This is a genomic window from Leisingera sp. JC11 (genome assembly GCF_040704725.1).
Taxonomy (GTDB): domain Bacteria; phylum Pseudomonadota; class Alphaproteobacteria; order Rhodobacterales; family Rhodobacteraceae; genus Leisingera.
This window is the reverse complement of sequence record NZ_JBFCVS010000027.1, coordinates 1-40,643: the sequence shown is the minus strand read 5'-3', so window position 1 is coordinate 40,643 and position 40,643 is coordinate 1. Positions and strand designations below refer to the sequence as shown.

The 40,643-nt window shown below is 58.0% G+C and carries 40 protein-coding genes and 1 tRNA gene; 25 read left to right on the top strand and 16 right to left on the bottom strand.

The features are described 5' to 3' along the window. Positions 1–497 precede the first annotated feature (497 nt). Positions 498–1,802, top strand: a complete 1,305-nt coding sequence (locus AB1A62_RS20110; protein ID WP_366663246.1) for an adenylate/guanylate cyclase domain-containing protein — start codon at positions 498–500, stop codon at positions 1,800–1,802. Between the two features lie 361 nt (positions 1,803–2,163). Here the strand turns inward: AB1A62_RS20110 and AB1A62_RS20105 are convergent, their stop codons facing one another. From AB1A62_RS20105 to AB1A62_RS20095, 3 genes are read right to left on the bottom strand one after another with little or no spacing between them, the layout of a single operon-like run. Beyond that, positions 2,164–2,535, bottom strand: coding sequence for an ectoine synthase (locus AB1A62_RS20105; protein WP_366663245.1), 372 nt, complete (start codon positions 2,533–2,535; stop codon positions 2,164–2,166). A 9-nt stretch (positions 2,536–2,544) separates the two neighbouring features. Then, positions 2,545–2,745, bottom strand: a complete 201-nt coding sequence (locus tag AB1A62_RS20100) for a DUF1059 domain-containing protein (RefSeq protein ID WP_170743357.1) — start codon at positions 2,743–2,745, stop codon at positions 2,545–2,547. Positions 2,746–2,763: 18 nt separating this feature from the next. Further along, positions 2,764–3,171 (bottom strand): GFA family protein, encoded by a 408-nt coding sequence (locus AB1A62_RS20095; protein WP_366663244.1) that lies wholly within the window; start codon positions 3,169–3,171, stop codon positions 2,764–2,766. Between the two features lie 129 nt (positions 3,172–3,300). Here AB1A62_RS20095 and AB1A62_RS20090 point away from each other — a divergent pair, with 129 nt between their 5' ends. After that, a complete protein-coding gene (locus AB1A62_RS20090; RefSeq protein WP_366663243.1) occupies positions 3,301–4,176 on the top strand; it encodes a LysR substrate-binding domain-containing protein in 876 nt (291 codons plus the stop codon). A gap of 788 nt (positions 4,177–4,964) precedes the next feature. On the opposite strand, the gene AB1A62_RS20085 is transcribed toward AB1A62_RS20090, so the two are convergent. Then, on the bottom strand, positions 4,965–5,135 hold the full coding sequence (locus tag AB1A62_RS20085) for a hypothetical protein (protein ID WP_366663242.1): 171 nt from the start codon (positions 5,133–5,135) through the stop codon (positions 4,965–4,967). 90 nt (positions 5,136–5,225) lie between these two features. On the opposite strand from AB1A62_RS20085, the gene AB1A62_RS20080 reads away from it, so the two are divergent. From AB1A62_RS20080 to AB1A62_RS20025, 12 genes are all read left to right on the top strand, one after another. Further along, entirely contained in the window at positions 5,226–6,464 is a 1,239-nt protein-coding gene (locus AB1A62_RS20080; protein ID WP_366663241.1) for an HlyD family efflux transporter periplasmic adaptor subunit, read from the top strand. 103 nt (positions 6,465–6,567) lie between these two features. Beyond that, positions 6,568–8,667 (top strand): glycosyltransferase family 2 protein, encoded by a 2,100-nt coding sequence (locus AB1A62_RS20075; RefSeq protein ID WP_366663240.1) that lies wholly within the window; start codon positions 6,568–6,570, stop codon positions 8,665–8,667. 497 nt (positions 8,668–9,164) lie between these two features. Continuing rightward, on the top strand, positions 9,165–10,124 hold the full coding sequence (locus AB1A62_RS20070; RefSeq protein ID WP_366663239.1) for a cation transporter: 960 nt from the start codon (positions 9,165–9,167) through the stop codon (positions 10,122–10,124). Between the two features lie 391 nt (positions 10,125–10,515). Continuing rightward, entirely contained in the window at positions 10,516–11,892 is a 1,377-nt protein-coding gene (locus tag AB1A62_RS20065) for an amidohydrolase family protein (RefSeq protein WP_366663238.1), read from the top strand. A 267-nt stretch (positions 11,893–12,159) separates the two neighbouring features. Continuing rightward, positions 12,160–12,612 (top strand): hypothetical protein, encoded by a 453-nt coding sequence (locus AB1A62_RS20060; RefSeq protein WP_366663237.1) that lies wholly within the window; start codon positions 12,160–12,162, stop codon positions 12,610–12,612. Between the two features lie 16 nt (positions 12,613–12,628). Continuing rightward, positions 12,629–12,820 (top strand): hypothetical protein, encoded by a 192-nt coding sequence (locus tag AB1A62_RS20055; protein WP_366663236.1) that lies wholly within the window; start codon positions 12,629–12,631, stop codon positions 12,818–12,820. Between the two features lie 362 nt (positions 12,821–13,182). Then, positions 13,183–13,980 carry a DUF2092 domain-containing protein gene (locus AB1A62_RS20050; RefSeq protein ID WP_366663235.1) on the top strand — a complete coding sequence of 266 codons (798 nt, stop codon included), beginning with the start codon at positions 13,183–13,185 and terminating at the stop codon, positions 13,978–13,980. A 4-nt stretch (positions 13,981–13,984) separates the two neighbouring features. After that, entirely contained in the window at positions 13,985–14,314 is a 330-nt protein-coding gene (locus AB1A62_RS20045; protein ID WP_366663234.1) for a DUF6515 family protein, read from the top strand. 492 nt (positions 14,315–14,806) lie between these two features. Then, the gene (locus tag AB1A62_RS20040) at positions 14,807–15,526 is read left to right on the top strand and encodes a hypothetical protein (protein ID WP_366663233.1); all 720 of its coding nucleotides are present in this window, start codon (positions 14,807–14,809) and stop codon (positions 15,524–15,526) included. Between the two features lie 68 nt (positions 15,527–15,594). Next, the gene (locus AB1A62_RS20035) at positions 15,595–16,830 is read left to right on the top strand and encodes a carbohydrate porin (protein ID WP_366663232.1); all 1,236 of its coding nucleotides are present in this window, start codon (positions 15,595–15,597) and stop codon (positions 16,828–16,830) included. A gap of 77 nt (positions 16,831–16,907) precedes the next feature. Then, positions 16,908–17,426: a hypothetical protein gene (locus AB1A62_RS20030; RefSeq protein WP_366663231.1), complete on the top strand. Its 519-nt coding sequence runs from the start codon at positions 16,908–16,910 to the stop codon at positions 17,424–17,426. A gap of 165 nt (positions 17,427–17,591) precedes the next feature. Next, the gene (locus AB1A62_RS20025) at positions 17,592–18,443 is read left to right on the top strand and encodes a delta-class carbonic anhydrase (protein ID WP_366663230.1); all 852 of its coding nucleotides are present in this window, start codon (positions 17,592–17,594) and stop codon (positions 18,441–18,443) included. A gap of 1,090 nt (positions 18,444–19,533) precedes the next feature. Here AB1A62_RS20025 and AB1A62_RS20020 read toward each other — a convergent pair. The 5 genes from AB1A62_RS20020 to ectA all read right to left on the bottom strand — a co-directional run bounded on the left by AB1A62_RS20020 (position 19,534) and on the right by ectA (position 24,723). Further along, complete coding sequence (locus AB1A62_RS20020) at positions 19,534–20,913, bottom strand: PLP-dependent aminotransferase family protein (RefSeq protein WP_366663229.1); 1,380 nt, start codon at positions 20,911–20,913, stop codon at positions 19,534–19,536. A gap of 63 nt (positions 20,914–20,976) precedes the next feature. Further along, positions 20,977–22,413 (bottom strand): aspartate kinase, encoded by a 1,437-nt coding sequence (locus AB1A62_RS20015; RefSeq protein WP_366663228.1) that lies wholly within the window; start codon positions 22,411–22,413, stop codon positions 20,977–20,979. Positions 22,414–22,444: 31 nt separating this feature from the next. Beyond that, entirely contained in the window at positions 22,445–22,837 is a 393-nt protein-coding gene (locus tag AB1A62_RS20010; RefSeq protein ID WP_260033489.1) for an ectoine synthase, read from the bottom strand. Between the two features lie 3 nt (positions 22,838–22,840). Then, complete coding sequence (gene ectB / locus AB1A62_RS20005; RefSeq protein WP_366663227.1) at positions 22,841–24,130, bottom strand: diaminobutyrate--2-oxoglutarate transaminase; 1,290 nt, start codon at positions 24,128–24,130, stop codon at positions 22,841–22,843. A gap of 62 nt (positions 24,131–24,192) precedes the next feature. After that, positions 24,193–24,723 (bottom strand): diaminobutyrate acetyltransferase, encoded by a 531-nt coding sequence (gene ectA, locus AB1A62_RS20000; protein ID WP_366663226.1) that lies wholly within the window; start codon positions 24,721–24,723, stop codon positions 24,193–24,195. A gap of 213 nt (positions 24,724–24,936) precedes the next feature. Between ectA and AB1A62_RS19995 the strand changes: the two genes are divergently transcribed. Beyond that, entirely contained in the window at positions 24,937–25,413 is a 477-nt protein-coding gene (locus AB1A62_RS19995) for a MarR family transcriptional regulator (RefSeq protein ID WP_366663225.1), read from the top strand. Positions 25,414–25,893: 480 nt separating this feature from the next. On the opposite strand, the gene AB1A62_RS19990 is transcribed toward AB1A62_RS19995, so the two are convergent. Further along, on the bottom strand, positions 25,894–26,154 hold the full coding sequence (locus tag AB1A62_RS19990) for a hypothetical protein (RefSeq protein ID WP_366663224.1): 261 nt from the start codon (positions 26,152–26,154) through the stop codon (positions 25,894–25,896). 4 nt (positions 26,155–26,158) lie between these two features. Next, entirely contained in the window at positions 26,159–27,451 is a 1,293-nt protein-coding gene (locus tag AB1A62_RS19985) for a Xaa-Pro peptidase family protein (protein WP_366663223.1), read from the bottom strand. Between the two features lie 96 nt (positions 27,452–27,547). Here AB1A62_RS19985 and AB1A62_RS19980 point away from each other — a divergent pair, with 96 nt between their 5' ends. Further along, positions 27,548–28,453, top strand: a complete 906-nt coding sequence (locus tag AB1A62_RS19980; protein WP_366663222.1) for a LysR family transcriptional regulator — start codon at positions 27,548–27,550, stop codon at positions 28,451–28,453. Positions 28,454–28,575: 122 nt separating this feature from the next. Here the strand turns inward: AB1A62_RS19980 and AB1A62_RS19975 are convergent, their stop codons facing one another. Continuing rightward, positions 28,576–30,096 carry an aldehyde dehydrogenase family protein gene (locus tag AB1A62_RS19975; protein ID WP_366663221.1) on the bottom strand — a complete coding sequence of 507 codons (1,521 nt, stop codon included), beginning with the start codon at positions 30,094–30,096 and terminating at the stop codon, positions 28,576–28,578. A 121-nt stretch (positions 30,097–30,217) separates the two neighbouring features. After that, the gene (locus AB1A62_RS19970; RefSeq protein ID WP_366663220.1) at positions 30,218–31,183 is read right to left on the bottom strand and encodes a GAF domain-containing protein; all 966 of its coding nucleotides are present in this window, start codon (positions 31,181–31,183) and stop codon (positions 30,218–30,220) included. Here AB1A62_RS19970 and AB1A62_RS19965 point away from each other — a divergent pair. Then, on the top strand, positions 31,140–31,442 hold the full coding sequence (locus AB1A62_RS19965) for a tyrosine-type recombinase/integrase (RefSeq protein WP_366663219.1): 303 nt from the start codon (positions 31,140–31,142) through the stop codon (positions 31,440–31,442). The two genes, AB1A62_RS19970 and AB1A62_RS19965, sit on opposite strands and share 44 nt — an antisense overlap. Before the next feature lie 95 nt (positions 31,443–31,537). Here AB1A62_RS19965 and AB1A62_RS19960 read toward each other — a convergent pair. Then, positions 31,538–31,610, bottom strand: a tRNA-Arg gene (locus tag AB1A62_RS19960). 114 nt (positions 31,611–31,724) lie between these two features. Here AB1A62_RS19960 and AB1A62_RS19955 point away from each other — a divergent pair. Both AB1A62_RS19955 and AB1A62_RS19950 read left to right on the top strand, forming a co-directional pair. Further along, entirely contained in the window at positions 31,725–32,942 is a 1,218-nt protein-coding gene (locus tag AB1A62_RS19955; RefSeq protein ID WP_366663218.1) for a tyrosine-type recombinase/integrase, read from the top strand. Then, complete coding sequence (locus AB1A62_RS19950) at positions 32,908–33,513, top strand: hypothetical protein (RefSeq protein ID WP_366663217.1); 606 nt, start codon at positions 32,908–32,910, stop codon at positions 33,511–33,513. Before AB1A62_RS19955 ends, AB1A62_RS19950 begins: the two co-directional genes overlap by 35 nt. 266 nt (positions 33,514–33,779) lie before the next feature. On the opposite strand, the gene AB1A62_RS19945 is transcribed toward AB1A62_RS19950, so the two are convergent. Beyond that, positions 33,780–33,974, bottom strand: coding sequence for a helix-turn-helix transcriptional regulator (locus tag AB1A62_RS19945; RefSeq protein WP_366663216.1), 195 nt, complete (start codon positions 33,972–33,974; stop codon positions 33,780–33,782). A 1,147-nt stretch (positions 33,975–35,121) separates the two neighbouring features. On the opposite strand from AB1A62_RS19945, the gene AB1A62_RS19940 reads away from it, so the two are divergent. From AB1A62_RS19940 to AB1A62_RS19925, 4 genes are read left to right on the top strand one after another with little or no spacing between them, the layout of a single operon-like run. Further along, entirely contained in the window at positions 35,122–35,310 is a 189-nt protein-coding gene (locus AB1A62_RS19940) for an AlpA family phage regulatory protein (RefSeq protein ID WP_366663215.1), read from the top strand. Then, positions 35,303–36,229, top strand: a complete 927-nt coding sequence (locus AB1A62_RS19935) for a toprim domain-containing protein (protein WP_366663214.1) — start codon at positions 35,303–35,305, stop codon at positions 36,227–36,229. Before AB1A62_RS19940 ends, AB1A62_RS19935 begins: the two co-directional genes overlap by 8 nt. Then, complete coding sequence (locus tag AB1A62_RS19930) at positions 36,226–37,731, top strand: YfjI family protein (RefSeq protein WP_366663213.1); 1,506 nt, start codon at positions 36,226–36,228, stop codon at positions 37,729–37,731. The genes AB1A62_RS19935 and AB1A62_RS19930 overlap by 4 nt, the downstream gene beginning before the upstream one ends. Continuing rightward, positions 37,728–38,123, top strand: a complete 396-nt coding sequence (locus AB1A62_RS19925) for a hypothetical protein (protein ID WP_366663212.1) — start codon at positions 37,728–37,730, stop codon at positions 38,121–38,123. The genes AB1A62_RS19930 and AB1A62_RS19925 overlap by 4 nt, the downstream gene beginning before the upstream one ends. Positions 38,124–38,804: 681 nt before the next feature. On the opposite strand, the gene AB1A62_RS19920 is transcribed toward AB1A62_RS19925, so the two are convergent. Beyond that, positions 38,805–38,960, bottom strand: coding sequence for an SEC-C metal-binding domain-containing protein (locus AB1A62_RS19920; RefSeq protein ID WP_366663247.1), 156 nt, complete (start codon positions 38,958–38,960; stop codon positions 38,805–38,807). A 444-nt stretch (positions 38,961–39,404) separates the two neighbouring features. Between AB1A62_RS19920 and AB1A62_RS19915 the strand changes: the two genes are divergently transcribed. Both AB1A62_RS19915 and AB1A62_RS19910 read left to right on the top strand, forming a co-directional pair. Next, positions 39,405–39,950, top strand: a complete 546-nt coding sequence (locus AB1A62_RS19915) for a hypothetical protein (RefSeq protein ID WP_366663211.1) — start codon at positions 39,405–39,407, stop codon at positions 39,948–39,950. Further along, on the top strand, positions 39,922–40,518 hold the full coding sequence (locus AB1A62_RS19910; protein WP_366663210.1) for a hypothetical protein: 597 nt from the start codon (positions 39,922–39,924) through the stop codon (positions 40,516–40,518). The genes AB1A62_RS19915 and AB1A62_RS19910 overlap by 29 nt, the downstream gene beginning before the upstream one ends. Positions 40,519–40,643 lie beyond the last annotated feature (125 nt).

Below are 40,643 nucleotides of genomic sequence, written 5' to 3'. Positions count from 1 at the left end.
GGAGCATCAGGCCTGTGTCCCGCGGCAGCGCCAATTCCGAATATTTGAGGTTCGGAATTGGCCCTGCCGCTCATGGCTGGGGATTTTTCAAACGGCGGTTTTGGGGAGATTACGTCCGGCGATTACAATTGCCGCCGCAGAAAACCCTCGCTTCCGCTGCGCGAGATTTTCGGCAGCGCGGCGAACTACCCGCTTACGATCATTCGGGTCGGCGAAAATCGGGGAGCTCAAACCGCTCTTTCGCTACAGTCAGGTCGGATAAACGAGACGCGGGACAAAACAAAGGCCAGCGCCTCAAGACCGGACTGACAATCGGAGGCAGTAAGCGCTGTCTACCAAGGCGGGCAGATGGCAACACGACATGTGGTGCGCCTGATTCCCTGGCATTTGCATTTCCCTGAAGCAGATACCCCGGCCGTCTGTTGGCTTCCGTTAGCAATGGCGAAGCCTGCAGTGTACTCTTGAAAGACTTCAATTGGAGTCCGCATAGGAAGCACATGCCTGCAGATAACATCAAAGGCGTCCCAGGCAGCACGGAAGCCGTGCTTGTGAAAGCGCGCATACGGGAGGCGGCGACGCGGGAAATTTTGGAGGTCATCAGCCGGTCGCGCGACGACGAGGGTCCGGTTTTCAATGTCATTCTCGAAACGGCGGCGCGGCTATGCAAAGCCCCATTTGCCTGCCTGTTCCGCGTCAACCCGGAGCGGACGCATCTGACTATTCCAGCCCACTTTGGAACCCGCCCGCAGTTCGTCGATCTCATCAACAGCGATCCTTTGCCGATGGATCCATCGCAGTCGCAAACAGCTAAAGCCGTTTTCGAGAAGCGGTCTTTGCAGGTTCCAGATTTCAGCGACGATCCGATCTACCGCTCCGGCCAGCCGCAGCGCGTATACGCTGTTGAGGTCGAAGGCGCCCGGAACGTGCTGACAGTTCCTCTCATCATCGGCGACGAGGCCATCGGTGTGATCTTCCTGTACCGCCGTGAAGTCGGCTTCTTCGCGGAAGACGATGTACGGCTTGTAGAGACCTTTGCCGCCCAGGCTGCCATTGCCATCGAAAATGTCCGCCAGTTCAAAGCGCTGGAGGCGCGGACACGGGAGGTTCAGGCCCTGAACGCTGGTCTGGAGGCGCGGGTGCAGGAACAGGTGCGGGAGATCGAACGCATGAGCAGGCTCAAGCGTTTTCTGCCGGCGGCTGTCGCCGATACGGTGATCTTGTCCGGTTCGGAACAGCTGCTGTCCAGCCACCGGGCCCTTCTGGGTGTGGTATTCTGCGACATCCGCGGATTTACAGCCTTCTGCGAAACGGCCGAACCGGAAGAAACAATCGAGGTTCTGCAGAATTATCACAAGGAAATGGGCAAGCTGATCAATACACATAGGGCTGGTGTTGATCACCGGATGGGGGACGGCATCATGGTGCTGTTCAACGATCCACTTCCTTGTGAGGCACCGGCGGCCGAGGCTGTACGGCTGGCCATCGCCATGCGCGAACGCATGAAGGCACTTTGCAAAGAGTGGAAGCGTTTGGGGTATAGGCTAGGGTTTGGGGTCGGTGTCTCGCTTGGCTATGCCACAGTCGGCATGGTCGGATTCGAAGGCCGCTTCGAATACACGGCGTCGGGTACTGCAATAAACCTTGCCGCCCGTCTCTGCGATGAGGCCAAAGACGGCGAAATCCTGATCAGCCCACGGGCCGGGATTGCTGTGGAAGGCGACTTTCAGGTCGAAACCAGAGGTGAATTGAAACTGAAAGGTATGCGCGAGCCAATAGAAGTTTTCAGACTGGCATGTGCTTAGAGCCAAGTCCCTAGCAGAACGTCGGCAGTGTTAAATCTCATGGTGCGGCCTTTTCTAACAGACCAGTACTGCCCCCTTTCCCATGAGCTCGCTTCCGCTCCCCTTTATCCCACTGACTAGCAGATTGAGGCCAACATTGCGGCTGTGATGATTGTCAATCGCGACTCGGAGGCAGTGACGGCTTGCAATTGATATGTCGGAGGGGATGGGAATGGCATCGGTGAATCTCTGGTTTGTCCTCGGCGGTGACGGACTGTGCCATCGCCATTGCCTCCTTTGCCATTTGCAAGAATGTCTGGGCCATGGGTCTTCCTTTCAATTGATCGTGGTCAGAAAGTGGGGGGCGCCGTTTCTGGATGGGTCACAAAGAGCCATCTTCATCATGCACTTCGTCTCCCGTTAACGGCGGGGAAAAGGTGCAAATGATGCGCGCTCGATCCGTAATCCGGATGCGGTGCCGGTCGTGGTTGTTCATGGCGTACACCGTTCCAGGCCGGATTTGGTGCATGATGCCGGTGTCCAGCTCTTCCACCGTGCCGCCGCCCTCCAGGCAATAGCAGGCCTCCAGGTGGTTCTTCTGCCAAAGGGTCATTTCGAACCCGGCTTCAAGGATGCTGTCGGTCAGGGTCACGCCCATGCCATCCTCGGCGTGTAAGAGGCGCATGGAATGCCATTTGTCGCCGTGGGCCTCGCCCTTGGTGCCAAGCACATCCTCAAGGGTTTTAACGATCATTGCCCTGTCTCACACGTCGACTTCGCGGATCAGCGTATCGAGGTAATCGCGGGTCGCCTGATCCCAGTCGCCGGGGTTTTCGCCATGAGCAATCCGGGCGTGATGCCCCATCAATTGCCAGACTTCGTCCTTGGTTTCCGCGGTGACGCTGGCGGGGCAGGCTTCCATGCCCTCGCAGTCACGACAGGCGTAAGAAAAGGCTTTTGTCATTGTATGTCCTCCTTGGGGTTATTCGGGAAAGCCGTCGTAGTTGCGCATGTCCTCGTTGAACTTCACCCAGTGAAGACGTTCTTTCAGAAAGACATTTGACTCGGGCGTAATTGCATTCGGATCGTCAAGCGACGCGATGGTAATCGCCACATCGTTCCAGCCTTCACCGCGGAATGTGAGGGGAGAGCCGCAAGTCCGGCAAAACCCTCGCCAAATGCCTGGGGAGGACTCATATTCGCTGATCTTTCCCTTGGTCACTGAGAAGTTGCTCGGATCGGACCCGAACCAGGGGACATAGGCGCCGCCAGTTGCGCGGCGGCAGTCGCTGCAATGACATATCCCGGAGTATGTGTGCTGCCCTGCCATCTTGTAACGGACCGCACCGCACCGGCATCCGCCTTCGTGAATAATTTCGGTCCCCGCCATTGCGCGTCTCCCATTCAGAAATTCTTGCACGAGCCCGCAGGCCCATGACCAATCTTTCTTTTAATACATTGACGAAAACAGAGGAAAATGCGACTCAGGAATTTATCAATAATGTTAGGTAAGCTAACAATGAATTGGCGATCCTTGCCCTCGCTCAACGCGCTCAGAGCATTTTCGGCGCTGGCCGAAACCGGCTCCTACACCAGGGCCGGCGAAACGCTGAGCGTCACCCACGCTGCCGTTATGCAGCAGACAAGGGCGCTCGAAGCCTATTTTGGTGTTCGGCTTGCAACCCGGTCAGGCCGCGGCGTTGCGCTTACTGATGAGGGGCGGAAGCTGGCCCGCGATCTTGCGGCAGGGTTTCATCAGATCGGAGACGGAGTGGAGGCGCTGATCAATCTTCAACAGGCACGCCCGCTGCATGTCACGATGTCCCCGGTCTTTGCGGTCAAGTGGCTGATGCCCCGGTTGGGTGAATTCCAAGCCAGCCACCCTGACGTCACTTTGCTGCTGAATCCCAGCGGAAAAATTGTTGATCTTGAAAGGGAAGGCATGGATGTGGCTATCCGCTACAGCCGCTGCGAGGACCTGCCGCAGGATGCCGACATCCTATTGGTTCTCGACCTCGTGGTTGTCGGCACCCCGGACCTTGTTGGCAGCGCGGAAATAACCAATCCCGCCGACCTTGTGCATCTGCCCTGGCTTATGGAACTTGGCACGCGCGAGGTTCCTGACTGGTTCGACCGGCACGGCGTCAAACTGGACCGTCCCCTGATGATTTCACAAATGCCCGGCAATCTGATTATGGATGCGGTCAAGAGAAGTGACGGGATTACCTATACCGCCCGGCAATGGGTTCAGAATGAAATCCGGTCAGGCGAACTAGTCGAGTTGTTTCCCGAAGAACAAGCCGGCGCTTTCCATATCCACACCCGTCCCCGAGATGAACGCCGCGCGGTCCGGCAGTTTTCGAACTGGCTGCGAAGTCAATCAAGTCCAATCTGAATTGCGGCCCCTAAGCCAGCCACCGAACGCGGTCAGTCGAGGGTCCCGGAATGATCCTTCCGGCACTGCGAGGTGTATTCCGCGATCCAGGGTGACCTGTGTCTCCGAAAGGCAGACGAGCGAGCCATTGACAAGCTCGTTGCGGATCGAGTCGAGTCCACATTGGCCTTTGCTACCGAGATAGATGGTACATCTCGACCATTCGCTCCCTGGTGGGCTCAATCGTTCGCCGGTCAAAGATCAGTCCGATTGACTTGCACCTGCTGATCCAGTTTTCAGGAACCGAGCAGGTTACGCCAAGTAACACTATTCGCAGGATCCTATTCAACGAATGTCTGCTCACGTGTCCCGACATCTTTCGTTTTGCAGCCGCAGCAAACGTCCGCTGCTCGCACGACCTTCTGATGTTTTCGCCAATGCAGCAAGGATCGCGCGCCTGCGGCGAAAGGCAGGTAAGTCCGGCTTAGCGGTCGCTCCTGCGGGCGGTTTTTGGACTCTTGGCTGCGAAAGTCAGCGAAGGGCTGCAACGAGCCCATTTTACCGAGCGAGCAGTTGCTGCATTCCGCAGCCGCAGCGAATTCCTGCGAGAAAGCCCGGCCCATACCAGACACTCGATATGGGTCCCTGATGCTGCAGTGCAGCCCGTCGAACCAGCCGTTCGCTTCAAGCGCAAATTTCCCGGTAGCTCGAACTCACACAAAGCCGGACGAAACAGACTTTCGCTGCGTTAGCTTTCAAAGACTGCTTAGGAGTTTCATGCGGCCGACGTCCGCAGGAATGGAACTCTATCAAATATTGGGGTGGTGAGACTTGTAAGAATTGAAATCTCGCCTCTGCGCGCCGCAACCAAAACTTTCAGGCCCGGCTGGATTAGGTTTGATTGATGGCTTTTTAACTAAACTCAGGTTGGCGGCCACCATCTGGCAATCAACAGTTAACGCGGCAATGCGATAATCCATTGTATTTATTTTCAGGCGCCGGGTCCCACCATGAAACTGAAGCGAGCGGCGCGGATTGCGGCAGGCCTTGCCTGCCTTGGTGCCGCGTTTATGATTTTTGCACCACACGCAACGAATTACATTTCACGGGCTGCAGTGGTCAACGCCCCCATCATTTCCGTCAAAAGCCCCTTTGACGGCGCTCTGATGTCCGACGCGCTCACGCCCGCAACGCCGGTGCTGCCAGCCACAGCAATTGTTGAACTTCAGGCGTCGCGCTCCAGTCGGACCGAGCTTGCGCGGCTGGAAGCCAGGATTGGCATCCTGGCCCGGGAGGAAGTTTCGATCAGCACTGAAATTACCGCCCTTACCCAGCTGGACCAGCAACTTCTGGTAAGGATGGAACAAGTGCAAACGCTTGCCCGGCAAATGCTGGAGGCGCAGCTGAGCGGTTTGCGCGGGGAGCTTGCGGCAGCCCGCGAACGCCAGGACCGGCTGACCCGTGATGCTCAAAGATTTGAGCGGCTGTCTGCCAATGGGTCTGTGCCACAGACGCAGGCTGAGACAGCGGCGTCGCTTGCGGCGGAGGCAAACGGCGAGGTGATCCGGCTGGCCGCGGCGGTGGAGGAAACGGTGCGGAGCATGGCCGGGATCAAGGACGGCATCCTGCCGGGGCTGGGCACCGAGGACGGCAGTTATGCCCGGCAGCGCCGGGACGAGGTCGCGATCCGGCTCGCAGACCTCAAGGGCCGCAAAGCCCGGGCCACCGCACAGCGCGCCGGTCTTCTGCAGGAGGCGGAGGCGCTGCGCAAGGAAGTGGAACGGTTTGACCGGTTTGCCCCGCAATTGCCCACCGGCGCCGTGGTCTGGTCCGCAACCCCTGCCAAGGGCGCGGTGATCGCGGCGGGGGACGAAGTTCTGCAGCTGCTCGATTGCTCGCGCAGGTTCGTCGAGGTGTTCGTGCATGAAACCGCGTTTGAGGCCATCCGCCCCGGCGATACAGCGCGGGTGCGGCTGCGCGGCTCTGACCAGTCTTTCCACGCCACCGTCGAGGCGCTGCGGGGCGCCGGCAGCCAGCGGGCCACCGGGCTGCTCGCCGCCGAACCCGAGAACCTCACCGAAGGCAGCCTGTCGGTGATGCTGCGCCTTGCCCCGGCGGATGTGGCGAAGGCGGGCGTGGCGCAAAATTTCTGCGATGTCGGGCGCACAGCCGAAGTGCGCTTTGACCGCGGATTGGGCAATATGCTGACGGTCGCGGGCCTCTGGTTCGAGGAGCTGCTGCGCGGCACCGCGCCGCCACTCGCCGGTGCGTTTTCACCCGAGGGGGGTGGCCCTCCGGATGCAGGCTGAGTCCCTTGTCCCCCTGCTGCTGATCACCGCGGCGATCCTGCTGTTCGGCAACCGGTGGCAGAACAACTGCTGGGCCGACCGGCTGGTGGTGGCAGGGCTGGCCGTGGTGATCCTGCGCTATCTGGAGTGGCGGTTGTTCGAAACGGTGCTGCCGGCCGGTGTTTTCAGCGTCACCGGCCTGTTTGTCTGGTCGGTCTTCATCATCGAGATGCTGGCTTGGCTCGATACTGCCGTGCTGTATGCCTATATGCTGCGCCGGACCAACCGCACGCCGGAAGCGGACATCCACGAGGCGCGGCTGCGCGCCATGCCTGCGGCGGATCTGCCCGAGGTCGACGTTTTCATTGCCACCTACAACGAGCCCGCTGAGGTGCTGGAAAAGACAATTGTCGGCGCGGTGGAGCTGGACTGGCCGCAGGCAAAGCTCAATGTCTGGGTGCTGGATGACGGACGGCGCGGCTGGCTGCAGCGCATGAGCGAACGGCTGGGGGCCGGCTATCTGACCCGGGCCGACAATGCCCACGCCAAAGCCGGCAATATCAATGCTGCGGTTGCGTGCACCTCCGCCCCTTTCTTCCTTGTTCTTGATGCGGATTTCATTCCGCAGCGGAAGTTCCTCTACCGGACCATGGGTTTTTTCGAGGACCCGAAAATCGGGGTCGTGCAGATCCCTCATAACTTCTTCAACCCCGATCCGATGCAGGCTTCGCTGAACATGAGCAAGGTCATGCCCGACGACCAGCGGTTCTTTTTCGAGGCGATCATGCCCGGACGCGACGGGTATGACTGCGCCTTTTGCTGCGGATCTAACGGCATCGTGCGGCGCAGCGCGCTGGAGGAGATCGGCAACAAGCTGCCCTCCGGCTCGATCACCGAAGACATGCTCCTGACGCTTGCCCTCAAACGGAAAGGCTACGTGACCCGTTATCTGGATGAGCGTCTGGCGTTCGGCCTGGCCCCGGAGAACATCAACGCTTTCTTCATTCAGCGGGCACGGTGGGCGCGAGGTGCCATCCAGATCATGTTCCTTCGCGAAGGCCCGTTTGGCGGACCTGGCCTGAAATGGCATGAACGCCTTTTTTTCCTGCCGTTTCACTGGATTACCCAGTCATTCGGCCAGACCATTGCAATGGTGACCCCGGCCATATTCCTGCTCACGGGAGTGCCGCCGCTGGTCAATGCGTCTGCGGACACGGTGATGTCTTACCAGCTGCCTGCAATTGTTGCGGCCATTGCCGCTGTCCGGCATTTCGCGCCGGGAAAATACCACCCGCTGGCAACGATGGCGCACGGCGTTCTGCAAGCTTTCCGGTTGCTGCCCGTGGTGGTCGCCACGCTGCTGAAACCGCACGGTCATGCGTTCAAGGTCACCCCCAAAGGCGGCGAAGGGACAGAAATACAAGACACCGCAACAGTTGCCATCTGCCTTCTGCTTTGCGGCCTGATGACTGCCGGCCTGGCCATAAACTCCAGCTACAACCTTCAGATCATCGCTTCGAGCCACCTGATGCCAGTCGTTGCCTTCTGGTCGGCGGTCAACATGGTCGTGCTGCTGCTGGTGGCAAAAATCGCCATCACGCCGCAGCTTCTGCGAAGTGAAGTTCGGTTCGACATGAATGAACCTGTGGTCTTGCGAACGGAAGGCGGCGGGCAGGCTTCTGGCAAATGCCATGACATGTCGCTGAACGGTATACAGGTAGAGGTGCATGCAGGCCGCTCTTGCCTGCCTGAGGCTGGCGGCTGGATCGGTGTGGATGTCGCAAAGGTCGGCGTAGTGCCGGCACAGCTTCGCCGTGTCTTCAAAGGGGAAGATGGCAGCCTTCGCGCCGGGCTGGCCTTTGCCTTGCCCGCTGCGGAGGAACTGGCAGAGCACTGGGAAGAAACGAGCCCGGACCGCACTGCGGAGGCGGAGGACGCCGCGCAGCTGCGGTGGCGCTTGATCCGCAAGCTGTTTACCAGGGACCGGGTGCGCAAGTTCGATGGTCAGGACGACTGGAGGATAGGGGTCAGCATGCTGAAAAGCATTGTGGCCTCAGAACAGGCCGACTCTTCGGATAAAAATACCTGTCAGGATGCCGCCCGACCAGTCGTGCCCGTTTGGCTGTATGAACTTCAGTCGCAGACTGAAACAGCACTGGATGACGAGTGGTGTGCGGTGCTGCGAGCGCGCGCAGAGGCCACGAATGACAGTTCCGCTGCTTAAATGAGTTCTCTTACAGGCCTGTTTGCATGACTTTGGTTGAACGCTGTGAAAGGTGAGCAAAGAACAAAAATTCGCTACAGTGCAGCAATACCGTAAGAGTGGGCTCGGAGCCGCCTTCCGCGCCGCAGCCAACCCAACACTTTTTTGGTCAAACGGCAGCGACATAGACGGCCCTTTCCTGCCGTTCGGCTCCATTTCTTGCTGCCGCGGTGCGGTCCGCCGAATCTGCCATTAGCTGCATGCTCAAAACCAGGGGTCAGTCGAGCTTATGCTGTGCGGGAAAGAGACGCCCTTCGCTCTTGCAACTATTTCTGCCACAGAAAGCTCCCGCGCCCGCAGTGCGAGATTGTTGGTAGCGCGGTAAATTTAGCTTCAAGTGTCATGCCGGGCTCCTGGCTTGTCCATGACTGCATGCGATATGTGCTGTGGGTGTTGGCAGCAATTCAACGGCAGGATATTGAAACAGCTGAATTAATGTCACACTAGGAATGTGCGATATGGCACCACAGAACGCCGACAACAAAAAGTACCTTGAAAGCCGTTCTCTTGGTGTCGCCATGTGGGGCAATCTGTTCATGGCCGCAGCAGGGATGCTGGCCGGTGTTTTGTCGAACTCCAACGCGATCATGATGGACGGTCTGTTTTCCTTGATCGGATTTGGCTCGGCGCTACTCGGGCGGAGGATCAGTCGCCGGATTGATGCAGGCCCCGACAAGGCGCGACCCTTCGGTTACGCTGCGGACGAGGCGATCTTTTCGACTTTCCGTTCGCTTTCTCTTCTTGGGTTGGTCCTTTTCGCCATCACCAATGCTATCAAGAGCATCTACAACTATCTCAGTGGCATGACACCCGAGCCGCTGAACTTTGCGCCAATGATCGTCTATTTTTCCGGGATCGGGCTTACCTGCGCAATTCTGTGGGGCTTCCATCATTTTACTTGGCACCGAACAGGGAAGAGTAGTTCAATCTTACGGCTTGAGGCAAAGGCCGCGATGTTTGATGGGCTGATCACGGCTGCTGCAGGTGCAGGTCTGGGCGCCATCTACTTGTTTCGGGATGGTCCGCTGGCATCGGTCGCACCGGTAGGTGATTCAGTGATCGTCCTGCTGCTTTGCCTGCTGGCGATCGGTTCCTATGTTCGGGATTTTCGCGGTGGACTGGGCGAACTGGCCGGCGCCAGCGCTAGCCCTGAGAGTGTCGCTGCAGCCCGGCGAAGCCTGCGCTCTGCAATCGCCGAGGATGGCGGCGCGCTGCAGGACATGTCGGTCACCAAACTTGGGCGTACTTTCTTGGTGACGGTCTATTACAATCCCGGCCGCCCGGTCTCGGCGGCAGAAATCGACGGTCTGAATTTGCGAATGATCCACGATGCGCGCAAGGCGCTGACCGGGGCGGATGTGTTGCTGGTGATTACCGAACATCCCAGGCGCTGGCCCGAAGCGCTGAACCCATTTTGAATGGTGCGGTTCCGGTATATTGGCCTCACAGCTAACCTCGTTGCAACGCAACATCTGCGCAATGGCGGTAAAATCCACCGGAAAAACGGCCCATTCCTGACCTTGGTAACAGCATCCTGATGCTGCGGTGTAGCCCGCCGTTTCTGCCGTTCGCCGCGACCGCGAGGTCCTGGAGCCGGTGTACTCGCACAGTGCGGGACTTTCCGGACTTTTGCTGCAGGCGCAGCCAAGACGATCCTGCCCGTTTGCTTTGAACAGAAATGCGGACATCGCAACGAGTGGCCGCAGAACTAAAAGCGGCCGTTAGGCGGACTGACCTGAGTGGTGGTTTTAACGCATTTGACAAGCTGCAATCAAACCAACTGAGTTGATTGGCTGCGTACCCTCTGCGATGCTGAAGGTGTTCAACAATTCTTTGGGACTTTTTGAAATGTCACTTCAAATACGCGCGTCTGTATGCGCGTTAACTCTGGCTTTGGCGTCTTCGCCCGCCCTGTCGCAGGACGGCGCACCCACCCTTTTCACCAATGTGAACGTCTTTGACGGCGTCAATGAAACGCTGATCGAAAACGCCAATGTGGTGGTGACGGGTAACCTGATTACCGAGATTTCCACTGAACCGCTTGCTGTGGCCGGCGGGCATGTCATCGATGGCGGCGGGCGCACCATGATCCCTGGCCTTATCGACGCGCACTGGCATACCTCCTATTGCTGCGCCGCGCAAAGCACAGTGGTCACTGGCGATATTCTGGAAGTGGCCATCCGCGGCGCACTCGGGTCCGAGGCAACCCTGATGCGCGGCTTCACAACCGTGCGCGACGTAGGCGGCAACCCATTTGCCACGAAAAAGATGATCGACGCGGGCGAAATTCCCGGTCCTCGAATTTTACCATCCGGGCCGCCGATTGGCCAAACCGGCGGGCATTTCGACTACCGCCCCTACCAAGCAGTGCCAACGAACCCGGCAGATTCCCAATGGTACTGGTACAGTGTCGGCCTGATGGCGATGGCCGATGGCGTGGATGAGGTCGTCAAGCGCACCCGGGAAGTCATGCGGATGGGCGCCTCGCAGATCAAGATCTCGGGCGGGGGCGGTGTTTCCTCGGTCTATGACCCGCTGGATGTGCGCCAGTACACAATGGAAGAGCTGGAAGCCTTCGTTGAAGTGGCGGACACATACAACACTTATGTCGCTTCGCACATCTTCACTGACGAGGCTGCTCAGCTGGCCATCAAGGCCGGTGTGAAATCCATCGAACACGGTTTCCTGATGAGCGAAGAAACCCTTCAGATGATGAAGGAGCACGATGTTTGGCTCAGCATTCAGCCGCTGCTGGACGACGAAGACGGATTTTCCTTTGACGATCCGGGCAGCCAGCAGAAATGGATCACCGTGACCGATGGCACGGACACGATTTACACCAAAGCCAAGGAAGCCGGCGTGAAGATCGCTTTCGGCACCGACATCCTGTTTGATCCTGCTCTGGCAGAGCGGCAGGGGGCCTTCCTGGCGAAATTGCAACGCTGGTTTACGCCCTATGAAGTGATGAAAATGGCCACCTCGGTCAACGCAGAGCTGCTGGAGCTTTCCGGCCCCCGGCACCCCTATCATGCCGGCGCGCTTGGGGTGATTGAAAAGGGTGCTTATGCGGACCTGATCCTGGTCGACGGCAACCCGCTGGAAGACATCAACCTGGTTGCTGATCCACACGAAAACTTTGACCTGATCATGAAGGACGGCAAGATTTTCAAGAATAGCATGGAGTAACAGGCCGTTCTATCTCTCCACGGACCAATTAACATCTGACGCTAATGCGGCCCTTCCTTGCCAACTACGTGAAGGGCCGCATTAGCGTCAGGAACGTGTAGCACAGATGTCCGCAGGAGGCTCCCAAGCAGCATGCTGCTTTAGCGAAGAGCTCCAAAATAAGTAACGGCAAGGCGCCGCCACTCCACCAGCCCCAGCGAACAGGACAGAGCGCGGATCAAACGCCGTGTTGATCTTCTTCTTGAGCGCCGGAAGGCAGCTTCCGGCATGGGGCATCTCAGCCGGGAGCACCGGGAGCGGCTCTCTGTATTTCGGGATGGCGTCAGGCTGGTTGCGATCGCTACCGAACACCAGGCTGATGAACTGGCGGCTGAACTGCATGGGGAAATGCCTTGGATGGCTCCGGCGACGGAAGCCGTGTGGCATGCGATGCGCCGGTCCGTACGCGATGGGTGGCCGGGCCTGCGTCTGCCGCCCATTCTGCTGGATGGGCCGCCCGGTATCGGCAAGAGCCACTGGGCGCGGCGCCTCGGGCAGATGCTCACAGTCCCAACGGCCGTTGTTGAAGGCGCTAAACGGCATCTTTCGTCCATCGCGGTCCAAGCTGTTACCGAAGCTATTGACCGCACTTGCCAATATGGGATGCGCATCGACCTCCGGATTGCATCCCGGCTGCTCCAGCGTGCTGAAGACCTGGAACGTCGACCTGTCTGGCATTGACCGTTGAAACTTTGGCATGGTGCGGAAAAAGAACGTTGAAGAAGTCTCGGGTTCGTTCGTTTGGGTCGAAGGGCTCAATTCGCAGGCCGCGAAATTTGGAAAATCCTACAAGGCACGCCTGGTTGTCGCCTTAAATCTGGCTGAACGAGGTAGCGCTATTTATTGCATTGCCGCCGTTCGTGCATTCTGCAGCAGTTCTGAAGACTGAAGAACCGCACAACGGGAGAAGCCGGCTTTTGCTCCTGCGGCTACTGCTGACGCTGAAAAGCCTCGCGACCGCAGCGCGAAACTTTCGGCCGCGCGGCGATTTTCCGAGACAGCGGCCCTTCACCTGGTGGGGATTGGACCAGCAGTGAGCCGGACAAACCCGCCTTTTGCTCACGCCGCTATTGCTGATGCAGAAATCCCTCGCTCTCGCAGCGCGAGATTTTCTGTGGCGCGGCGAACTTCCCGTTTGCAGTCGTTCGGACCCGAGGAAATCGGCGAAAGGTTTTTCGCGCTGTATGCTATTATCTAGTTGAGGCGGCAGGACGTGAAGTTGATTCTGAGAATCGTTATAGGAACTGTGCCATGAGACCCAAAGCAAGTTTCCCGGAACTCCCCACAAGTAAGTATTGGAGACAGCCCCTAGTTCTGTCGGTCCTGTTCATGGCTGCCATGCCAATCAAATTGTCTGCGGAAGTGGATGCCGAAGCAGACCGGATTTTGCGGGATATGTCGAACTACATGGCAGGTTTGGAAACCTTCAAGGTTGACGCAGACGCATCGACGGATGTCATCTTTCAAGATGGGCGAAAAATCCAGCTGACTGGCTATGGAACTGCCTTGGTCGACCGGGATGGAGGTCTGCGATTTGAGCGCCAAAGCGCTGTGGGCAAATCGGTCCTGACCTATAACGGGACGGTCTTGTCCCTGTTTAATGAAGCGTTGAATTCTTGGGCGGAATTTCCCGTTGAAGGAGGAATTGATGAAGCGATTGACGAGCTTCGAACTGTCCTCAGCGCCGAAGTCATAGGCGGTGCGGACCTCCTCTATTCCGACCCCTATCCAGGTTTGATGCTGGAAGTGGAATCTGGAGAATATCTAGGCGAAACAATTGTCGGAGGGGAGCGGGCACATCATCTTTCATTTCGGGCCGCCGAGGTGGATTGGCAGCTTTGGATTGCGGCGGGTGAAGATCCCGTGCCAGTCAAATATGTTATCACCAGCAAGTGGCTGACGGGCGCGCCCCAATTCATGGTGCAATTCTCCGGATTTGATAGCGGCATTTCCATTGCTCCCGATACGTTCGATTTTGAAGCGCCGGAAGGATCCCCAAGGATAGATGTGACCAATCCTGATATCTCAAGACTTTTTGTTGTGGAGTAGGCTTATGCGATGGTTCATGCAAACGAACAAACTGCTGGGTTGTGCAGCATTGGTTCTCGGGCTGATTGTTGAACCGGACACAGAACAGTGGCTATCGGGGGAAGGTATTGTGAAGCAAGCTGAGGCGCGGGTCGGACGACCGGGGACACCACGCAGTTATGCTGGAGTCGCCCGCCGGACAACACGCCGTGTGGTGCGCCGTACGACAATCTATGTTGCGAGTCTCCCGCCGAATTGCTCCCAGGTATCGGTCAATGGGGACGCCTTGTACCTTTGTGGCGGCACATATTACCAGTCAGTCGGCGGGCAGTATGTTGTTGTAACTGTCGAATAACCCCTTTCATAATAAGGTTATTTGCTAACAGCCCCTGCTTGAGTGCCCTGAAGTTAGAACAGCCTTCTCTCTGAAGTGGCAACTTGCCGGAATCGCTAGTGCCTCTGCTTCCCTAGCAAAATGCCTTCAAACTACTTCGCGTGCCCTACACCATGCAAAATACGGAAATGGTAGGTGGATTTGTGTCCCGTTCGCGACGCGCTAGACAAAATCACCTGTTCAAGGAAAGCCCATTCCTCGTTCAGCATAAGATCGCGGCAAAGCCGGCCACCGTCGCAGAAACCTGAATAAACCACGCCAGAAGGCCAATGTGATCCCCCTTTTTCACTGGCACACTTGTCCCTAGAACTACTTCGCGACGCCATCACCATCGCCTGCAACCAGAAAAAGACTGGACTGAAATCTCTGGCGGGAGATACTGTGATTGTATTCCCGCAATAAAGTTTCTGGCTCTTTCGAGCGCAGATACTGATCGAACAGGGAGCTTTAACGATGACACTGTTCAGGATTTTTCAACTCCTCCCACTGAAGGGTTTCCGATTGGCATTGGCCGGTGCCTTGGCATCCGGGGCGGCCATTCCCTCATTCGCGGAGAGCCAGCTAGAGAGCGTAACGCTGACAGATATTCGCGGTATGCGGTTCTGCGAATTCCTGCTGATCTACGAAGACCATGTGGATATATATAATACTTCCGCCTCAGCCGGCTGTCCGGAAGACCTGTGGAAGGCCATGGATACCGCTCAGATCGCGGAAGCGCACGGGGCGGTAAAGGCGCAGCTCAACGGTCCGAAATTCTGGGCGATGGATGAGCAGACCATCAATTTCGGGGAGGCCAAGACTTTTGCGGGAATCGAGGCGCGCTATGGTGCGACCCTGCCGCTTGCAGCGCTTGGCGCCGGTGAAGGCGCGGACCCTTACAGCCCGTATATCAGTGCAAAAACGCAAACCATGACCTTCAAGGCGGGCAGCCCGGTCTATGAACTGGTGGATCCCGACGGCAACGTCTATGCCTTAAATGCTTGGGGGCCGGATGTGCGCGGTGGTGATCCCGCAAACCTGGCAGACCAGCTGTCGCCGGCCGAGGGATGGAGCTTCCGGGTAACCACTCCGGGCGAAGACCTGACCATTGAGGGCAGCACCGAGGCCCCGGTCGACATGGCCGGTGACGACATGCATCAGTACTACACGCGCTACGGAGCCGCCGCGCAATGAGGGCGCAGGCTCTTTCCCGCCGTGCGGCGGCGCTGCGCACAGCCTTGTTCGGCATGGCGTTGCTAGGATTGAGCGGTTCGCCTTCCGTTGCCCAAAGCACTGCGCCAACCGGGGGGCAGACCCTGTCCGGGTACGGGACTTCTGACAATCTGGAAACCGGCGACAGCGTCACCGAAGATCTTGCACTGGATGACCAGAGAATCGACGGCGTTCTCAGCTTCCCGAAAGCCGAGGAGTTCTTTGCGCCCTGGTTTGCCTGGAAGAAGCGGCTCAACGACAAGCACGGGCTGAAGCTGCAATTCAGTTACCAATCCTCGCATCAATGGTTGGACCAAAGCCTTGGAGAAACCAATGCGGCAGCGGCGCGGTTGCAGCTGCAGGGCTCGTGGACGCTCTTGGGGCGCGGCTCCAAGAACACCGGCACGCTGACCTTCCGCCTTGAAAACCGCACCACGCTTGGCACCACGCTGCCGCCGACCAGCCTGGCCTTTCAATACGGCGGCATCGTGCCGTCGGGCGGATTCAGCGACTTCGGCTTTGCCCTGACCGAGCTTGCTTGGCGGCAGTCACTGCTGGACGGACGGTTCCGTTTCGTTTTCGGCAAAATCAGCGCTTTATCCTGGTACAATGGGCACGCGCTGTCCTCGTCCTTGCGCGGATTTCAGAATCTCGCCATGCAGAGCAGCCTGACCAAACCCTCGCCAGGCCGTGGCATCGGCGGCGGCTTCGCCTATGAATTTTCACCGCAGTTCGGAATGGTCGCGGGCATTCATGACGCTAACGCCAAGACCGCAGACAACCCGTTCGACACGATCGGCGAGGGCGAATTCTACAAATCCATCGAATTCCGCTACTGGCCGACAACGCGGGACCGGCGGCGCTGGGATGTTGTTCGGCTGCAGTTCTGGCATCAGGATGAGTTGGAGGCCAAGGGCACGCCCTCCGGGCACGGGGTGACGTTTCTTGCCAGCAGGCTTTACGATGACAAGTGGTTTCCTTTCCTGATAGCGGGGTATTCAGACGGCAATGCCTCGCTGATGAAAAAGGATGTCACCGCGGGCCTCGGCATTGCCATCGACACGCAGCACCGGGCCGCGCGTGATGTGTTTGGGGTTGCGGTAAGCTGGGGCGAACCTTCGAACCCGCTGCTGCGGGAGCAGATAACCAGCGAAGTTTTCTACCGCTTTACCCTGGTTCAGAATGTAGTCATCACACCCTCGGTGCAGTGGGTCAAGAACCCCGCCGCAACCGCGGCCTTCGATGAAGTCCTCACTGCCGGTCTTCGGCTTCGCGTGACGTTCTGACCGCAGCAAAGGGAAACGAGAGTCCTTCTGATGGCCGTACCATGGGGCAGGCGTTGGCAGGCGAGAGAGGCTGAAGTATGAAAAAAGCCCTGCATTGGCTGCTGCATGAGTTGCGCAGAGGTTTCCCGGCCTTTCTGTTCTTCTTCGTTGCGTTCCACATGATCACTTTCACGAAAGCAGTGGCGGTCGCGGATTTCAGTGTTTCCTGGTTTTCCGCATCAGTTGCAACGGTTGGAGCTTTAACCGTGGCAAAGGCGATCCTGATTGCAGACAACACCGCTTTCGCACAGGCGTTTTCCCGGTGGCGGATCAGCAATATTCTTTGGAAGGCCTTTCTGTTTTTGATCATAGCCACTCTTTTCCGAATGGTCGAAGAACTGCTGCATGCTGCAGTCAAGCATGGCGGGTTCCGCGCGGGTTTCGAGGAGTTTACGGCGACGTTTTCCCGGCCGTATTTTCTTGCCCTGGAATTGTGGTTGATTCTGCTTCTACTGCTGTACTGCGCGCTGACAAGCATGATCAGGGTCATTGGCCGTGAACAGGTCACGGAACTGCTGTTTTCAAGCGCCGGCTCAGAGAAGCCACACCACCACTGAAGCCCGGTATATGCGCCTCCGGTCGGGCCGCCAGAGTTACGATGAGGCGGGGATGATGCCAAAATCAAACCCCGCTGCCGAATTTTCAGATACCTGCAGCGCCTCCCGCTGCGGGGTCTTATCCCAAGGCCAGCATTTTGTCTGGCTGATTTCCAGGAGGAAAAAATGCCTAAGACATTCCTTTTGACAAGTTTGACAGCTGCACTGGCGGCTTCAGCTGCTGTTGCCGGATCCGACGGCAATGCGGTCGCTGACGAAGTCATTGCCAAGCAGCGCGCCGCCCTTGCTGCCGCAACCGAAGGTATGGGGTTTGGCCCGCAGTCGCCGCGAGACATCGATGCGCCTGACGGTCAGAACCATCGTGCATTCGGCGCTGCGCCTGCGGTGACCGAAATGATGCTGTGCGACATTCATTTCCACGAAAATGCCGAGCACAGGGGCGGTATGTTCACGACCTATGCAGGCAACGGCGACGGCCACGGATATGGCACCGGCTACAAATATGACGGCGAGTTGACTGCAGCCGAGCTTGCGCCCGTCGATATGAAGGTTGGAGAAAGCTCCCATGGAGATCTTGTGCCGGGCGATACAATCGAAATTCATTTCGTTCACTCAACCGCGAAAGGGACGCTTGGAAACAGTCTTGATACCTGCCTAAGCGATGCAATCAGCAACCCGCAGCTGCGGGTTGAGGCCATTATTGCAGTGCTGGTGACCGAGGGCGGCGCGGACTTCAGCGAGATGGCCCGTGTCGAAGAAATCAACGGCCTCAACCAAGTCCCGAACCTGCCGACCGATCTGGTTACACCGGTTGTCTATGATGGATCGACCACCGGCCCGGGCTACAACGAGAAAGGCTCGCCCTTCCAGGTCACTTGGAGCGTGCATCCGGAGGTCGTGAAACTGAATATCGGCTCAGTGGATGCGTGGCTCAAAGACAACCCGTTCGGAGAAGATCACGCCCACGGTGTGCGGAATCTGGTCGTCAATCCCGATTTGTTGTCGCAAATTAACTGAGAGAACCGACGCTGAAGGGCGGGCAATTTCGCCCGTCCTGATTATTGCGCACGACGTCAATCACCCGGTCAAGAGCCATTCTTATACCACTGAGAAAGCGGCGAAAGATCATTTGGCCCCGCTCGACCAAGCTCATCACGATCCAGACAGTGTTACTGCGGCGAATGTCTCCTGCTTGCGGGTCCCGTCGCAAAATATATCGTTACCACTCAGTACGGGTGAAGCGCGATTTGAATGACTATCCAAAGATCACTTCTTGCGCGTAACTGCCATGTGGCTTTGATCTGGCCTTGCAGTCGTAGCGAATGACTGGAAAGCCCGGCGACCTGTGAATTCGGGTGACAGATCTCGCTGCAGCATGCTTGAAGGGCTGGTTTTCACGCCGCGCAGCGGCGCCGAAAAAGATACAATCGCGACGATTTCGCTGCTGCGAGCGCGCGCAGCAAAAAAACCAAGGTACAGGTTGGGCTCTCAGCACGAATTCGCCGCGCTAGGCTTGAATGGCAGGTCCCCGAGACAGGGGCCGCTCACCAAGTCAAGTTTGGACGAGCAGTGAGCGGTACTTTGCGGACTTTTGCTCCTGCCGCTTTCGCTTGCGCAGAAAGTGTTTGCAGGCGCGGTGACGAGTTTTCGGCGATGCAGCGAGTCTTATCGAACCAGCCGTTCAGCCGTATCGATCCGGCCGAGTTTCGAACCGTCCTTTCGCTGCACGGTGTTTGAGCCCGAAAGGTGCCGGACTTTGCCGCCTTTTGCTCTTGGAGCTATTGCTGTCGCAGAAAACCCTGCGCTCCCGCAGCGCGAGATTTTCAGCAGCGCGGCGAACTTACTGTTTGCGGTCATTCAGCCCTGCGGAAATCGGCGGAGCTCAAACTGCCTTTGCGCTGCAATCAGGTGGGACAAACGAGACGCGGGACTTTTCTGCCGTTCGTGTCGAGCCGTCATCCAACCCCGTGTCTCCGGATTCTGGCACTTCGGGCAGTACCGTCTCGCACAGGAGTTGTTGGCGACATGCAGAGCTTTTCGCCCAATCATGTGGTGCGTTGGTTGGCAGACCGGTTCTCCCAAAAAGGTGGCCGCCAAAGTGCAGCCGCTAGAACGCGAGGTGAGGTAAGCAGTGGGGCTGCAGCTTTAAGAGGGCAGCCGTCAACTCCAAGCCCTTGCGGAAATGGCTATCCTCCTGAACCCCGCCCAAGGAAATGCGCAATGCGTTTGGTGAGCTTGTTCCTGGGGCAAGGAATGGCATGTCTGGCATAACGGCAATTTGCATCTTGCTTGCATATAGCGAGAAGCGGACGGAGCTCCACCCCTCAGGCAGCGGCAGCCAAAGATGCAACGCTGAGGGATGTCCTGTCCAGGGCATCCCATGCAATACCCCGCAAGCGATGCGGTGGCGGCTTTCCAACGCATTGCACTGCCAATCTGCAAGCTCCAGCGCTGTGCCGTCCAGCACCCAACGGCTGGCCAGTTCCCGCATCAAGGGCATTACCGTTCCGCCGAAACTCAGAAGGCGGCCTTTCAGAGGCGGAAGCAATTGACTTGGTGCAGCCATGTATCCGGCGTGAAGCCCGGGCATCAGGCATGTGCTGAAGGTGGTCATATAGATTGAACGTTTTGGCAGCAGCGCGGACACTGGCGGCGGGCGGTCCTTGGCTACGGGGCCAAGCGGATCAGCTTCAATGACGTATAGATCATGGTCTTCCGCAATTTGGACCAGCTCCCTGCGCCGGCCCTCGGGCATCATGACCGGAACCGGATTTGCCAGTGACGGCAGCAGACACAGGACTTTGGCGCCGGATGCCAGGCAGGCTTCCGCCAAAGCCTCCGGCAGAATGCCTTGCGTATCCGCTTTCAGGCGCAATTGCTTCAAGCCTAAATAGGAGCAGCCGGAAACAAGCAGATTGTGTGTGATGCCGTCTGACAAGACGGTATCGCCGGGGCGGGTCAGGGCGGAGAGTGCAGTGGAAAATCCCTGACTGCCGCCATTCGTCAGAAGGACCTGGCCCGGTCCGGCTGGAAAACCGCGAGCTGCCAGCCACTGCGCCCCAGCGTCGCGGTGGGCATCGCCTTTTGAAACGGAGCCGCAGCACTGCAAGACAGAGGAGTCCAGTTCTGCTGTAACCTCCTGCAATGAGTGCTGAAACCGATTGTTGTGCTCTTGGCTGTAGACAGGTCGGGAGGTGGAGAAATCAAACTCTTCCTCAGGTTCGGTTTGCAGCGGAACAGCTCGTGGGACAGTACCGCAAACATAGCTGCCCCGGCCAACCTGCCCGTCAACCAGGTTCTGCTTGCGCAAGCTATCGTAAGCTTTGCTCACCGTGTGTACGCTCAGCCCAAGCCGGTTTGCCATTCTGCGATGAGGTGGGAGGCGGGCTCCGGCTGGGAGCTCTTCGGTCAGAGTGGCCTGTTTAATGGCCGCTGCAAGGCTGGCGTGCAAAGGCGCATGAAGCGCTTCGGGATCAGGATACCACACTGGTGCTCTTTCTTCTGGCCCGCAAAGCCAGGGCAACTGCGCGTCTGGAGACAAACGTCCGGCTCACGCCGCTTTTGATGTTTGAATCTGGCCAGTTGCCGGAAGGAGCGCCGCGTGCAAAACAGCGACCGCTGTTTCGGCCGATGCCCGCGGTACTGCAAACTGCACATCGACATTGCGCGGGGTCTGGTGCGCTGCAATCACTTCGACGCCGGCCCTTTCAAAGGCTGCAAGCCCGCGGCCAAGCGCCCGCACCCCAGACAGGTCGCGCCCGATGGCCGAGACGATGGACAGCGCCCTCGCGCTGACCTGGGCCGAAGGATAGGCGCGCTCCAGGTCATTCGTCACGCGGCGCACTGCTTTCAGAGAAGCCTCAACATAATGGGTGATGGTGTTGGCGTTCGAGCTTTTGGAGATTATCCGGACTTTGTGCCGGCGCAACGCCTCAAGCACGGTGGCATCATATCCTTTGACACCGACCATGTCCTGCTCAAACAGCTCCAGCGCGACGGCATCGATACTTGTCACGATTTCAACCGCGGGAGTTCTGGCTGGCTGGCTGTCGATGAGGGTGCCAGGGTCCGAAGGCTCAAACGCGTTGGTGACACGCAGCGCCACGTTGGACTGGCGCAGGATCTTGGCGGCATTCGGGTGAATGGCCTCCATCCCCATGTTCGACAGCTGGTCGGCCACGTCGTAGTTCGTATGACCCAGCTTGCGCACGGCGTCTGTCCCCACCAGTGCCGGATCAGCGGAAGACAGGTGGAATTCCTTATGGATGATCGCCTCTTTTGCCTTGGTATAGGAGGCGATGCTGGAGAAGGTGACTTCGGAATAGCCGCGGTCATATTCGCGCATCAACCCCTCATTGCATTGGGCATAACCAGTGACGATGGGCATTTCCGACGCCAGATCCAGATCGCGCAGACCGGTGGCGATCCGCCCCTCCAGTGAGCATTCTCTTTCGTCGCGCCAGCCGCTGAGATCAACGAAACGTGCGTTCACCCCGGCGCGCTGCAGCATCAGCGAGGTAACAAAGGCGGAGTGCGCCTCGCCCAGACCGGAAAGTAGCTCGCGCACCAGCATCATCTGGCTCGACAGCCGGAAATGGCCGTAAGAGCACAGGCGCTGCAGGTCGAACAGGCAGCTGCGGGCGCCTTCAATGCGGTCGCGCACAAACTCCTCTGCCCGGGCGCGGTCTGCCGGATTGTCCAGTGCACCGTTGTGCGCTTCGGACATGGCTTCACCCACGCGGGTCAGCGCATCCAGCCAGCCATGGTCGTTGTCGTCATTGGCGAACAGCGCATAAACGCCGGGTTCGCCGGTTTTCTTGTGCTCCAGCAGCAGGTTGGTGATTCCGCCAAAGGCGGACACCACAAAAATGCGGTGATAGAGCGAAGATCCGGTGCGGCCGCCGATAATGAGCGTATCGCGCAGCTCGCGGATACGGCTCATCGAGGTGCCGCCGATCTTCTCGACGGTGTGGTCAGGGAAATTCAAACTGCCTCTCCCGGCCTCAGCCGGGACCTCTTCAAGTGGTTTCCAGCGCGTAGGAGCCGTCTTCGCGGTGTACTTCGCTGCCGGTCACGGGCGGGTTGAACACACAGGCCATCACCAGCTCTTCCTCAGCCCGCAGAGTGTGGCGGTCGTGCTTGTCCAGCGCGTACATGACGCCGGGCCGGATTAAATGAGTCTCGCCGGTGGCCAGGTCGGTGATCGAGCCTGAACCTTGCATGCAATAAACGCTCTCGAAGTGGTTCTTGTATTCGAAGGTGTGTTCGGAGCCGGCCTCAAGGAAGGTGATGTGGAAGGAGAACCCCATCCCGTCATCAGCCAGCAGCATCCGCACCGAAGACCACTGGGCGTCAGACACCACCCGGCTGCGGTCGCTTTTGATAATGTCGTTGTAGTCGCGAACAATCATGTCTTACTCCGCTGCAAATTTGCTTGAATCAGTCACACCGCGGATCGCGCTGCGCAGGATGTTCAGGCCTTTGATGAAGGTGTCCTCAGGCGTGGTCAGCGGTGCTAGCACCTTGACCACCTGATCCTCGTTGCCGGAGGTTTCGATGATCAAGCCGTTGTCAAAGGCATGGGCGCAGATGCTGGCGGCCAGATCTCCGGAGCCCACGTCCAGCCCTTGCATCATGCCGCGCCCTTTTAGCTTCGAGCCAGGGATAAGTTCTGACATTTCCTCCAGCGCGGCGGTCAGCAGGCGGGCCTTGGCTGCGGTGCTTTGCTGGAAGCCGGTGTCCGACCAGAATTTGCGGATGGCTGCGCTGGCAGTGATGAAAGCATGGGTGTTGCCGCGGAAGGTGCCGTTATGCTCTGCCGGGCCGAACACGTCGTGCTGCGGGCGGGCCAGCATCAGGGCCATCGGCAGGCCGAAGCCGGAGACCGATTTTGCCAGCGTCACGATGTCCGGCGTGATGCCCATGTCCTCAAATGAGAAGAAACCGCCGGTGCGGCCGCAGCCGGCCTGGATGTCGTCGATGATCAGAAGGGCACCGTGCTCCTTGGCCAGCGTGGCGATGCGCTGCACCCATTCGGGGCTGGCAGCATTCAGCCCGCCCTCGCCCTGCACGGTTTCCAGGAGGATCGCGGCCGTAGCGTCGACGCCGCTGGAGTCATCGTTCAGCATTACCTCCAGATAAGCGGCGGTATCAACGTCTGCGCCGAAGTAACCGTCATAGGGCATCCGGGTGACGCCATTGAGCGGGGTGCCGGCGCCGCCGCGGTGATAGCTGTTGCCTGTGGCCGCCAGTGCGCCCAGGGTGACGCCATGGAAGCCGTTGGTGAAGGCGATGACATTGGTGCGGCCGGTCACTTTGCGGGCCAGCTTCAGCGCCGCCTCGACCGCGTTGGCGCCGGTCGGGCCCGTGAACATCACCTTGTGGTCCATATCGCGCGGCCGCAGGATGTGCTGGTCGAAAGTGTCCAGGAAGTCGGCCTTGGCGCTGGTGTGGAAGTCCAGCCCGTGCGCCAGCCCGTCGGCAGAAATGTGGTCAATTAAGGCGGCCTTCATGTCCGGGTCATTATGGCCGTAGTTCAGCGAGGAGCAGCCGGCCAGAAAATCGATGTAGGTGCGGCCTTGGCGGTCGGTCAGTTCGGAACCTTGGGCCCGGGTAAAGACGGTGTCGAAGCTGCGGCAATAGCTGCGCGCCTCGGATTCGCGGCGCTTGAAAATAGAAATCTTGGCTGACGTATCAGTCGGCATCGTTTGTCCTTTGGGGATTGTGCAGATCAGAGCGGGCATGCGCCACATGGGATCGACCAGCCTCAGGCGGCCCAGCTGGGCGCCTCGGAGAAATCGACCGTGACCATGTGTTCGGTGCTCTGGCGGTCGCGGAAGTGCTGACCCTGGGTGTAGTAGGGTTGGCTTTTCAGCGGTGCGCTCCGGTTGGCTGCGAATTTGTGGAACAAGGCCCAGGAGGCCCTGTTTTCCTGGGTGATGGTTGTTTGCAGCCGTTTGACCTTCTCACAGGCCTTGCGGCGCAAAAGGCCGGTCAGCATCAGCGAGCCAAGACCGGTGCCGCGGGCCTTTTCAGACACAGCCACCTGCCAGACAAACAGCGTTTCCGGATCGTCGGGCAGAACATAGGCGGAAACCCAGCCGGCAATTTCGCCGCCGATCTCTGCCACAACGCAGGTGTCGCGGAAGTGGTCGCACTGGATCAGATTGCAGTACATGGAGTTCTCATCGAGCGGCTTGCAGGCCCGCACCAGCTCCCAGATTTCTGGGCCATCGTCTGCTGTGGGCTCACGCAGCGCGGGGGCTGCCTTCCGGAATAACTCCAATGCGTGTCGCATCTGTTCAAGCGTCTCCATTATTACTTCGATAGGCTAAGTATATTGAGGCGAGGAACATTTCAAGCCACTAGGAAAATTCTGCGGCATTTTGTCAATTTTGCCTGATTCCAACGTGTTTTTCTGCAATGCACCGATGCTTTATGCTTTGCTTGTCAAATCAAATGGGGATGTGCGCGTCTTGATTGTCCCGCTGCGCTCTGCCAGAACCGGGACATGGAACGCATTGATGCAAGCCTGATCGCCCTGCGCCGCATTTTGCGTGCAACTGATCTGTTCAGCCGGGAACTTGCGCAGTCGGTCGAACTGACAGCCGCGCAGTTCCGGGTGCTTCAGATCATCGCCGCCAGCGAGCACTGCACCGCCAAAGCGATTTCGCAGCAGATGCGGATTTCCCAGGCAACCGTTACCTCTCTGGTGGACAAGCTGGTTCGCAAAGAAATGGTGGTGCGGGAAAAGTCGCAGACTGACCGGCGCCAGACAAATATCCTTGTCACCGAGAAGGGGCGCCGGGCAATTGCCGATGCACCGGATCCGCTGCAGCAGAGGTTTGTACGCAAGTTTGCAGCAATGGAGGACTGGGAGCAGGCGGCGCTGATTGCAGCACTTGAGCGCGTGGCATCCATGCTGGATGCAGAGGACATTGATGCGGCGCCGGTACTGGATACCGGCGAGTCGCTGACTGCTTCGTGACCCTGTTATTCCTGAAACTTCTGAACATCTGAAAGAATGTTTGCGTTTGGCGTAGGGCAGCCCGAGGGCCACCAAAGTCAGCTGATAAACTTCGCTTGAAATTATGTCGCTTACAGCTTGCTAGTCAGCTGAAAAGGCGCGCGTCACTCTTTCACGTTATCGAAAATCAAGGCCGGGCAACAGGAAGCGGCCAGGGTCAGGTCAAGGCCGCGTGGTTTTTGCTGTGAAGCAGCATGTGTCGCCAGAGCAGTCATTGAAGGTCAGTCCGAGAGGACAAATCAAATCTTTCCTTTCGTCGTAAGCGGGATCGACCATCGAAGAGCCGGACTTTCCTAATATTCACTGCGAGTGCTCGATCTCCATTGCGGATGCGAGCGGCTCTGGGAAAGCGGTCGTAGAACGAGCAACACACCAGTCAAATCCAGGATCAGCTTGTCTATGATCAGAAATCGGTTATCTGGTTCTGGAACCGCCTGCACACTATCCTGCCGGCAGCGGTGTGCGTTTTATGGCGATATAGGCGAACTTGTCGTTCCGGCCCGTCCGGATACGCTCCTGAACGAGATGGACCTGCCCCTGCTCAAAGAGGGCACGGGCCGCGGTTGCGGCCCTTCTATCGGCCAGGAGCCAATCGCGGGCATAGATCACCCTCACCCCGGGCTTGCTTTGGCCGATGGCCCGGATCAGCGCCTGCGCGGGGCAGGCGCTGCCGGTGACGTCAATAGTGGAGCCGGGCAGCATGGCCTTAGATCCGCGGCAGGGGAAAGACAGGCTGGAAGCCTGTGTCCATCAGGGTTTCTTCAAACGGGAACTCCGACAGAAGTTCGATGCCGGTCTCAGTCACCAGAACCTGCTGCTCCAGTTTGACGCCTTCGTGGCCGCCTTCTTCGCCGATATAGCTTTCGACGCAGATGGTCATGCCCGCCTCGATCACCCCGTCATAGCCCGCATCAGTGAAGTCGCCGCGGTGGTAGAGATAGGGGTATTCCCCGGTCATCCCGCAGCCGTGCGAGGACAGGTAGTAGCGGTTGGCAAAGTACTTGTCCGGGATATCCCAGGCCTGATCGGCGTAATCGCGGAAGGTCATTCCCGCCTTCAGGATGCCCATGTTGTGGTACACTTGCTCCAGCGCGGTCTGATACAGGGTCTTTTGCAGGCCGGTGGGTTTGCCCGGGCCCGCATGGAAGGTGCGGGAAAAGTCGCTGTAATACCCGTGGCAGCCCACCACATCGGTGTCCAGCGCAACCAGTTCGTTCTCGCCGATCAGGTGATGCGCGGTTTCCTGGAACCAGGGGTTGGTACGCTCGCCGGCCGACAGCAGCCGGGTTTCGCAATAGTCGCCGTTCTGTTCGATCACCGACTTGTGCAGCACCGACCACAGCTCATTCTCGGTCATGCCGGGGCGCAGGGCATCACGCAGTTTGCCGACGCCAACCTCGGTTGCACGCAAGGAGGCCCGGACGCATTTCATCTCCTCCTCCGACTTGATGGCGCGGGCCATTTCGACAGGCTCCTGAGCATCAACGATCTTGAACCCTGCCTCCTGCATGGCGATCGCTGCGCCGGCGTTCATCCGTTCCATTCCGACTGTTGTGCCGTTGCCTGTCAGGCTGGTAATCAGATTGCCAATCTCGCGTGCCCACTCCCGCTCGCGTTCCGCGATATGTGGCCCAGCGGCCACGAAGCTGGCGGTCTTTGCCGGGCGCACCTCGTCCACGGTTTCGTAGCCATCGGCCAGGTGCAGGCAGCCGGTGAACTCGAACAGGATCGAGCGGTCCGCGGTCAGCAGCAGATAGCGCGACGGCGCGTTGCGCATCGAGAAAATCTGCATGTTGCGGGTGCCGGTGGCATAGCGGATGTTGATCGGGTCCGACAGGATCACCGCGCCGATGCCGCGTTTGGCCATCTCGGCGCGTACCCGGCCCAGACGGTAGAGACGCACCGCCTTCAGATCGATGCCTTCGCTTTCCGGGGAACGGTCCAAAAGGGCAATGCCCGATAGATCGCTGCGTTCGGCGTGCCAGTCAAAATTTGCCATGAGAGTCTCCATTGGCCGATTGTCCGGTTCAGGATAGAAACTCATGCTCTCCTGTGTAAAATTCCTAATAATCGTGAATTTTCCAAACTTTTGGTCATGAAAAGATACCGCAGATCCCTGCCTCCCCTCGATGGCCTCATCTTTTTCGAAGCTGCGGCGCGTCATCACAGCTTTTCCGCTGCGGCGGAGGAGTTGCTGGTCACCCAGACTGCAGTCAGCAAGCGCATCCGGCAGCTCGAAGATCACCTGGGTGTCGCCTTGTTTTCGCGTTCGGGCCGGGTAATCGAGCTGACTGACGAAGGCCGCAAGCTGGCTGAGCAGAGCGCTATCCTGCTCGACTTTACCGAGGCAGCCTTGGCCAGCGTTGCCTCACGTCCCGATGCCCCGGTGCGCATCGCCGCCAACAGCGCGGTGTCGCTATTCTGGCTTTCGCAGCGGCTGAAAGGCTTTGGCCTGTCCGATCAGGCCTGCCCGGTCGAGCTGGTTTCCTCCGATCTGCCCGCTGCCCTACTAGATGATGCGAATGACATCGCCATTCTGCATGGATCCGGGGAATGGCGGGGCCGGGTAGCAATCCCGCTGCTGCCCGACATCTTGGTGCCGGTGATCTCTCCCCGGCTGGCGGATCAGGCGGATATTAGCTCCGGGCAATTGCTCATGCTCATCGCGTCTGACAAACGCCCGCCTTTGTTGAATTTCCCGAGGGTAACGCCGGATTGGACCAACTGGGACAATTGGGGCAACGCCCGCGAAGTGAAGGATTGGCCGCAAACCCTATGCGGGACCTACGCCCGGTCCATCGGCGCGGCCCTGGAAGGTGATGGTATTGCGCTGGCCAGCCCGCATATTCTGTCGGCTGAGCTGGCCAGCGGGCAATTGCTGCAGCTTGCCCCCGTGGCGCAGTCCAGCCAGCACGCGTATTTCCTGACATATTCGGATGCACGGCACCTGCGCCCGGATGCCAAGCGGCTTGTGGACTATCTAGAAGGAAATGCCGGTTGAACTGCCGCGACCTCCTTCACGGCGGGTGTGCCTTGGAAAAAAGTGATGGGGCCGGTTTCCCGGCTCCACCTTGCTTCTGAGGTGAACAGCTCACCTTCGCAATGTTTCTAAGAAGGCCGGAGTCAGAAAAAACCCAGTTTGTTGGGGTTGTAGCTGACCAGCATGTTCTTGGTTTGCTGGTAGTGGTCCAGCATCATTTTGTGGGTTTCACGCCCGATCCCGGACTGCTTGTAGCCGCCGAAAGCTGCGTGTGCCGGATAGGCATGGTAGTTATTCACCCAGACACGCCCTGCTTCGATATTGCGGCCAAAGCGATAGGCGCGGGTGCCGTCGCGGGTCCAGACGCCGGCGCCGAGGCCGTACATCGTGTCATTGGCAATGGCGAGTGCTTCCTCCTCGTCCTTGAAGGTGGTGACAGATACGACCGGACCGAAGATTTCCTCCTGGAAGACCCGCATCTTGTTATGGCCCTTCAGAATGGTCGGCTGCACGTAAAACCCGTCGGACAGGTCGCCGTTGAAGCGCGCGGCTCCGCCGCCGGTCAGCACCTCGGCGCCTTCTTCGACGCCGATGGTCAGGTAGGACAGGATCTTGTCCTGCTGCTCCTGGCTGGCCTGGGCACCTACCATAGTCGCCATGTCGCGCGGATCGCCCTGTTTGATGGCCTTCACCCGCGCGATGCAGCGTTCGATGAACTCCTCGTAGATGTCTTCCTGGATCAGCGCGCGGGACGGGCATGTGCAGACTTCACCCTGATTGAAGGCAAAGAGGACGAAGCCTTCGACCGCCTTGTCGAGGAAGGCGTCGTCTTGGGCCATCACGTCAGAGAAAAAGATATTGGGGGATTTGCCGCCCAGTTCCAACGTCACCGGGATCAGGTTTTCGGTCGCGGCTTGCATGATGATGCGGCCGGTTTCAGTCGAGCCTGTAAAGGCGATCTTGGCGATGCGCGGCGACTTGGCGAGCGGTCCGCCCACTTCCGGCCCCATGCCATTGACGATGTTGAGCACACCTGCGGGCAGCAGATCGGCGATGACCTCAACCAGTACCATGATTGCAGCCGGGGTCTGTTCGGCGGGTTTCAGCACGATGCAGTTGCCCGCAGCCAGCGCGGGGGCCAGCTTCCAGGCTGCCATCAGAACTGAAAAGTTCCAAGGGATGATCTGGCCGACAACGCCAAGCGGTTCGTGAAAGTGATAGGCGACCGTGTCATGGTCGATCTCGGACATCGAGCCTTCCTGGCCGCGCAGCACGCCGGCGAAATAGCGGAAGTGGTCAACCGACAGCGGAATGTCCGCGGCGGTGGTTTCCCGGATCGGCTTGCCGTTGTCCCAAGTTTCCGCCGTGGCGATCAGCTCCAGATTTTCCTCGATCCGGTCAGCGATTTTCAGCAGCAGGTTGGAGCGCTCGGCGGCAGAGGTCCTGGCCCAGGCGTCCTTGGCGGCGTGGGCCGCCTCCAGTGCCCGCTCCACGTCCTCAGCGGTGGAGCGGGCCACCTCGCAGACCCTGGCGCCGGTGATCGGGGTGATGTTGTCGAAATACTGCCCCTTGACCGGAGCCGTGAATTTGCCGCCGATGAAATTGTCGTAGCGGGTCTTGAACGGAGAGACGTGCTCGCCCGTGATCTGGGTCTGTTCGTTCATGGTATCCTCCTCTGGTCCCGGTCCTCCGCCGGGAATGCCAGAGAAGATGCTGGCGTGTTTTCGCGCTGTCAGCCGAGCCGGACCGGTCCCTTGCCGCAACCTGTCTCAGAAGTGAGACAGGTCAGGTCTGGTTTCCGCCGATCCCGAGCCGCTTCATGCGCCGGTACAGGGTTGCCCGCCCGATCCCGAGGTTGCGCGCGGCCTCGGAGACGTTGCCGTTTGCCCGCGAGAGCGCCCGGTTCACCGCTGCCCGCTCCGCCTTTTCGAAGCCGGTCGGGCCGTCTTCCCGCCCGAAAAGGTCCGACGCAGGAAGCGACGTTATCGGACCTGTCTGGTTCAGTCCGAAGGCCTTGCGGGCACCTCGCGTTGCACCAAGCACAAGGTCATCCTGATCCACCGCCAGCAGCATCGACGCCTCGCTGTCATCGGTATTGGCCACGATAATCCGCGCGCGGGGAAAGGCGGCGCGAAAGTTGTCCGTCTCGATCTGCCGGGCGGTCTGGGCCACCATCGCGGCGATGAGCTGGTTAAACGCTTCGGTCTGATCGGCACGGGCGGAAGAGACGTCGAGGGCGCCGATCAGTTCGCCTTCTGGTCCGAAGATCGGCGCGTCCATGCAGCTCATGCCGGTGTTGCGGGCGTGGAAATGCTCATCGCGGTGAATGATTACCCGGCGGCCCTCGGCGATGCAGGTGCCAATCCCGTTGGTGCCTTCCGAGGCTTCCGACCAGTCTGATCCCGGCGCCAGCCCCCAGGCCTCGAAGGTGGAAACATCGCTCTTGGATGTCCGCAGGTCCAGCACCACGCCCTCCGCATCTGTCAGCAGCACCCCGCAGCCGGAACTGCCGACCAGCTGGAACAACGCGTCAAGTTTAGGGGCGGCCACCAGCATCATCGCCTCGGATTGCCCGCGCCGTTCCGCAAGTGCCTGCTCAGTGATGCGCTGAACACCTCTCTTTTGCCCGGGGTCCAGCCCGTGGTGGTCGAGCGATCGCCGCCATGACGCTGCCAAACGAGACCGCGCGGCAGCGCCTGGATGGCTCGTGACCTCCACCACGCGTTCGACGTGCCGTGAATCTGAACCCAAAACGAAGTTCCTCCCAGCATCAACACTCGCAGGTTTTTTGCATTCTGCAAAGAACGCCCTAGTCTCTGGGCTGAAGGGCAAGGCAACTCTGCACTCATGCCGGGATACTTACGCTACCCGGATGTTGAACAGAGGTATGAGGCTGGAGGAGGTCTCCCACCTTCTCGGACACGCCACTGTGACCCAGACTCAGAAGTACGCCAAGTTCGCCAAAAGGGATGTAGCGGACAGGGCGAGGGAGATCATGAATGGCCGCTGAAATCTCTGTGGCCTCAAATTCGGCCCCTGTATGGACCTACTATACACGCCCCAACGCCAAAGAAGCTACTTGCTAGCTGATTTCAAAGGAGAAAATGGCGATCCCTGAAGGACTCGAACCCTCAACCTGCTGATTAGAAGTCAGCTGCTGTTTAGCAGCATAGAAACCAGTGAAGCTCCATTTATCTGAATAAAATAAAAGATTTTGTGCACCCCTTTGCACATGTACAAACACCAGATACCATAGTGGCGCCATGATTTTGTAACCCTGTTGTAACCCGCAATGCCGAAACTGGAACAGACCAACATCACAGATTCTATCGCCCGCTCTGCCAAGCCGCGGGACAAGAGATACGACATCTTTGATGCGCGTCTGCGGGGGATGGGGCTTCGGGTCGCGCCATCTGGAACCAAAAGCTGGATCGTGATGCGGCGCGCTAACGGGCGGATGGTGCGGAAGACAATCGGCCGGTACCCGGAACTGTCTCTGGCCGATGCCAGGATTGCCGCAGCGCAGGTCTTGGCGGAACTGGCCCGAGGTGAGGTGTCTGAGCGAAGAGACACGCTGACTGCTGGTGCAGCCGTAGCGGAATGGCTCCAGAAAGATCAATCAAACAACCGCACAGTTCGGCAAGTCCGGAATGCATTTGAGCTGTATGTCCTGCCAGCATTTGCCAACAGAAAGCTGAAGGACATAACCAAGGGCGAGATTCTGCACATCATCGACGCGATTGTTGATCGCGGCGCAGGGGTACAGGCAAACCGCGTTCTGTCATTTCTGCGGCGGTTCTTTAACTGGTGCATCGAGCGTGACTACCTTGCGTCCAACCCGACGGCGGGAATTTCAAAGCCCCATGCGGAAAGGCCGCGTGAGCGGGTGCTGTCGCCCTCTGAGCTTTCCGCAATTAAAATGACCTCTGACAGCATCGGGTACCCCTTTGGCTATCTGCTGCAATTGCTGCTCCTGACCGGCCAGAGGCGTGACGAAGTTGCTGAGGCCACATGGAGTGAAATCAATCTGGAAGAACGCCAATGGACGATCCCCGGTAGCCGCGCGAAAAACGGCCGACCGCATGTTGTTCACCTGTCCGCTCAAGCAGTAACGGTTCTGACAGCGATACCCCGGGTCGATGGTCAGGACTTGCTGTTCAGCACAAACGGGAAACGCCCTGTCAGCGGGTTTTCTGCCGCAAAGAAGCGGATTGACCGGTTAAGCGGCGTGACTGGCTGGACACTTCACGATCTGAGGCGGTCCTTTGCAACGCACGCAACTGAAAAACTCGGTATCAGCCCTGTTGTGGTGGATAAGATCCTCAATCACCAATCTGGTGCAGTGAAGGGTGTTGCGGCAGTATATCAGAGGGGCGCCTACCTAGATCAGCGGCGCGAAGCTATCGATACCTGGGCGAGTTGGGTCACTGAAGAAGATGAAAGGCACCGAATAATCAGCAGCAACGGAGTATCTGATGACGCCCACGAGCAGCAAACGGCAGCCGAATAAAGGCAAGCCCAACCGGGCAGGAAAATACCTACTTGGTGCTGTACGTTACTTACTGACTCACCCAGATGTCAGTAAAGACGAGGTAATTGAAATTTGCCGCCGAGCCCGCGAGCTTGCGTCACAAGACCTAAAAGACTCTCAGACTGAAGATGAAAAGCGGAGCGGACACGCCGTAATCCAAGCTGCAGAAGCATTGGAAAAACGCGAAAACGGTTTCGATCCTGCGGCTTTCCAGGATGTCTTTGACGGTTTTGTGGAAGCCGTCCACGGCGGGCCACGTAACGTGAATTTGGGCGGGAGGCGCATAACTGGTAAGTTGAGCGCCAAAGAGTGCTTTCTGCGGGCCGCAGCAGTTGTGCTTTGGGGTAAGTTTCGTGAAGAGCGAGACAGCCTTGCCGCTGAAGCACGGCAAATCCTCGGGATAACAAGTAAGGAAAAGCTTCGGAGGATTGTGGACAACCATGATCAGCGCCACAAAGACGATAAAAGACCCAGCCCCCTGTCTGAGCATATTTCCAGTGTGGAAGAACTTGTCGAAGCGGGCTGGCATAAATTATCTGATTTTGCCTGACGAGGCCTAGGATTCAGCAACCCGGCTCGAAGTCAGGTCAAAGACTGAACGGAAGTGCTAGGTGACGGCTTCAGACCTGGATAGGAAACAGCATGAAGCTGAGCAGATGCTCAGGTACAGTAACCACCGATGTTGGCGTTCATCTTGAAAAGGCACGTCAAAACACGGTCGAAACTCCCCAGGCGCCTTGAGCAATACAATCAGGTTCTGCTGTAGCTTTTTCTTCGGCAAGTCGGGCCTGAGCCGTCATAAGCCAGTGAGCGCATCTAGTTTTCAGTTGCCCCGTCATTACGCAGAAGCCGCCAGCTCTCCACACCAAGGCCTTCAGCAACACGGTACAAGTTGTCGATAGAAATATTCTGCTCAGAACGTTCGACCGCGCTCAGATAAGTTCGGTTCAGCCCGGCTTCTGCAGCTAGCCTTTCCTGAGACCAGCCGCGCTCAGCCCGAAGCAGGCGCATGTTCCGCGCGACAATCTCTCTGAGTGGACTTTTTGGTGTTCTCTTCACACTCAATGCTATTGCGCACTGATGGTTTTAGCTCTACCTGTTTTAAGAGACATTCGGGATCGGGAAGACTAGACAGCCCCGTTGACGTGATGGTGCGGTGAAGCCGACAGCTTAGAATAACGGGCAGGCGGTGAACCGCACTAAAGAGAAGCACACCCAGGGCAATCAGCGAATATTTGCTCTCCTCTTCCTGACGTTACCGGGAGGATAACTAATGCTGCGGAAAATTTGGCTTCTGTCTGCCTTGGCCCTTTCAGGATGCGTAGATCCTGTACCCAGCTTAAACAATGACCAGGTGTGTGCTTACGCCCGCATATTAGATGAATGCACCTGGGAGGGCTGCTACTATCAGAGCATTGGATTGTGGGCCAATAGAGCCTATGGCGTAAAAGCTGTGAGAAGGCAGATTGCTTCCCGCGGACTGGACTGTTCGCCAGCCTACCGTATGCCTAAATCTAAATTTGTTAATAGCTCTATAGCTTTGCTGGGTGAAATTCCTCAAGCATATGTTGATGGGCCGGAGACCAGCGCAGCCAAATCCAGAGCACGCGTTCAAGCCCAGCTTAGAGCCGCGCTGGCGATCTACCATGCGCAGAACTCAAGCTCGTCAAATTCTCAATGCATTTTGGAGCAGACAGTACCTTCCGGACTGCAAAACATTTGTGTCTACGATTGCAATGGCAGCACACAGACCCGCATCATCCCCTCGGCAGCAATTTGCCCTTTGAGTTAAGATAGTGCGTCACCCAGCACATACCTGCAGTTGCTCAGAATCTCCGCCGCTCCGCATTAAGCACCAGACCCAAGGTCTCCCCCAAGATGGAGGCAATCGGGGGCTCAGACCATCATCAGTGTCTTCTGCCACCTCGGATGCCTTCGGGGGAGGGGCGCCGCCCATTGAGTAATTTCTGCCGCAGCTCAGAGCACTGAGACCCAACCCGGCAGAATTCATTTCGCTCCGCCATCAATCCCGCCGAAAAAACTGCTGGAACACAATAGGTTCCGGAGATTTCCAGGTTTCCTACACGCCCCCCATACCGTGTAGGAGCCGATTGGTTCCATCTTGGTGAAACCAAAGCCAACATAGAGGAACACAGGCATGAACCGCATTCTGACACGCGCTCAGCTCAAAAAAATTGTACCGTACAGCGCTACCCATCTTGCCCGCCTTGAGCGGGCGGGCAAGTTTCCGAAGCGTATTAAACTCAGCCCCAGCAGGGTTGGATGGCTGGCATCAGAGGTTGATCAATGGATCATTGACCGGGCCGAGGCGCGGAACAATGGCTAACGCATCCCCGAACCACTCTTTTTATGCCGCCAATCCTCCGGGATCGCTGCTGATGGACGCCCAATCCCTGACACACAATCTCGGCGGCTGCTGGCGAAACGGGCACGGCCAAGCGCCTTGCCCAGTCTGCCAACCCGAGCGCCGACGCGATCAGAACGCGCTTTCTATTTCCATCGGCACCGGCAGGCTGCTGCTGCATTGCTTCAAGTCCCGCTGCAACATCGCCGACATTTCTGAGGCGGCCAACACACCGCTTGCGGCGGTGCAGGTTGACCCGGCAGCCCGGCAGGAACACGTGCGCAAGCAGGCCGAATACCAAGCGGCCAAGCTGGAAATGGCCCGCAGCCTGTGGGATGCTGCAAATCCGATAGCCGGAACCAAAGCCGAGGCATATCTGCGCCAGCGCAGAATAACGATACCGCTGCCCGCGTCCCTTCGCTTTGTTCCGGACCTGCATCATGGCCCAACGGAGTCTTTGTGCTGTGCAATGGTAGCCGATGTGCGGCTTACGGGAGGCGTTCACAGAACGTTTTTCACCAAGCAGGGGAAGCGGGTCAGTAAATCCGCCAAGATGATGCTGGGGCCGTGCAAGGGCGGCGCTGTGCGCCTGTCCGAGAGCGATGGCCCGCTTGTGGTGTGCGAGGGCATCGAAACCGGCCTGAGCCTTCTGAGCGGGCTGCTCAGACGTCCTGTGACCGTATGGGCCGCACTGTCCACCTCCGGCATGAAGGCGTTGCATCTGCCGGACAATCCCGGCGAACTGCTGATTGCCACCGACAGCGACGACGCCGGAGCGGGCACAGTCGCCGGGAATATTCTCGCACATTCCGCATATACGCTCGGCTGGAATGTGTGGCTGATGCCAGCACCAGACGGTATGGACTGGAACGACGCACTGCAGAGCGGGGTGTCGGTATGAAGGACATGAATCCCGCCATCGTCCCTTTCAAACCCGGAGATCACTGGGCAACCCCAGATTTGTCTCTATGCGACCCGGATCGTCCACCGCCGCCGAAAATGTCGCAGAATGAGCTGACAACCCTGTTCGGCCCTTGGGCAAACTGGTTGCTGGTTGCTGCCGAGGTTAAGAACGCGCCAATAGATTATGTCGCCCTTGCTCTTTTGACATCAGCCAGCGCGGTCATCGGCAACTCCCGGTGGGCTGTTCCGTGGCCAGGGTGGAAAGAGCCCCCCACTCTCTGGGGCATGCTGGTCGGTGATCCGAGTTCCATGAAAAGCCCAGCGCAGGACGCAGTCCTTGATCCGATCAAGACCATTGATGATGCGCTTGCCGAAAGCTACCGCGAAGAACGGCAAGAATGGGAAAGCGAAGATGAGGTTGCCCGCCTGGTTCTTGCGAAATGGAAGGCGGATGCAAAATCGGCGCTGGCTGAAGACGGGGTGCCGCCCTCCAAACCTGCTGAGGCCGACGCAGGCCCGCCTCCGACCCGCAGACGTATTCGCATTACGGATGTGACAACGGAAAAAGTTGCGGAGTTGCTGGCGGCAACGTGGCGCGGCCTGCTGCTATCGCGGGATGAACTCGCGGGCTGGCTCAGCTCCATGGACCGGTACAGCGGTGGAGGGGATCGTCCCTTCTGGCTCGAAGCCCATGGCGGACGCATCTATACCGTGGACCGCAAATCCAGCCCGGAGCCCATTTGCATTGACCATCTATCGGTCAGCATCCTGGGGGGAACGCAGCCCGACAAGCTGTCTTCCCTGCTGGTTAAATGTGATGATGACGGCTTGCTGGCCCGCTTTCTAGTGGCCTTCCCCGATCCGGTACCATTGCTGCTTCCAACGCGCACTCTGGATGAGCAGCGGCTTGTCGAGGCGTTTCAGCGCCTACGCGGGCTGTCTCCGGCCACAACACAGGACGGGAAGAAGCGACCCTTCTATGTGCACTTGAATGAGGCCGCCCGGAAAGCGCTGCAGGATTTCCGAGTTCAATGCCGTGAGTGGGAGGGGGAGACAACTGGCCTGATGAAGAGCCACATCGGCAAAATGCCAGGCCTGGTGGTTAGGGTAGCCAATGTGCTGGCCCATCTCGATTGGTGTGCTTCCCCGGCAGGTGATCCGGTGACGGAGATCACCGCCGCACATATCGGCCGCGCATGTCATTACGTTGGAGAACATCTTCGCCTTCATGCGTTGAGAGCCTACGGGGCAGCCCCCCCAAGCCCTGAGGTAAAACTGGCTCGCAGGCTGGGAGAGATGATCCGGCGGGAGCACCTGACTGAAGTCAACCTTCGGGAACTTCAGCGCCGCGAACTAGCCGGGCGGCCGAACGCCAAGCAGCTGCGGGCAGCCCTGGACGTGTTGGTCGAGGCCGACTGGCTGGAACCGATCCCGAGCCAGGGGGTCGGCCGACCGAAGAACTCCTACGCTGTGAACCCCAAACTGGGGGACCTGAAATGAGCCGCTGGCTGGCGCTTGCCGAACCCGATGGTCAAAGTCAGGACCAAAACCCGACAACCAGCCAAAACCGGACAAAAACAGGCCATGAGGATAACGGCGACACCAACTCGCAGCCAAAGAGTGCGTTTCGTCCGGTTTTGTCAGGGTGTCAGGTAGAGGTAACAAAACCGGCTGAGGTGGGCCAAACCGAGGCCCGTGCAGAGCCAACGTCTCAGGCATATGGGAATGAGTCCACGTTTCCCTATGGGAAATCTCATGGCGGAGGGATAATGGCCTGGTCAGGCAAGGTTGTCAGCTTGGAAGAGTGGCGCAACCTTAGTGAATGGGACAGGCACGGCTCAATCGGCAAGATGTGGAACGGGATTGCCCGGGCGTGGGAGGACGCGGACTGACCCACTAAGGAAAACTTGCGCCCCGGAACGTCTGATACGGAACCAGCATGAATTGAATCAGCAGTTAGAATGACATGGCCAGCGGACAAGGCACGGAAAGTGAACTACCCACTTGCGACCGAACATATCAGCCTGAGCCCGGCGAGGCCTTGTAAGATCTTGCCTCCAGGTCCGTGATGAATGCATGATTATTGTTCTATCTGGATGTTGCTGATCAGGCATTAGCGGCTTCAGCCGTGGCGGGCAGTTGGCCGTCAGGCAGCCCGAAGCTCAGGCTTCCCAAGTCCATCCGGGCCGGGCTTCTTCAGGCGTTGAAGAGCAACAATACCGGGCGCCAGTTGATTTTCGCCCGATCTTCGACCCCACCCCGGGGGCACCCCCGCCTTGCAAGGCCATAGCGCAAAGGCCCTACCTGGCATGCCAGGCGAACGGCTAGTCATTCCGAATGTGCATAAATTTCCTTCCCGGATCAGCAGGGCCTCAGCAGGTTCTGAAACATACGCACCCCTATTTGTAACGACCTGCAATCATAAACGGTTCGGCTTGCACTCATCGTGATTTTCGGCCCGAATTAATTGCGATTATAGAGGCGGACAAACTCACTTTAATTGCGAATGAACCAAGATTGTTTGCAACCAGCCTGCAATCATCGGACTGAACCTGGATTGCATGCGAGTGGGCTTAGTGCAGCATGGAGCACCGTCCACAACACTGCTTGAACTTCTTGCCGGAGCCACAGGGACAGGGTTCGTTTCGACCGACCTTTCCACCTTGATGCGTGAATGTCCCGGCAGGCGTGGTGGATAGATTGCGCTGTTTCAGTAAATACCTGTGCATCCGCATGACGCCAGCGGCCGCGCCGATAACCAACTCCTCGCGTTGCTCATCTGATATGGGCTCGTCGTATGGGCGCATCAACAGGCGCAAATCCGCCGGGGCAACCGTCTGGAAAACCCCGGTTTGCAAGATGCTCAAAGCTGCAACTGCGCAGATTTCGGGAGGCTCTGCGCCGGAACTATTGGGGGCTAGGCGGCGGCATTGAATAGATATTCTACCGAGAGGGCTTGCGTAGCCAGCCCTCTCTCGGGTAGCGTGCGGCAAAGTGAACTAAACTGCCAGTAGCGCATCGCGCCATATCCCCCTTCCTTGCCTCGGCCGATTCTCGAACGATTGGCCGTGAGGCAATTTTGTCATCATCACAAGCCTGTTTTGCTGGGTTATTGAGTAGAGGGTGAGGTATTTGCCACGCGGCAGCGCATTTATTGAAATGGAGAAGTTAGATTGAAGTCCCCAAGCTTTCTCGAGCGTATTTCGACTAAATTCCCAAGTAAGGCGAAAATCATTTTTTATTTTTTTGTACTTCTCTTGCCGTTCGGAACTGTAGGTGCTTCAGAAAAAAAATTATCTTTTGCCGAGGAGTTAGGGCGGCCCGTTACGTTTACCTATTTTCATCCAGTGCCTGGGTTGCAGAAAAAATTGAGACAGATAGACGTAGATGGGGAGATTGCAGTCGAAACAGACTGGCATCCCTTTAGTGACGGTGACGTGTGGGTGTTCTTCCTGCTTGATGAAGCAGAAATAGAAATAATGCCAATAGAAGTTATTCGGTTCCTAAAAAATGAAGGGCGTTTACCAAGGAAACCTTTCTCCAGGCTTGAGGTTACCTATCCAGATGGAAGTAAAAAACTCCTTTTGATTGTGATGATGAAGCCGTTCCTGAAACAGGGTCTGGAAACTTATCGCTGCAAGATTGCATTCACAATCAAGTGGGCCGTTTCCGCGTCCCCCGAAGAGTTGGATGAAGACGTCCCAATGGAATGTCCTTGATGCGGCATTAAGACAATTTTGTTCAATTGCAATAGAGAATATTGGATCTCTCATGTCTGGATTTCGAACAACTGATAATGGCTTCGTTGCTTCACGTGACTTTGGCTTAAATTTTGGGAGGTATGACTCCGAGGGTAGTGTCGCGGTGGGGTACAACGCATTTACTGGTGACTATACCTTTTCTTTTAGCTCTACGTCCGATGTTTCATCAAAAAAATCAAATAAACATGGTGGGCTGTGGGGGCCAGACTTTGACCTTTCGAGGCAAGCGAAAACAACTATTGAGGTGACTATTAATTTTGATACCGGTGTTGCAGTTGAAACTTCTTACGGAACGCAAGTATCATTTGAGAGCGGTGCATTCACGGGGGTCCTGGGCATCAGAGGAACCGTAACTTCATCCGGGCTTGTCGAGGAAGATGGAACGGTAATTGGCAGCCTTGAAACGTCGCTGGAAGCTCATTGGTCGGCAGATGTTTCGGTGCCGCACGACCCAGATTTTTCCGATTTGGGCTTGGCTGGCTTCACCTCTGGTTTTACTACCAGTGGAAGTATTAGCTTGGGGTGAGAGTGTCCGGTCTTCTGTGTATGACTGATCCGGTCCATGCTTCACCGAAAGGAAGCATGAATGAGCATCTCGAAAGAAATCCTGGACGAATTGCTGAAGGGCGTGGAGCGCCCTGAAGACCTGCT

Excerpts from the sequence above, each read along its gene's own strand:
- AB1A62_RS20110 (WP_366663246.1), top strand. The coding sequence starts at position 498 with ATGCCTGCAGATAACATCAAAGGCGTCCCAGGCAGCACGGAAGCCGTG.
- AB1A62_RS20105 (WP_366663245.1), bottom strand. The coding sequence starts at position 2,535 with ATGATCGTTAAAACCCTTGAGGATGTGCTTGGCACCAAGGGCGAGGCC.
- AB1A62_RS20100 (WP_170743357.1), bottom strand. The coding sequence starts at position 2,745 with ATGACAAAAGCCTTTTCTTACGCCTGTCGTGACTGCGAGGGCATGGAA.
- AB1A62_RS20095 (WP_366663244.1), bottom strand. The coding sequence starts at position 3,171 with ATGGCGGGGACCGAAATTATTCACGAAGGCGGATGCCGGTGCGGTGCG.
- AB1A62_RS20090 (WP_366663243.1), top strand. The coding sequence starts at position 3,301 with ATGAATTGGCGATCCTTGCCCTCGCTCAACGCGCTCAGAGCATTTTCG.
- AB1A62_RS20085 (WP_366663242.1), bottom strand. The coding sequence starts at position 5,135 with ATGGATTATCGCATTGCCGCGTTAACTGTTGATTGCCAGATGGTGGCC.
- AB1A62_RS20080 (WP_366663241.1), top strand. The coding sequence starts at position 5,226 with ATGATTTTTGCACCACACGCAACGAATTACATTTCACGGGCTGCAGTG.
- AB1A62_RS20070 (WP_366663239.1), top strand. The coding sequence starts at position 9,165 with ATGGCACCACAGAACGCCGACAACAAAAAGTACCTTGAAAGCCGTTCT.
- AB1A62_RS20065 (WP_366663238.1), top strand. The coding sequence starts at position 10,516 with ATGCTGAAGGTGTTCAACAATTCTTTGGGACTTTTTGAAATGTCACTT.
- AB1A62_RS20060 (WP_366663237.1), top strand. The coding sequence starts at position 12,160 with ATGGGGCATCTCAGCCGGGAGCACCGGGAGCGGCTCTCTGTATTTCGG.
- AB1A62_RS20055 (WP_366663236.1), top strand. The coding sequence starts at position 12,629 with ATGGTGCGGAAAAAGAACGTTGAAGAAGTCTCGGGTTCGTTCGTTTGG.
- AB1A62_RS20050 (WP_366663235.1), top strand. The coding sequence starts at position 13,183 with ATGAGACCCAAAGCAAGTTTCCCGGAACTCCCCACAAGTAAGTATTGG.
- AB1A62_RS20045 (WP_366663234.1), top strand. The coding sequence starts at position 13,985 with ATGCGATGGTTCATGCAAACGAACAAACTGCTGGGTTGTGCAGCATTG.
- AB1A62_RS20040 (WP_366663233.1), top strand. The coding sequence starts at position 14,807 with ATGACACTGTTCAGGATTTTTCAACTCCTCCCACTGAAGGGTTTCCGA.
- AB1A62_RS20030 (WP_366663231.1), top strand. The coding sequence starts at position 16,908 with ATGAAAAAAGCCCTGCATTGGCTGCTGCATGAGTTGCGCAGAGGTTTC.
- AB1A62_RS20025 (WP_366663230.1), top strand. The coding sequence starts at position 17,592 with ATGCCTAAGACATTCCTTTTGACAAGTTTGACAGCTGCACTGGCGGCT.
- AB1A62_RS20010 (WP_260033489.1), bottom strand. The coding sequence starts at position 22,837 with ATGATTGTTCGCGACTACAACGACATTATCAAAAGCGACCGCAGCCGG.
- ectB (WP_366663227.1), bottom strand. The coding sequence starts at position 24,130 with ATGCCGACTGATACGTCAGCCAAGATTTCTATTTTCAAGCGCCGCGAA.
- ectA (WP_366663226.1), bottom strand. The coding sequence starts at position 24,723 with ATGCGACACGCATTGGAGTTATTCCGGAAGGCAGCCCCCGCGCTGCGT.
- AB1A62_RS19995 (WP_366663225.1), top strand. The coding sequence starts at position 24,937 with ATGGAACGCATTGATGCAAGCCTGATCGCCCTGCGCCGCATTTTGCGT.
- AB1A62_RS19990 (WP_366663224.1), bottom strand. The coding sequence starts at position 26,154 with ATGCTGCCCGGCTCCACTATTGACGTCACCGGCAGCGCCTGCCCCGCG.
- AB1A62_RS19985 (WP_366663223.1), bottom strand. The coding sequence starts at position 27,451 with ATGGCAAATTTTGACTGGCACGCCGAACGCAGCGATCTATCGGGCATT.
- AB1A62_RS19980 (WP_366663222.1), top strand. The coding sequence starts at position 27,548 with ATGAAAAGATACCGCAGATCCCTGCCTCCCCTCGATGGCCTCATCTTT.
- AB1A62_RS19975 (WP_366663221.1), bottom strand. The coding sequence starts at position 30,096 with ATGAACGAACAGACCCAGATCACGGGCGAGCACGTCTCTCCGTTCAAG.
- AB1A62_RS19955 (WP_366663218.1), top strand. The coding sequence starts at position 31,725 with ATGCCGAAACTGGAACAGACCAACATCACAGATTCTATCGCCCGCTCT.
- AB1A62_RS19950 (WP_366663217.1), top strand. The coding sequence starts at position 32,908 with ATGACGCCCACGAGCAGCAAACGGCAGCCGAATAAAGGCAAGCCCAAC.
- AB1A62_RS19945 (WP_366663216.1), bottom strand. The coding sequence starts at position 33,974 with ATGCGCCTGCTTCGGGCTGAGCGCGGCTGGTCTCAGGAAAGGCTAGCT.
- AB1A62_RS19940 (WP_366663215.1), top strand. The coding sequence starts at position 35,122 with ATGAACCGCATTCTGACACGCGCTCAGCTCAAAAAAATTGTACCGTAC.
- AB1A62_RS19935 (WP_366663214.1), top strand. The coding sequence starts at position 35,303 with ATGGCTAACGCATCCCCGAACCACTCTTTTTATGCCGCCAATCCTCCG.
- AB1A62_RS19930 (WP_366663213.1), top strand. The coding sequence starts at position 36,226 with ATGAAGGACATGAATCCCGCCATCGTCCCTTTCAAACCCGGAGATCAC.
- AB1A62_RS19925 (WP_366663212.1), top strand. The coding sequence starts at position 37,728 with ATGAGCCGCTGGCTGGCGCTTGCCGAACCCGATGGTCAAAGTCAGGAC.
- AB1A62_RS19920 (WP_366663247.1), bottom strand. The coding sequence starts at position 38,960 with ATGCACAGGTATTTACTGAAACAGCGCAATCTATCCACCACGCCTGCC.
- AB1A62_RS19910 (WP_366663210.1), top strand. The coding sequence starts at position 39,922 with ATGAAGACGTCCCAATGGAATGTCCTTGATGCGGCATTAAGACAATTT.